We start from the raw sequence: 55943 nt of genomic DNA, 5'->3' as shown, positions 1-55943 counted from the left end.
GCGGCGCACGGGCTGGACCGGCAGGCCGGCGGGGCGGCCCGCGGGGTGTCGCCCGCCGGCGGCATCCCCGGCGACGAGGACTCGGAGTTCCCGGCCGGCAGCCTCCCCGCCGCGCCGGCCCCGGTGGGTGCCGCCGACCCGGCGGGAGAGGGTCCGGAGCAGCTGGCGTTGATCTGAGCGTGGCGGGTCAGCCGGCCAGCCGCGCCGAGCGGGCGACGGTGCGCAGGGCACGCACCGCTCCCCGGGCGGCGACCGGGGGAGCGCCGGCGGCCAGCGCGAGCCGGCGGAAGGAGTCGTAGGAGAGGGTCAGGTAGACCGCGGCCAGCTCCTCGGCCTGCGCCCGGCGGGAGGGCGGCGCGGTCAGCCGCAGGTGGTGGGCGGTGCGGACGGCGTGCTTGGCGAACGTCACCTGCAGCGCCTGGGAAGACAGCCGACCGCCGACCGCCGAGGCCGTCCCCGGGCCGCGGCGCAGCGCGGGCAGCACCCACGGGCTGGCGGCGAGGACGGGGAACCGCGCGCGGCTGGTCTCCCAGGCGTGCCAGGCCGCGACCGCGCCGGGCACCGACCACTCCCCGTCGTCGGTGTGCACCAGCAGCCGGCGTGCCGTGGCGTGCACCTGGTCGCGGCGCAGCGACCGGAACTGTCCCACCGGCGCCGGCCAGTGCAGCGCCAGCGCGCACCAGGCCACGGTGCGCAGGTGTTCGGGGGCCTCGCTGCGGATCTCGGTGAGCGGCCGCAGGTCCAGGTGCGGCGGCTCCGGCTCGGGGGTCGGCACCGACGGCAGCGCCACGCCGCCGTAGCGGGCGACCTTGCTGTACAGGGCGACGGTGGCCGGCTTCCAGCCGCGGGCGGCGGCGATCGGCGTCAGCCCGTCCTCGGCCAGCTGGTCGGGCCCGAGGCCGAGCTCGAGGGCGGCGTCGACCAGCCGGTGCCACTGCGGCTCATAGCCCTCGGGCGCGCGCAGGCGGCGCCAGGACCGCGCCGGGGGAGGAGCCGGCATCGACGGCAGCGCGGGCTGCCACCCACCCGTCATGACCGAATTCTACCGTTATCCCCAACAAATCGGCACCCCCTCGTTCGTGGTCACTTGCCGAAGGTGACCGGCCGGCGCCTCCGGCGCCGGATCGATGACCGCGGGGGCCTGCGTGGCGGCACGACCAGGGGGTACGGGACCAGCGGGACCGTATCCGAACAGGCCGATGGCTGTTGGGGATAACGGTAGAATGTGCCGCTTCACCGCGCGGAGCCGGGCCGAACTGGTGACCATGACCGGGTGCGGACCGTGGGCGTGGAGGAAGAACTGCTCGTCGTCGACCCCACCGGCCGCCCCGTCCCGCGCGGACCGGCCGCCCTGGAGGTGGCGGCGCGGCGGGGCGAGGGCGAGACGGTCGCCGAGCACGACCGCGCCGACCGGGCCGGAGGGGAGCCCGACCGGCGGCCCGCCGATGATGCCGCAGCGCCGGCGGGAGACAGCGGCGACGCGCGGGGCGGCCTGGTCCCCGAGCTCAAGGCCCAGCAGCTGGAGTTCGCCACCCGCGTCTGCGCCGACCTGGCCGACGTCACCACCGACCTGCGGTACTGGCGCCGACGGGCCGACGCCGCCGCCCGCGCCGTCGGCGCCCGGGTCGCCGCGCTGGCCAGCTCACCGGTCCGCGTCGAGCCGGTGACCACGCCGGGGGACCGCTACGAGGAGATGACCGACACCTTCGGCCTGACCGCCCTCGAACAGCTGACCTGCGGCTGCCACGTGCACGTCGCGGTCGACGGCGACGAGGAGGGCGTCGCCGTCCTCGACCGCATCCGGATCTGGCTGCCGGTGCTCACCGCGCTGACCGCCAACTCGCCCTTCTGGCTGGGCCGCGACAGCGGGCACGCCAGCTTCCGGTCGCAGGCGTGGAGCCGCTGGCCCTCCTCCGGCCCCACCGAGCTGTTCACCGACGCCGCGCAGTACCACCGGCTCATCGAGCAGCTGGTCGCGACCGAGACGATCGTCGACACCGGGATGGTCTACTTCGACGCCCGGCTGTCCGAGCGCTGGCCCACCGTCGAGGTCCGGATCGCCGACGTCGCCCTGCGCGTCGAGGACGCCGTCACCCTGGCCGGCCTGGTCCGCGGGCTGGTGGACACCGCGGCCGCGGAGTGGCGGTCCGGGGTCCCGGCGCCCGACGTGCGCAGCGAGGTGGTCCGGGTGGCCGCGTGGCGGGCCGGCCGCTCCGGGCTGACCGGCGACCTCGTGCACCCCGGCACCGGCCGCCCCGCACCCGCGGCCGAGGTGCTGGCGGCCCTGCTCGAGCACGTCCGGCCGGCGCTGGCCGACGCCGGCGACGAGCAGCGGGTCACCGCCGGCGTCGCCGAGGTCCTGCGCCGGGGCACCGGGGCGGACTTCCAGCGCCGCGTGCACGAGGCGACCGGCGACCTGGCCGCGGTGGTGCGCGCCGCCGTCGAGGAGACGCACGCCGGACCGGGCCGGTGAGGTCGCGCGCAGGGTCCGCAGCGGCGTCCCGGAGCGCCGGTTATCGTCCCGCCATGCACACCGCCAGCTGGCGCGACGTCGTCCGGAGGGACCTCTTCGGAGCCCGGCCCCCCGTCCGGGACCGGCCCTACCGGCTGGTCATCCGGGTGGCGCTGATCATCTTCCGGCTGCTCCGCTTCCAGTTCGACGTCCGCGGGTCCCAGCACGTGCCCGCGACCGGCGGCGCGATCATCTGCAGCAACCACGTCAGCTACCTGGACTTCACCTTCCTGGGGCTGGCCGCGCTGCCGCAGCAGCGGCTGGTGCGGTTCATGGCGAAGGCGTCGGTGTTCCACCACCGCTTCTCCGGGCCCTTCATGCGCGCCATGCAGCACATCCCGGTCGACCGCCGGGCCGGCGCCGCCGCGTTCGAGTCCGCCGTCCGCGCGCTCAAGGACGGCCACGTCGTCGGCGTCTTCCCCGAGGCCACGATCAGCAGCAGCTTCATGGTCAAGGACCTCAAGGCCGGCGCCGCCCGCATGGCCGTCGACGCCGGCGTCCCGGTCATCCCGGCCGCGGTGTGGGGCGGGCAGCGGGTGGCCACCAAGGGGCACTCGGTCGACCTCAAGCGGAACGTCCCGATCACGGTGATCCTGGGCGAGCCGATCGTCCCCGGGCCGGGGGAGAAGACCCAGCAGCTGCTCAGACGGGTCCGCGCGGCGATGGAGGAGCTGGTCGAGGAGGCCCAGCGCACCTATCCCGCGCAGCCGGCCGGCCCCGAGGACCGCTGGTGGCTGCCGGCGCACCTCGGCGGCACCGCGCCCACCCCGGAGGAGGCCGAGCAGCTCGACCACCACGACGTCCGCGGCACCGCCACCAAGGGCCACCGCCCGCACCCGGTGGTCCGGGTCAAGGCGATGTGGGCCCGCCGCCGCGCCTCCCGCTGACCGCTGGCTGTCAGTCGACCACCGCGGGCGCCATCAGCCGGAACACCTCGAGTTCGACGTCGTACCACCGCCGCATGCGGCCCAGCGGCTCCATCGCCAGCCGGCGGCACACCGCCAGGGACGGCGCGTTGCCCGGCCGGACGACGGCGTAGACCTCGGGCAGCCCGGCGGCGAACCCGCGGTCGATCACCGCCCGGGCGGCCTCGGTGGCGTAGCCGTGCCCCCAGCAGTCCGGGTGCAGGTGCCAGCCGACCTCCACCTCGCCGACGCCGCCCGGCAGCGGCTTGAGCAGCACCGTGCCGGCGACCACGCCGGTTCCCGAGACCTCGACCGCCCAGACGCCGGCCCGCGCGCCGGAGGCCGACACCGCCGCCCAGCGCGCCACCAGCTCGACCGGCGTCACCGAGGGCCGGCCGCCCAGCCAGCGGGTGACCTCGTCCCGGCCGTACAGGTCCAGCAGCCGGGCCAGGTCGTCGCGGCGGGTGCTCCAGGGCCGCAGCCGCAGCCGGGCGGTGCACAGTTCGGCGCCGGCGGCCTCCATCCGCTCTGCCTACCGCCGGGGCCCCTCCCCGGCCACCCGGAGGGCCCGGTAAGCCCCATCAGTCGGCGAGCGAGGCGATCCGCGAGGCGGCGGCGGCCCGGTCGGCGGCCACCGGGTCCACACCCCGCGCCGCCCACCACGCCCGGCCGCTCTCCGGCAGCGTGGCGATCGGGTCGTAGTAGGTGTAGCGGCGGTCGAGGGCGTCCTCGTCGGCGCGCTCGATGCCGGTGCGGTAGTTCTTCGTCCAGTAGCTGATGCCGCGCTCGCGGTCGTACTCGGCGACCTGGTGCACCCAGCGCTTGCCGACGTAGGGCACGTCGCACACGATGCGCGGCGTCGCGAAGCCGGGCAGGTAGCCCATGATGTCGTGCTGCAGGGTCTGCGCCTGCGCCAGCGACACCCGCCAGTGCTCGGCGCTGGGCACCATGTCGCACATGTAGAAGTAGTAGGGCGTGATGCCGGCGCCGTCGAGCAGCGCGAAGCACAGGTCCAGCAGCGCCGGCGCGGTGGTGTTCACCCCGCGCAGCAACACGCCCTGGTTGCGGACGTCGCGCACCCCGGCCGCCAGCATCGCCCGCGCCGCCTCGGCCACCAGCGGGGTCACCTGCTGCGCCGCGTTGACGTGGGTGTGCACCGCGAGGGAGACCCCGCGGGCGCGGGCCGTGGCCGCCAGCCGGGCCATCCCCGCGACGACGTCGTCCTGCAGCCAGTGCTGCGGCAGCCCCATGAGCGCCTTGGAGGCCAGCCGGATGTCGCGGACCGACTCGATCTCCAGCAGCCCGGCGACGAACGCCTCCAGGCTCCGGAACGGCAGGTTGGCCACGTCGCCGCCGGAGACGACGACGTCCCGGACGCCGGGCGTGGCCCGCAGGTGGTCCAGCATCGCGCTCTGCCGGTCGACCGGCTTGAGCGCGAACCGCAGCTTGGCCACGGCGGGGGTGGAGTTGCCGACCAGGTCCATCCGGGTGCAGTGACCGCAGTACTGCGGGCAGGTGGACAGCAGCTCGGCCAGCACCTTGGTGGGGTAGCGGTGGGTGAGCCCCTCGACCGCCCACATCTCGTGCTCGTGCAGCGAGTCCCGGGCGGCGTAGGGGTGGCTGGCGGCGTCGCCGGGCAGCCGGTCCGAGGCCACCGGGAGCATGTAGCGCCGCACCGGGTCGGCCAGCATCGCCGCGGTCGTGGGCACCGCGCCCGGCACCATCGTGTTGAGCATCTGCGGCGGCAGCAGCAGCGACATCGTGGCGCGGCCGGCCTGGTCGGCCTCGACGTCGGCGTAGAACGCCTCGTCGAGCAGGTCGCCGTAGACCCCGCGCAGCTGCCGGACGTTCTTCGCGCAGTGCGCCCGCTGCCACTGAGCGCTCCGCCACTGCTCCGCGGTCACGTCGGCGAAGCCGGGCAGCCGCCGCCAGTCGGGCTCGGCCAGCTCACGGGCGGTGTACTCGTAGGGCTGTTCCAGCACGGTCGGCGCCTCCTCGGTTCCCGCTGTCGAGCGGACCATACGGGAGGATCTTCGGCCAAACCGGCGTTGTGCGCTAGGTTGTGCAGCGATGAGGGCCCACATGGCAACAGACGTGTCGTGGACGCGGCGCGCGCTGGGGGTGCACCGCGTGCTCGAGCCGGCCGGTGCGCTGCCGCAGGCCGCCCACCGGCTGCACGCCGACCCGGCGATCGGGCCGGACGAGGTGCGCCTCGCGGTACAGCGACTGAACCTCGACGCCGCCTCCTTCCGTCAGTTGTCGGAGGCCTGCGGCGGGGACGGCGCCGCGGTCCGCTCCGCGGTGGAGGGGATCGTGGCCGCCCGGGGCAAGATGCAGAACCCGGTCACCGGCTCCGGCGGGATGCTCCTCGGCGTGGTCGACGCCGTGGGGGAGGCGTCGCCGCTCGGGCTGGCGGTCGGCCAGCGGGTGGCCACGCTGGTCTCGCTCACCCTCACCCCGCTGGCGCTGCCGCACGGCCTGCCCGACTGGGACGGCCGCAGCGAGCAGGTCCCCGCCGCGGGGACGGCGATCCTCTTCGCCCGCTCGATCGCCGCCGTCCTGCCCGACGACCTGCCCGACGCCGTCTCCCTCGCCGTCCTCGACGTGTGCGGGGCGCCGGCCGCCACCGCGCGGGTGGTGGCGCGGTCGGCGGCCCGGTCGGTCGTCGTCCTGGGGGCGGCGGGCAAGTCCGGCTGCCTGAGCCTGGCCGCCGCCCGCGCGGCCGGCGCTCCCGAGCTCACCGGGCTGGTCCGCGACGAGCGGGAGGCCGCGGCGCTGTCCGCGGCCGGGCTGGCCGACCGCGTGGTGGTCGCCGACGCCACCGACCCGCTGGCCGTGGCCGAGGCGGTGGGGGAGCCGGCCGCGGTGACCGTCGTCTGCGTGGACGCGCCCGGCGCCGAGCACGGAGCCGTCCTCGCCACGGCCGACGGGGGCACCGTGGTCTTCTTCTCCATGGCGACGTCGTTCGCGCAGGCGGCGCTCGGAGCGGAGGGGATGGCGGCGGACGTGACCATGCTGATCGGCAACGGCTACACGCCGGGGCACGCGGCCCTGGCCCTGGACCTGTACCGGTCCACCCCGGGCGTCCGGGCGCTGATCGACCCGCGGGTGAGGGCATGAGCCTGCTGTTGACCGGCGTGACGGTGGGGGACCGGCCGGGGCGGGCGGTGCGGGTGGAGGACGGCCGGATCGCCTGGCTGGGCGACGCCGCCGACGCCGCGCCGGCCGACCGGGTGGTGGCGGGGGAGGGATCCCTGCTCACGCCCGCCTTCGTCGACGCCCACGTGCACGCCACGGCCACCGGCCTGGCGCTGACCGGCCTCGACCTCCACTCGAGCCTGAGCCTCCAGGCCGCCGTCGCGGCCGTGGCGGCGCACGCCGGCGGCGCCGGGCAGGACATCGTCCTCGGCACCGGGTGGGACGAGACCGGCTGGCCGGAGGGGCGCGGGCTCACCCGGCACGACCTGGACGGCGTCGTCGGCGACCGGCCGGCCTACCTGGCCCGGGTCGACGTCCACTCCGCCACCGTCTCCACCGCGCTGCTGGATCGGGTGCCGGGGATCGCCGGCCTGCCCGGCTTCTCCGCGGACGGCCGGCTGCGGCTGGACGCCCACCACGCGGCCCGGCGGGCCGCCTACGGCGCCGTCGACGCCGGGCAGCGCCGCACCGCGCAGCGGGCCGCCCTCGCCGCGGCCGCCGCCCTCGGGATCGGCAGCCTGCACGAGATGGCCGGCCCGGAGGTCTCCGGTGCCGAGGACCTCGCCGGTGTGCTGGAGGTGGCCGCCGGGCAGCCCGGCCCGCTGGTGCTCGGGTACTGGGGGGAGCTGAGCGAGCGCGGCGGGCTGGACCTGGTCGGCGAGCTGGGGCTGGCCGGGGCCGGCGGAGACCTGTTCTGCGACGGCGCGTTCGGCTCGCACACCGCGGCGCTGAGCGCGCCCTACACCGACCGGCCGGACACCGCGGGCAGCCTGCGCTTCGAGACGGCGTCCCTCGTCGAGCACGTCCGCGCCTGCACGCTGGCCGGGGTCCAGGCCGGGTTCCACTGCATCGGGGACGCCGCCGTCGAGCAGGTGCTCACCGCCGTCGGCGCCGTCGTCGACGAGCTGGGCCGCGCGCCGGTGCGGGCCTGCCGGCACCGGCTGGAGCACGTGGAGATGGCGGGGCCGTCGGCGGTGACCCGGATGGCCGACTGGGCGATGGTGGCCAGCGTGCAGCCGGCGTTCGACGCGGCGTGGGGCGGCACCGACGGCATGTACGCCGAGCGGCTGGGTCCGGACCGCGCGCCGGCCTGCAACCCGTTCGCCGACCTCTCCGACGGCGGGGTCGCTCTCGCGCTGGGCAGCGACGCCCCGGTCACCCCGATGGACCCGTGGGGCGGGGTGCACGCCGCCGTCGACCACCGCACGCCCGGGTCGGGGCTGCGGCCGTTCGACGCCTTCGACGCGGCCACCCACGGCGGCTGGCACGCCGTCCGCCGCGAGCACCGGGACGGTCCGCTGGCCGTCGGCGCGCCGGCCACCCTGGCGCTGTGGGCGACGGACCGCACCCTGTCCGGCGTCCTCGCCGAACGGGTCCGGCCGGAGTGCCGGCTGCTCCTCGTCGACGGCGACCCGATCGGAGCCCTGTCATGACCGCCGTTCCGGACTCTCGGCGCGGAAAGTCCGGGGACGAGGCGGACTTTCGGCGCGGAAAGTCCGGGGACGAGGCGGACTTTCGGCGCGGAAAGTCCGGGGGAGGAGTGCGATGAACCGGCTGGAGCTGGACCCGGGGCTCGTGGCGCGGGCGCGGGCGCTCGCCGGCCGCGCCGCCGAGCCGGTGGTCGACCTCGCCCGGCGGCACACCACCGTCTCGGTGGAGCGGGCGGTGCTGCGGCTCGCCGGCCTCACCGGCACCGACCCGGTCACCGGCGACGGGGTGGTCACCGACCGCGTTCCGTGGGTGAACCGGGTGGTGGACGCCGTCCGCGAGCAGGTGGGCCTGGAGTCCGGCGTCGCGCTGCCGGTCTGGCACGCCCTCGCCGCCGGTTCCGCGCCGGACCTTCCGGCGCTCGCCGAGCAGGTCGGCGCGGGGACGGCGCGGTTCACCGTGCCCACCGGCGCCGACGCCGAGCGCGCCCGGGACGCCGCCCGCGCGGCCGTCGCGACCGGCATCGCCCGCATCGACGTCAACCGCCGGCGCCGCGAGGAGCTGGTGGCGACCCTCGGCGACCCGCCGCGGCGGCCCTGGATCTACCTGATCGTGGCCACCGGCGACATCCACGAGGACATCCCGCAGGCGCAGGCCGCCGCCCGCGCCGGCGCCGACGTCATCGCCGTCATCCGCTCCACCGGGCAGTCGCTGCTGGACTACGTGCCCGAGGGCGCCACCCGCACCGGGTACGCGGGCACGTACGCCACCCAGGAGAACTTCCGGCTGATGCGGGCCGCGCTGGACGACGTCGGCACGGAGCTGGGCCGCTACGTGCGCCTCACGAACTACGCCAGCGGCCTGTGCATGCCCGAGATCGCCGTCCTGGCCGGCCTCGAGCGGCTGGACATGATGCTCAACGACGCGATGTACGGGATCCTCTTCCGCGACATCAACCCGCAGCGCACCTTCGTCGACCAGCGGTTCAGCCGGATGGTGCACGCCCGCGCCGGGATCATCATCAACACCGGCGAGGACAACTACCTCACCACCGCCGACGCCGTCGACGAGGCGCACACCGTCACCGTCAGCCAGCTGCTCAACGAGACCCTCGCGCACGAGGCCGGGCTCGAGGACTGGCAGCTCGGGCTGGGCCACGCCTTCGAGATCGACCCGGACCGGCGCGAGTCCTTCCGGCTGGAGCTGGCGCACGCGATGCTGGCCCGCGCACTGTTCCCCGACACGCCGCTGAAGTGGATGCCGCCGACCAAGCACATGACCGGCGACGTCTTCCGCGGCTACCTGCTGGACGGCTTCTTCAACCTCGCCGGGGCGCTCACCGGCCAGGGCATCCTGCTGGTGGGGATGATGACCGAGGCCGTCGTCACCCCGTGGCTGTCCGACCGCGACCTGGCGCTGCGCAACGTCCGGTACGTGCTGGACGCCGCCGGCGGGCTGGTCGAGGACTTCGCGCCCCCGAAGGGCGGCTTCATCGACCGGCGCGCGCACACCGTGCTCACCGAGGCGGTACAGCTGCTGGAGCGGATCGCCGGCGAGGGCCTGCTCGAGGCGATCGCGGACGGGACCTTCGGCATCACGAAGCGGCCCCCGGACCGCGGCAAGGGCCTCGACGGCGTCGTCCGGCTGGCGCCCGACGCGTACAACCCGGCGCTGGAGCTGCTGGAGCGGGAGGTGGCCCGTGCCTGAGCAGGGCCGACGTGGCCACGACGGCCCTCCGGGGACCGTGATCCGGCCGTACGGCGACACGACCGGCGACGGGATGGTCCAGCTGTCGTTCACCCTGCCCGTCAGCCCCGGACCGCGGGCGGAGGGCGCGGCGCTGCAGCTCGCGCAGAAGATGGGCATCGAGCCGGCGATGGTCGTGCACAGCCACGGGATCGGCGGCGACTTCACCTTCCTCGTCGTCTACGGCAGCGTGCGGCACCTGGTCGACCTGGACGCCGTGCAGGTCGAGGAGCGCGCCTATCCGCTGCTGGCGCCGGCGGAGGTGAACGGGGCGATCCGCGCCGGCCTGCGCCGCAAGCTCGTCGTCCTCGGCGCCTGCATCGGCACCGACGCGCACACCGTCGGCATCGACGCGATCCTCAACCTCAAGGGCTTCGCGGGGGAAAAGGGTCTGGAGTACTACCGGGAGCTCAGCGTCGCCAACCTCGGCGCGCAGGTCAGCGTGCCGGAGCTGGTGGCACGGGCCCGGACCGAGCGGGCCGACGCCGTCCTCGTCTCCCAGGTGGTCACGCAGAAGGACGCCCACCTGCGGAACACCCGCGAGCTGGCCGCCGCCTTCCGCGAGGCGATGGGGGAGGCCCGGCCCCTGCTCGTCGTCGGCGGCCCGCGCTTCGACCCGGCGATGGCCGCCGACCTCGGCGTCGACAAGGTCTTCGGCCGGGGGACGACGCCCGGCGAGGTCGCCAGCTACCTCGTGTCCGCCCTCGTCCCCACTGGAGCCGCAGCATGAGCGACGACGACCCCCGCCTGGGGCTGACCGTCACCCACCGCCGGTACGTGCCGTACGCGCACGCCCACTACGGCGGGTCGCTGGTCGACGGCGCCTACACCCTGGGCCTGTTCGGCGACGTCGCCACCGAGGTCGCCATCGTCATGGACGGCGACGAGGGCCTGCTGGCCGGCTACTCCGAGGTCCGCTTCCTCGGGCCGGTGCGGGCCGGCGACGTCCTGGAGGCCACCGCGGAGGTGGTGCGGATCGGCCGCCGCAGCCGTGAGCTGCGCTGCACCGCCCGGGTGGTGGCGCGCGCCGAGCCCGAGCGGGGGCCGTCCGCGGCCGGCGTGCTGGGCGAGCCGGTGACCGTCGTCGAGGCCACTGCCACGCTCGTCGTCCCGGGGCCAGCAGGCACGCCGTAACGAAGAGGTCACAACTCGTCACGGACCTCTCCGAGGGCTTCGATCCCGTCGGCGCACTCCTTACAGTCGCTGCAGTACCACTCCGGGAGCACCGGCACGTGCTCTCCCGGACCAGTCGCGCGGGCCCCCCGGCCGTGCGGACGGCGAGCCGCCGCCCGCACCCCGGGTCGAGGGGGCCGGTGGCTGCCCGGGGGACCGCGGGCCGGGCACCCGGCGCAGACCGACCCGGCCCGCACAACCAGACAACGGCCGGCCGATCGCCGCCAGCGACCGGTCGTGCCGGCCCGAAGGTGCGGCGCCCGTGGTCCGGACGGCGCCGGCGCGACCGAGACGACCGGGCACGGACGACGGACCGCCCCCGCGCGGAGCCGCCGGCCCGCTCCGGGATGGGATGCTGGGCTCGACCGCGGCAACGGTGCCGGCGGTCGGGGCCCCGTCCGACCGGCGCGGGGCCGGCAGTGCGCGGGAGCGCCGGGTGCACGGGAGGCGACGGTGGGATCGGTCGCCCCGGGCACCCTGGAGCGCTCCGCCGAGGCACCGCGCCCCGCGTCCCGCACCCGCCGCCTCCGCCTGCCGTGGCGGACCCTGCTCGCCGCCGCCGGCGGGCTGCTGCTGCTGCTCGCCTTCCCCGGTTGGTCCGTCGTCGCCCTCGCCCCGCTGGGGCCCGCCGCGCTGGCGCTCGCCGTCCACGGCCGGCGCGCCCGCTCCGGGGCCTGGCTGGGCCTGGTGTTCGGCTTGGCCTTCTTCGTCCCGCTGCTGTCGTGGAGCGGCATCTACGTCGGCTCGCTGCCGTGGCTGGCGCTGGCCGGCTGGGAGGCGCTGCACCTGGCCGTGCTCGGCGCCGCCACCGCCGCCACCTCCCGGCTGCGGCTGTGGCCGCTGTGGGCCGCCGCCCTGTGGGTCGCCGACGAGGCGGTGCGCGGCCGGTTCGTGCTCGGCGGGTTCCCCTGGGGGCGGCTGGGGACCAGCCAGACCGAGGGGCCGTTCCTGTCGCTGGCCGCCTACGGTGGGGTGCCCCTGGTCAGCTTCGCCGTCGCGCTCACCGGCACCCTGCTCGCCGCCGCCCTGGTGGCGCTGACCCGGTCCGGGCGGCGCCGCGGCGCCCTCGCGATGGCCGGGGCGGTCGCCGTGCCCCTGCTGGGCTGGCTGGCCTGGCTGCCGCTGCCCGGCCCCTCGCTGACCGAGGGCGGGCCGACGCGGACCGTCGCGGTGATCCAGGGCGACGTCCCGCAGCCCGGGCTGGAGTTCAACGAGCGCCGCCGGGCCGTCCTCGACAACCACGTCACCGGCACGGTCGAGCTCGCCGAGGCGGTGGCGGCGGGGGAGCGGCCGCAGCCCGACGTCGTCATCTGGCCGGAGAACAGCTCCGACATCGACCCCTACCTCAACGAGGACGCCGCACGCGCCATCAGCCGGGCGGCCGCGGCGATCGACGCGCCGATCCTGGTCGGCGCCGTCGTCGACGGGCCCGGCCGGTTCATCAGCAACACCGGCATCGTCTGGGACCCCGAGGACGGGCCGGGTGACACCTACGTCAAGCGCCACCCGGTGCCCTTCGGCGAGTACGTGCCCGCCCGGGACTTCTTCCGGCTGTTCAGCGACAAGGTGGACCTGATCCGGCGGGACTTCGTGCAGGGCGGCGAGGTCGGCCTGCTGGACGTCGGCGGCGCGCGGGTCGGTGACCTCATCTGCTTCGAGGTGGTCTACGACGGCCTGGTGCGGGACGTCGTCACCGCAGGCGCCGGGATGATCGTCGTCCAGACCAACAACGCCACCTTCGGCTACACCGACGAGAGCGAGCAGCAGCTGGCCGCCAGCCGGCTGCGCGCGGTCGAGTTCGGCCGCACCGTGGTCGTCGCCGCCACCAGCGGCGTCTCGGCGATCGTCGCCCCCGACGGCTCCCTGGCCGCCCGGTCGGGGCTGTTCGAGCCGGCCGTCTTCGTCGAGGACATCGCCCAGCGGGACTCCGCCACGGTCGCCCAGCGGCTGGGGGCGGCACCGGAGTGGGCGCTCACCGCACTCGGCGCGGGGGCGCTGCTGGCCGTCGTCGTCCCGGCGCTGCGCCGGCGCTCCCGGCGGAGCACCGCATGAGCGGCGTGCTGGTCGTCGTCCCCACCTACGACGAGGTGCAGAACCTCGAGCCGATCCTCGACCGGCTGCACCGCAGCCGGCCCGACGCGCACGCGCTCGTCGTCGACGACGGGTCGCCGGACGGCACCGGCGAGCTGGCCGAGAAGCTGGCCGCCCGGGACCCGCGGGTGCACGCGCTGCGGCGGACCGCGAAGAGCGGCCTCGGCCCGGCCTACGTCGCCGGCTTCCACTGGGGCCGGGCGCGCGGGTACGACGTCCTCGTCGAGATGGACGCCGACGGCTCGCACCACCCCGAGCAGCTGCCCGACCTGCTCGCCGCGCTGGCGGACGCCGACCTGGTGCTGGGCTCGCGCTACGTGCCCGGCGGCCGGGTGGAGGACTGGCCCCTGCACCGGCTGCTGCTCTCCCGCGCCGGCAACCTCTGGACCCGGTGGGCGCTGCGGCTGCCGCTGGCCGACGCGACCGGCGGCTACCGCGCCGTCCGGGGCGGGCTGCTGGACCGGCTGCCCTTCGACGACGTCGCCAGCCAGGGCTACTGCTTCCAGGTCGACTGGGCCTGGCGGGCGGTCCGCGCCGGCGCCCGCGTGGTCGAGGTGCCCATCACCTTCACCGAACGGCGGTACGGCCGGAGCAAGATGAGCGGCTCGATCGTTGGAGAGGCGTTGGTACGGGTCACCTGGTGGGGCCTGCAGGACCGGCTGGCCGATCGGCTGCCGGGCCGGGTCCGCCGCCCCGTGCCGGGACGGGTCCGCGACGGCGGGCGGTCATCCGCGGTCCGGTAGGCGGGCCGGGGCCGCTCGATCCGGGTGGGCCGAGGAGAGCCGTGGGTCGCCGCGTGCGCTTGCTGGCCGGGCTGCTGGCCCTGGCCGAGGTCGTCGTCTTCGTGCTGGTCGCGCAGTGGATCGGGGTCGGCTGGACGCTGCTGGCCGCCCTGGCCACCAGCGCCCTGGGTTGGGCGCTGCTGGCGCGGCAGGGCACCCGCGCGCTGACCGAGCTGCGGGAGCGGGCCCGGGAGCGCCGGCCGTCGGTCCGGGCCGTCGGTGACGCCGGCCTGATCGCCGTCGGCGGGCTGCTCATGGTGCTGCCCGGCTTCCTGACCGACGTGGTGGGCCTGCTGTGCCTGCTGCCGCCGACCCGGTTCCTGGTGCGCGGGCTGCTCGCCCGGGTGCTCGCCGACCGGCTGCCGGTCGAGCTGCGCGGGCCGGTGCGCGTCCGCAGCCGCCGCGCCCCCGGTGTCCCGTACGCCGCGCCGGAGCCCGGGCGGCCGCTGGTCATCGAGGGCGAGGTCGTGCGCGACGAGGGCGAGGTCGTGCGCGACGCCGACGGGCGCCCGTCGGCCTGAGGGCGGCCACCTCCGCACGCGGGGGCCCGGCCGGTCCGGGGCCCCGGCCTCCTCCACGCCGATCCCTCCACGCCGATCCCCTCCACGCGGACGGACGCGGAACGGCCCCGGTGGGAACTCCCACCGGGGCCGTTCGCGATCGTGCGCGGGTGCTCAGCTGGCGCGGGTCCGCCGGCCGCGCAGCACCTCGAGGCGCTCGGCGAGGACCTCCTCGAGGTCCTCCACCGACCGACGCTCCAGGAGCATGTCCCAGTGCGTCCGCGGCGGCTTGACCTTCTTGGGGGTCGGCTCGGCGCCGCCGACCAGCTTGGCCGCGGAACCGTCGAACTTGCACTCCCACGTGTCGGGGAGCTCGGCGTCGTCAGCGAAGGGCACCGTGAACAGGTGACCCGAAGGGCACCGGTACTCCGCGTACTGCCGCTCGATCGGCGCGGTGTTCCGCTCGGTCTCGTAGCTCACGCTGCCCAGTCGGCTACCCCGCAGGGAACGCTCGCCCATGGCACACCGTCCTCTCGTGCTGGTGGTGTCGGTCAGAACTCGACGTCGCAGGCAGGAGTACCCACCGGACGGCGCGGTCGAAAGAACCAACGACGGATTTCGCGAAGAGATTCCGCGGAGTCGGTTCCAGATCATCTCATGGGGTGGTATACCGCCCCGCACCCACCCCTCCCGGGGGAGATCAGGGCAGCGCGAGCTGCCCCGGACCGGCCGCCGTCGGGCCCAGCTGGCCCAGCACGTGGTGCCGCCGGCAGAGCACCTGGTAGTGGATCTCGGCGTCCCGCTCGTCGGGCGCCGGGGTGGGCGCGGTGTCGGCGACGACGACCGTCTCGCCCTCGCGCACCATCGCGCCGTCCACCACCCGGGCGTTGAGCAGCCCCGGCAGGCCGCACCAGCAGAGCACCTCGACCTGCACCCGCTGGACGTCGTCGGCCACCTCCAGCAGCCGCTGGGTGCCGGGGAAGAGCCGGGTGCGGAAGTCCGTGGTCAGCCCGAAGGCGTAGACGTCGACGTGCGACTCGTCGACCAGCTCGGCGAGCTGGTCGACCTGCGCGGCGGTGAGGAACTGCGCCTCGTCGACGATCAGGTAGTCGACCCGTGTGCCGCCGGCCCAGCGGTCGCGGACCAGCAGCCGCAGGTCGGCGCCGGCGTCCACCTCGATCGCGTCGCGGCGGAGCCCGACCCGGGAGCTGATCCGCGGCGCGCCGGACCGGTCGCCCTGGGTGAGCAGCAGCCCGCGGCGGCCCGCCCGGCTGTGGTTGTGGTCGACCTGCAGGGCCAGCGTCGACTTGCCGCAGTCCATGGGACCGTGGAAGAAGCGCAGGTGCGCGGGCGCGGGGTGGCGGCGCCGGTCGCCGGCCACGGGCACCGAGGACAGCGCCCGGCCGCTGCGGGCGTCGACGTCCAGGGGTGAGCTCACAGCCGCTCCGGTGGGGTGTTGCCCGCCGCGACGACGGCGCGGCGGATCGGCAGCGCGGCCAGGGCGAGGAAGCCGGCCACGAAGAAGACCACGAGGCTGACGATCGCCAACCGGTAGGAGCCGGTGAGCTGGTAGGTCAGCCCGAAGGCCAGCGGACCGAGCCAGCTGGTGCCGCGGTCGCTGATCTCGTAGAAGCCGTAGTACTCGGCCTCCTTGCCGGCCGGGATGAGCTGGCTGAACAGCGACCGGGACAGCGCCTGGGTGCCACCCTGCACCAGGCCGATGACCGCGGCCAGGGCGTAGAACTGCCCGGCCGCGCCGGCCTGCAGGAAGAAGGCGGCGATCAGGACGCCGATCCAGGCGACCAGGCTGCCCAGCACGACCCGCTTGGCGCCGTAGCGGGCGGCCAGCCGGCCCAGGCCCAGCGCGCCGGCGATGGCCACCACCTGGACCATGAGGATGGCGCCGGTGAGCACCGACTGGTCCAGCCCCAGCTCCTCGGTGGCGTAGGTGGCCGACAGCGAGATCACCGTCTGGACGCCGTCGTTGTACAGCAGGTAGGCGCCGAGGAACCACAGGGTCAGGGGGAAGGCGCGCATCTCCCGCAGCGTCGTGGCCAGCTGGCGGAAGCCGCTGCGCGGCCGGCCCTCGACGGCGCGGACCGGGCGGTCACGCAGGCGGGACAGCGAGAACAGGGTGAAGGCGCCCCACCACAGGCCGGCGCTGGCCAGGCAGATGCGCACCGCCTCGCCGGTGCTCAGCCCCAGGGACTCCGCGCCGAGCACCAGGCCCAGGTGCACCGCCAGTAGCAGGGCGCCGCCGACGTAGCCGAAGGCCCAGCCGCGGCTGGAGACGGCGTCCCGCTCGTCGGGTCCGGCGAGGTCGGGCAGCCAGGAGTAGTAGACGACGGTCGCCGCGCCGAAGCTGATGTTGGCGACGACGAACAGCAGCGCGCCGAGCAGGTAGCGCCCGTCGGCGACGAAGAACAGGCCGGTGGTCGCCAGGGCGCCCAGCGCGGCGAAGCAGCCGAGCAGCTGCCGCTTGCGGCCGGTCCGGTCGGCGATCGCGCCGGTGAGCGGCAGCACCAGCACCTGCAGGACCACCGACAGGGACAGCACGTAGGAGAACCAGCTGCCGGGCGGGATCGACAGGCCGAGCACCGACAGCCGGCCGTCGGGCCCGGCGGCGTCCTCGGCGACCGACGTCAGGTACGGCCCGAGGAAGACCGTGGTGACGCTGGTGTTGAACACCGACATCGCCCAGTCGTAGGAGTACCAGCCGAAGCGCTCGCGGCGCAGCGCCCGGTCGGCGGAGGGGGCGGTCGGGTCGGCGGCCGTCGTCACGGGCGCAGGGTGTCAGCCGGGACGGTGACGGTCCAGCACGGGGCGGTGTCAATGGCTCGGCTCCGCACTCGCTCCGCTCCTCGGTCGCTGGCGCTCCCTGCGATGCTCACTCGAGCGTCGCTCTCGCAGGTCACGGGATGTCGTCCGGGACCACGCCGCCCGGGAACGCCGCGGTGGCGTGCGTCGGGCGGGTGGGATCGACGTAGGCCATCCGGTCGGCCGGCTCCCCGGCACGCAGCGGCACGAGACCCCGGGTGATCGCGGCGGCGATGCGGGTGCGGGCGCGGTTGGCGTCCCCGACCCGATCCGGCTGCAGGTCCTCGAAGAACACCGGCGGCCCGATGTGCACCTTGAGCGCCGGCTGCCGCCAGAAGGCGCGCAGCAGGGTGCGCAGCTTGCCCCAGTCGTTCACGTACTGGAGCACCTCGTGCGCGCCCCACTGGCTGACCGGGATCACCGGGACGTCGGCGGCCAGCGCCATGCGGGCCAGCCCCGAGCGGCCGCGCTCGGGCCACCCGTCGGGCGCCAGGCCCACCCGGCCCTCGGGATAGGCGACGACGTGGCCGCCGTGCGCCAGCGCCGCCTGGGTCACCCGCAGCGCGTGCTTGGCGACGTCCGTGCCGCGCTCGACCCGGATGCCGCCGGCGCGTTCCAGCAGGGGCCCGGCGATCGGCGAGCGCATGATCCCGCCGGTCGCCATGAACCGCGGCGTCACCCCGGCCTTGTGCATCGCGACCGCCACGACGAACGTGTCGAAGTCGCCGATGTGGTTGGCCGCGAGCAGCAGCGGGCCCTTGAGCCACTCCGGCGGGATCGAGCCGGTGACCTGCAGCCGCCCGAAGATGCTGGGCAGCCAGGAGAACCAGCGCAGCAGGAACCGCCAGAACCACCACGGCGGGGAGGCCGCGATGGCGAGCTCGCGGGCGAACCACTCGGGGTCGTCCGGGCCCACCAGGTGCGCGACGTCCGCGGGCAGGGGCGGCGGTGTCGGCCGCCAGGCCCGGATCCGCGCGCCGAGGCCGCTCACCGGGACACCCACTCCCCGCGCTTCTCCAGCAGCTCGCGCAGCATCGCCGGCCGGTCGGTCATCACGCCGTCGACCCCGAGGTCGAGCATCGTCGTCGCCTCCTCGGGGGTGTCCACGGTCCATACGTGCACCTGCAGGCCCCGGGCGTGCGCGGCGGCCACGAACCGCTCGTCGACCAGCGCCCGGCCGCCGAGCTGCAGCGGCACCTGCGCGCAGCCGGCCTGGATGCGCACCAGCCCGGCCGCGCGGGGGGAGTAGGACGACAGCCGGAGCGCCGCCACGCCCCGGGGCCCCAGCGACGTGCAGACCGACGGGCCGAACAGCCGGCGGGCCGCGGCGACGCGGGCGTCGGAGAACGAGCCGAGGCAGATGCGGTCCTCGACGTGCACCCGCCGGACGGTGCGGACCAGCGGGGCCAGCACGCCGGCGGCCTTGATGTCGAGGTTGAACCGGATGTCCGGCCAGGCGCCGAGCAGCTCCTCCAGCCGGAGGATCGGCTCCCGCCCGCCGATGCGCGCGGTGGCGATCTCCCGCCACGGCAGCTGGTCGACCCGCCCGGTGCGGTCGGTGACCCGGTCGAGGACGGCGTCGTGGAAGACGATCGGCACGCCGTCGGCGGTCACCCGGACGTCGGTCTCCAGGTACCGGTACCCCAGCGCGACGCACGCCTCGAACGCCGGCAGGGAGTTCTCGAGGTGCTCGATGGCGCCGCCCCGGTGCGCCATCGCGATGGGTGTCGGCCCGTCGAGGAAGGCGTACCGGACCGGAACCACGTCGACACGCTAACGCCGGGCGCGGCCGCGCCGGTCAGGGCCTCGCGCCACCCGCCCCACGCGCCTCCTGGACCCCGCCCGTCCGGCCGTCGACCGCGGCCGCCATGCGCGCGACGATCCGCTCCAGGACCGGCCGCGGGGTGGCCAGGTTGAGCCGCACGTGCCCGGCTCCCGGCGCGCCGCACTCGGGGCCGTCGACCAGCGCGACGCCCGCCCGGTCGAGGAAGAAGGCGCCGGCCGAGTCCGGTAGGCTGAGCCCGCGGCAGTCCAGCCAGGCCAGGTAGGTGCCCTCCGGCGGGGTCCACCGCACCCGCGGCAGGTGCTCGGCGAGCAGTTCGCCGAGCCGGCGCCGGTTGCCGTCGAGGTAGGCCAGGACGTCGGCCAGCCACGGCGCGCCCCCGGTGTAGGCGGCGGTGGCCGCGAGGACGCCGAGGGTCGAGGCGCCGTGGACGGCGAAGAAGCCCACCCGGGCCCAGTGTTCGACGTCGGCCTCGTTCGACAGGATCAGCTGGGCGGCCTTGAGACCGGGCAGGTTCCACGCCTTGGACGCCGACGTCGCCGTCACCGTGTGCCGCGCGGTGACGGGGGAGAGGGCGGCGTAGGGACGGTGCACCGCGCCCGGGTACACCAGCGGCGCGTGGATCTCGTCGGCGAACACCCGCGCACCGGCCCGCTCGACGACGTCGGCCAGCGCGAGCTGCTCCGCCTCGGTGAACACCCGGCCCAGCGGGTTGTGCGGGTTGGTGTGCACCAGCAGCCCGCCGCCGGCCAGCGCACGGGCGAGGCCGTCGAGGTCGTGGCCGGCCCGGCCGTCCCGCTCGACCATCGGCACCTCGACCAGCTCCCGGCCCAGCAGCCCGGGCACCGACAGGAACGGCATGTAGGCCGGCGTCGGCAGCACCACGGGGGTGCCCGGCGGGGTGAAGTGCTCGATGGCCGCCTGCAGCCCGGCGAGGACGTCGGACAGCGGGGTGATCCACTCCGGCGGCACGGTCCAGCCGTGGCGCTCGGCGCACCAGCCGGCACACGCCCGGGCCATCGCCGTCGCGGCCTCCGGGGTCAGGTAGCCCAGCGCGCCCCGGTCGACCGCCTCGTGCAGCGCCCGGCTGACCTCCGGCGCGGTGCCGAAGTCCATCTCGGCGACGAACGCGCCGATCGCGCTCCCGTACCGCGTCCACTTGAGGCCGCCCGAGGCGCGCAGCACCTCCTCGGTCAGCGCGTCGAACGCCGCCGTCCGCTCGCCGGGCACGGGCGCTCCTCCCTGCCCGGCGGCCGGCTCCGCCGTGTCGGGCGTGTCCCTCGGGTCTGTCGGTGGGGCCGTCTACCGTGCCCTGCGTGGCCAAGCAACTCACCACCCCCGTGACCAACGAGGAGGCGACCGACACCGGCGTGCCCGGCCCCCGCCGGGGGAGTGACGCCGAGCGCCGCTGCGGCTGGTGCCGCCGCGTGCTCCCGAACCAGGGGTCGGTCGGCCGTCCCCGCCAGTACTGCGGGCAGGCCTGCCGCCAGCGGGCCTACGAGCAGCGCTCCGCGACGGCCAAGGCGGGCCTGTCCGGCGACGTCGTGCTCGTCACCCGCGCCGAGCTCGACGGCCTGCAGGACCGGCTGTACCAGCTGCGGTGTGCGCTGGAGGACGTCGCGACGCTGCTGACCGAGCGCCCGACCAAGGCCGAGCTGGAACGCTCACTGGCCGACCTGGTGCGCTCGACCGGCCGCCTCGACCGGCTGTGGGTGTCCGAGCGCGCCGGCTGATCGATCACCGCCTCACTCCGGGTCCTGCTGGTCGTCGTTCTGGTCCTCGTCGGCACCGCCGCCCTGGTCGCTGGTGTCGGGCAGGTTCTCCCGGTCGGACTCCTCCTCGTCCAACTCCTCGTCGGTCCCGCTGTCGTCGGTCGTTCCCTCGCTGGGCGTCGTCGGGGATCCGCAAGCGGTCATCGTCGCGCCGCCGCCGAACAGCGCGAGAGCGGTCATGAGTGCGGCGATGGGGCGTCGGAGTTGCATGTCTCCGACCCTAGGCAGCACGCCGTCGGGCCGCCCGTCGAACCGCTGACCCACCCCTCTTTACGTCACTGTGACGTAATGAGGGGTGGGTCAGCGGTTGGGAGGAGGGTCGGTTCCGACGAGAGCCGGCCGGTCGGCCGATCCCGGCGCAGCGGCTTCAAGATCATCAAAGAGATGGCCGGCTCGGGGGAGCAGTGCACCAGAACCGCCTCCGGGCCCGACGGCGCGGCCGCTCGACCCGACCCGCCGGCCGGGCGTGGTCACGGTGAACGGACCGGGCAGAGGCTCGTGGACGGGTCGGCTGCACGACGACGCGCGTGTGCGCACCGACTGGCGGCCGGGACGACGACCGCCGGGTCGACGGGGTCCCGCAGGCCGCCGGCCCCTTCCGGCGCCTCGATCTGTAGCGCCGATAATGCACATTATGTCAACTTGCACGGCGAGCGCCGGGCGGGGCGGCCCCTCCCCGGCTACGCGAGCACCCGGACGTCGTAGTCGGCGAACCGGCGGTCGGCCGTCACGAGGACCAGCCGGTGGCGCACGGCCTGGGCGATGAGCATCCGGTCGAACGGATCGTCGTGCAGGCGTGGCAGTGCGCCCGCCACGAGTCCGTCCTCGACGGTGATCGGCAGGGTGTCGAACCCCTGCCGCTCGAGTTCCTCGGGCAGGCCGTCCGGGATGGTCAGCTTGCCGCGGGCCGCCTTGATCGCCATCTCCCACGCCGAGGCTGCCGACACCGCGACGGACATCCGCGGGTCCCGGATCGCTTCGGCCATGGCCGGAGTGAGCCGGGCGTCGCCGGCCAGCCACCACAGCAGGACGTGCGTGTCCAGCAGCAGCGTCACGACTCGGCGTCGCCGTGGAACGCGGCCACCAGGTCGTCCGGCGTCTCGTCGAAGTCGTCGGAGATGACGACCCGCCCCCGCCACGCACCGGGCACCCGCGAGTGCGTGGGAGCTCCGACGGGAACGAGCCGGGCGACCGGCCGGCCCGCCCGCGCGATGACGACGTCCTCCCCCTGCTCGACCGCCTCCAGCAGGCGGGACAGGTGTGTCTTCGCCTCGTGGACGTTGACGGTCTGCACCATGCCACCCAGCGTATGACTAAGTCGGACTAAGTCAACCCTGACGTTCGTCCGGGCCCGCGGGGCGCCTGCACGCCGCGCAGGCCGACTCGGCGGCGGCGGTCCGGCACACTCCCCCGGTGCCGTCGGTCGTCCGCCCCTCCCCGAGGCGGCCCGGCACCCCCTGACCCGAGGAGACTCCCGTGCCCCCGTCCGTCGTCCCGATGGTCGTCACCCATGACCTGGACCGGCTCGCCCGCTTCTACCGGGAGCTGACCGGGGCCCAGGAGTCGAGCCGGATCCCCGAGGAGGGTCCGACGTTCTACCTCGGGTTGCGGATCGGCGGGTCCGAGCTCGGCATCGTCGCCGACGCGTCCGTCGAGGCCGGCCCACCCGGCCGTGTGCTGCTCAGCCTCGAGGTGGACGACGTCGACGCGTGCCTCGCGCGGGTCCCCGAGCTGGGCGGCACGGCCTCCGGGCCGGCCAACGACATGCCGTGGGGCCAGCGGGTCGCGCACGTCAGGGACCCCGACGGCAACGCGGTCAACCTGACCTCCACGTCCTGAACTCCCCGCCGTCCGGCCCTCGGGCGACCGCGTGGCGTCACCGATGGACGTCGGTCGTCATCACACCGTGGGACGTCCTCCCCGGATCGCGGCTAGTTGGGTCCAACAACTTGACGCACCCCCACGAGTGCTCCACGCTTCGGTGCCCTCGTGATTTACGGCACTCCGCCGGGTCATAAGGGGGCCCGTGCGGAGCAAGTGAGGCAACGTGACAGACGGTAGCCGCGGGAGCGATCCGATCATCGCCGACCCGTCCACCCCGGCGCTGATGGTCAAGCTCGGCGAGTACCCGCTGCACCACGGCGGGGTCGGTGCCATCCGGTCGCTCGGACGCCTCGGCGTGCCGGTGCACGCGATCACCGAGAGCCGGTTCACGCCGGCCGCGGTGTCGCGCTACCTCCGTGCCCACCACACCTGGCCCACCACGGGCCTCGAGGACCCCGACGCGCTGGTCGACGGGCTGCTGCGGATCGGGCGCTCGATCGGCCGGCCCGCCGTCCTCATCCCGACCGACGACGAGGCCGCGGTGCTCCTGGCCGAGCGGGGCGACGACCTGGCCGGCGCCTTCCTGTACCCGCGGTCCGCCGACCCCGGCCTGCCGCGCCGGCTGGCCGACAAGAACGGGCTGCACGAGCTGTGCCAGAAGCACGGCGTGCCGCAGGCCGACTCCACCGCCCCGAGGACGCCGGCCGAGGTCGAGGAGTTCGCGCGCAGCGCACGCTTCCCGGTCGTGGCCAAGAACCGCGAGCCGTTCGGCCGCCTGCGGGCGCCGGCGGTCCGCTCCACGACGCTGCTGCGCGACCCGGACGAACTGCTCGCCCTGGCCCGTCACTGGCCCGAGGACCCCGGCGTCCTCCTCCAGGAGTACCTCCCCCGCGAGCACTCCGAGGACTGGATCGTGCACGGCTACCTCGGCAGCGGCGGGACCCCGCAGGTCCTGTTCACCGGCGTGAAGCTGCGCTCCTGGCCGCCGCACGCCGGGATCACGACGTGCGCGGTCGTCGTCGACAACCCCGAGCTGGCCGCGCTCGCGTCCGACTTCTGCGCCCAGCTCGACTACTCGGGGATCTTCGACCTCGACTGGCGCCTGGACCGGCGTGACGGGCGGTACAAGCTGCTGGACTTCAACCCGCGGGCCGGTGCGCAGTTCCGCCTGTTCGAGACCGCGGACGGCATCGACGTCGTCCGCGCCCAGTACCTGGACCAGACCGGCCAGCCGGTCCCCGCCGGGAGGCAGGTCGAGGGCCGGCGGTTCGTGGTCGAGAACTTCGACCTCCCGGCCCGCCTGGGCTACCGGCGGGAGACGCGCACCCCGCCTCCGCTGCCCGCGCGGAGCACCCGCACGGAACTGGCCTGGTTCGCCCGCGACGACGTCAGGCCGTACCTGGCCATGGCCACGCGGATGGTGCAGGTCGGCACTCGCCGGCTGATCGACGGCGGCCGCCGACGATGGGCCATCCGCTCGTCCGGCGAGTGACGCCCGGTCGCGGCACGCGGGGCATCGTCCGGCCCGCGGCGATCCCCGACGTCTACCGGCTGGACCGGCTGCCCCCGACCGGGCGGCTGGCCGACCTGGTCGCCGTCTTCTGGCGGGTGTCGTGGGAGCTGCCGCCGGGGACCGTCCACGACTCGCTGGTCCTCTCCTACCCCGCGGTCAACGTGTCCTTCGAGCCCGACGGCGTCTGGCTGACCGGCCCGGTGGCGGGCACCTACCGCCGCCCGCTCCACGGCGCGGCCACGGTGTCGGCGGTGCGGTTCCGGCCGGCGGCCTTCCGCTCGCTGGTCGACCGGCCGGTCAGCGAGCTGCGCGACCGCGTGCTGCCCGCCGCCGAGCTGCTGCCGGTGCCGGACACCCTGCCCGGCGAGCTGAGCGGCACCGCCGACCTCGGCGCGGCCCGGGACCTGATGGAGGGCTGGCTGCTCGCCCTGCCCCGCTCCCCCGGCCCGCTGCACGAGGAGCTCGACGCCGCCGTCGCGCTCATCGAGGCCGACCGGTCGATCACCCGCGTCGACCACCTCGCCGAGCGCACCGGCCGCAGCGTCCGCGCCCTGCAGCGGGCCTTCGCCGACGCCGTCGGCCTGCCGGTGAAGCAGGTCATCCGCGCGGCGCGGTTGCGCGAGGTGGCCGAGCGGGCACTGGGCGGGGACGTCGACTGGGCCGCGGTCGCCACCGAGCTCGGCTACAGCGACCAGGCCCACCTGGTGCGCGACTTCACCGCCGCGGTCGGCACTCCCCCGGCCCGGTACGGCCGCGAGGCGGTGTCGCGTTCCTCCAAGACGGGCCCGGCGGGCGCTCCCTAACGTCGTGGGCATGACCACGACGACCCTGCCCGCGCTCTACGACCGGCTGGCCGAGGCGGCTGCGGAGGCCGCCCGCATCGCCCGGGGTGCCGCCGGCGCGCCGCTGGACTCCCCCACCCCGGACACCGAGTGGGACCTGCGCACGCTGGTCGACCACTGGGTGCTCTACAGCGCGCACGGCCTCGAGCGCCGCGCCCGCCGCGAGCCGATCCCCGACGAGCTCGGCGCCCGCGACTTCGCCGCCGACCCCGACTGGCCCGAGCAGTACGCCGCCCAGCTGGACCGCGCGCTGGCCGCCTGGCGCGACCCCGCCGCCTGGGCGGGCGAGATCGACCTCGGCGGCATGTCCGTCCCGGCCACGACGGTCGCCGGGATGATCGTCAAGGAGCTCACCGTGCACGGGTGGGACGTCGCCCGGGCGACCGGCCAGGAGCTGCGCGTCGGCGAGGAGACCGCCCGCCTCGTCCTGGACCTCGTCGTCGAGCACGGCGCGCTGTTCCGCGAGTACGGCGGCTTCGCCGAGGAGCTGCCGGTCGACGACCGGACGCCCACCTTCGAGCGGGCGCTGCGGCTGTCCGGCCGCGACCCGCACTGGCACCCCTGACAGGGCCATCGTGGCCACTGTGGCCCCTCAGCGGGACGAGGCGGCCACCCGGACGCCGAGGCCCACCAGGACCGTTCCGCTGACCGCCTCCAGCCGGCGCCGGATCCGCGGCCGGCGGAACCAGTCCCCGGCGCGGGCCACCCCCGCGGCCAGCGCGAGGTACAGCCCCGTCTCGAGGGTGATCTGCAGCAGCCCGAGCACCGCGGTGGTGGCGAACACGGGGCCGTCGGCCGGCACGAACTGCGGATAGAAGGCGATCATGAAGACGGCGGCCTTCGGGTTGGCCAGCTGCACCAGCAGGCCCTCGCCGAACGCCGTCCACCAGCGGCGCCGTCCCAGCGGCGTGGCCGGCGGGGCGGGGGGGTCGACCTGCCCACGGTCCCGCCACGCCGCCCGCCAGGCGCGGACGCCGAGCACCAGGAGCACCGCCGCCCCGACGACGCGCAGGACCACGTAGCCGACCTCGGAGGCGGCGACGAGGGCGGCGAACCCGGCGCCGGCGAACAGCGCCCACGCGTAGAGGCCGAGCTCCAGGCCCAGCACGGTGGGGACGGCGCCGGACAGCCCGCGCAGCGCGGCCCGGCGGAAGATCAGCGCCATCGCCGGCCCGGGTGAGGCCGAGATGAGCAGGACGGCCAGCACGAACGCCGGCAGCGACCCGAGCACGTCCACGGGGGGATGGTGTCAGGCCGGCGGCCGGCCGGTCGACGGAGTTCTGGCCGCGCTCGACCGGCCTCGGCTCGGCCGGGCTCGAGGTCCGCGGTCCTCCCAGGGAGGTGCGGTTGACTCGGGGGCGTGGACGCCGTCGACGGGTTCTGGACCCGGGTCACCACGCCGGTGCCGGAGCTGCCGATGCCGGTGCTCCTGGGCGCCCTGGCGGTCGCCGCGGTCGTCGTCTTCTCCGCCTCGCTGTGGCGGCGGGCGAGCACGGTCGTGACGATCGCCCACGAGGGCGCCCACGGCCTGGTCGCGCTGGCCGCCGGGCGGCGGCTGTCGGGCATCCGGCTGCACTCGGACAGCTCCGGGCTGACCGTGTCGGCGGGCCGTCCCTCCGGCCTGGGCATGGTCCTGACCTGCGCCGCGGGCTACACCGGACCGGCGCTGTTCGGCCTCGGCGCCGCGGCGCTGCTCGCCGCCGGGCACGCCGTCCTGATGCTCTGGGCGCTGCTGGCGCTGCTCGCCCTCCTGCTCGTGCAGATCCGCAACTGGTTCGGCCTGTGGATGGTCCTGGTCACCGCCACGGTGGTGTTCGCGGTGACCGAGTGGCTGCCGCCGGACGGCCAGGCCGCCTTCGCCGCCGCGGGCACCTGGTTCCTCCTGCTCGCCGCACCCCGCGACGTCGTCGGGCTGCACCGCTCCCGGCGCCGGCAGGCGGCACCGCAGTCCGACGCCGACCAGCTGGCCCGGCTCACCCACCTCCCGGCGGTGCTGTGGGTGGCGTTCTTCCTGCTCGTGGACGTCGGCGCCCTGCTGCTCGGCGGCTGGTGGCTGCTCGGCTGACTCAGCCCCGGCCGCGCCGCCGGGGTGCCGCGCCGTCGGGCTGGTGGACCTTCTCCACCGGCGGCGCCGGCGGGATCTCGGCGGTGACCTCGTTCTCGTCGACGGTGAGCCGCCGGCCGTGGTGGTGGACGTCGAGCGGCTCGCCCTCCGCCAGCCGGTAGGTGGCCTCGGTCGACGTCACCGTCACGACCAGGCACCGCCCCTGGTAGTTCAGCCGGAACTTCAGCCGGGAGATCCGGTCGGGCAGCCGCGGGGAGAACTGCAGCCGCCCGCCGTGGTCGCGCAGCCCGCCGAACCCGGCGACGGCGACGGTCCACCCGCCGGCCATCGAGGCGATGTGCAGGCCGTGGCCGGAGTTGCCGTGCAGGTTCTGCAGGTCGGTGAGGCTGGCCTCGCCCCAGTAGTCGTAGGCCAGCTCCAGGTGGCCGGTCTCGGCGGCCACCACCGCCTGCTGGGTCGCCGACAGCGAGGAGTCCCGCACCGTCCGGGCCTCGTAGTAGGCGAAGTCGGCGACCTTCTCCTCGTGGGTGAAGGCGTCCCCGCGCAGGTGCAGGGCCATGACCAGGTCGGCCTGCTTGACCACCTGCTTGCGGTAGATGTCGTAGTACGGGTAGTGCAGCAGCAGCGGGTAGCACTCCGGCGGGGTGCCGGCGAAGTCCCACTCCTGGTGGTGGGTGAACGCGTCGGACTGCATGTGCACGCCCAGCCGGGCGTCGTAGGGCACCCGCATCAGCCGGGCCGCCTTCTGCCAGACCGCGACCTCCTCCTCGGACACGTCCAGCCGGCCGGCGACCTCGGGCTGGCGCTCCACCGCCGCCGCCGCCTCGCGCAGGTTCCGCTGCGCCATGAGGTTGGTGTAGACGTTGTTGTCCACGACCGCGGTGTACTCGTCGGGGCCGGTCACCCCGTCGATGCGGAACCCGTCCTCCTCGTCGAAGTGCCCCAGCGACGCCCACAGCCGGGCGGTCTCGATGAGCAGCTCGGCGCCGTGGTCGCGGTCGAACTCCTCGTCCAGCGTGGCGTTGTGGTAGCGGACGACGGCGTCGGCGATGTCGGCGTTGATGTGGAAGGCCGCCGTCCCGGCCGGCCAGTAGCCCGACGTCTCCTCGCCCCGGATGGTCCGCCACGGGAACGCCGCCCCCCGCAGCCCCAGCACCCCCGCCCGCTCGCGGGCCAGCTCGAGCGTGGAGTGCCGCCAGCGCAGCGCGTCGCGAGCGGCCTCGGGCGCGATGTAGGTGAGCACCGGCAGCACGTAGGTCTCGGTGTCCCAGAAGGTGTGCCCGTCGTAGCCCGGACCGGTCAGCCCCTTGGCCGGGATCGGCTGCCGCTCGGCGCGCAGGCCGGCCTGCAGGACGTGGAAGACGCCGACCCGCACGGCCTGCTGCAGCTCGTCGTCGCCCTCGATCTCGACGTCGGCGTGCTGCCAGTGCGCGTCGAGGACCTCGCGCTGCTCGCGCACCAGCCGCTCGAACCCGGCCAGCTTCGCCGTCGCCAGCGCACCCTCCACCTGGTCGCGCAGCGCGGCCGCCGAGCGCCGCGACGACCACCCGTAGGCCAGGTACTTCACCATCCGCACCGACGACCCCTGCGGCAGCCGGGCCGCGAGGGTGAAGCGGGCCAGGTCTTCGCCGGACTCGATGTCCTCCGTCGAGCTGTCGGGCACGGCGATGACGTGGTCCATGCCCGCGGCGATGCGCAGCCGGCTGCGCTTGGTGCGGTGCACGAGGACGGCGCGCTGCCCGCGGGCCACGGCCATCTCGTTGACCAGCGGGCGGGCCAGTGCCGCCGCCGCGCGCGGGTCGTCGGACTCGCTGCCGCTGTCGACCGGCTCGTTGGCCAGCAGGTCGGACTGGAGGGCGATGTACAGGTCGCCGCGGCCGTCGGTGCACTCGACGGTGTACTCGATGGCGGCGATGGAGCGCCGGCGCAGCGACACCAGCCGGGTGCTGGTGACCATCACCGTGCGGCCGTTCGGCGAGCGCCACTCGGTGGTGCGGCGCAGCAGGCCGCGGCGCAGGTCCAGGCTGCGGCGGTGCTCGACGATCTCGCCGTAGTCGAGGTCGAGCGGGGTGTCCCCGACCAGCAGCCGGATGAGCTTGCCGTCGGTCACGTTGACGACGGTCTGCCCCTGCTCGGGGAAGCCGTAGCCCGCCTCGGCGTAGGGCAGCGGCCGCTCCTCGAAGAAGCCGTTGAGGTAGGTCCCGGGGACGACGACCGGCTCGCCCTCCTCGAACGACCCGCGCATCCCGATGTGCCCGTTGGCCAGCGCGAACACCGACTCGTGGACGGCCAGCGACTTGTGGTCCAGGCCGATCTCGGTCAGCGACCACGGCTCGACCGGGAAGGTGGGCCGCCCCTCCGTCATGGCCGCTCCCCCATCAGCTCGGCGAGGTCGGTGACGACGACGTCGGCGCCCGACGCGGCCAGGGCGGCGGCCTGACCGACCCGGTCGACCCCGACGACGAACCCGAACTGCCCGGCCCGGCCGGCGGCCACGCCGGCGAGGGCGTCCTCGAAGACCGCCGCCGCGGCCGGCTCCACCCCGAGCGCGCGGGCACCGGCGAGGAAGGTGTCGGGGGCGGGCTTGCCGCGCAGCCCCTCCTCCCCCGCGACGACGCCGTCCACCCGGGTGTCGATGCAGTCGGCGAACCCGCCGGCCTCGATCACCTGCCGCCCGTTGGCCGACGCGGTCACGACGGCGGTGGCCAGGCCCGCCTCCTTCGCCGCCCGCACGTACCGCACCGACCCCGGGTAGACCTCGACGCCGTGCTCGGCCAGCTCGGCGAGCACCAGCTCGTTCTTGCGCAGCCCCACGCCGTGGACGGTCTCCGCGTCGGCCGCGTCGCCGCCCTGCCCCTCGGGGAGGGTGATGCCGCGGCTGGCCAGGAAGTCGCGCACGCCGTCCAGCCGGGGTTTGCCGTCGACGTGGCGGTTGTAGTCGTCCTGGGTGAACGCCGGCGCCTGCGGGTCCCGCCGGTGCAGGAACTCGTCGAAGGTGCGCTTCCAGGCCGCGAAGTGCACGGTCGCCGTCCGCGTGAGGACGCCGTCGAGGTCGAACAGGCACGCGCGGATCGAGTCCGGGAGTCCGAGCACGTCGCGACGGTACCGGCGCGGCGCGGCGCCCGCCGGTCCGCGAACGCGCTGATCACCGATGCGACGGCCGGGCCCGCCCGCCCTAGGGTGCGGCTGGGGGCCGCACGCCCCCCTGCCCCGCCGAGACCGAGGAGAGGACCGCCATGGCCGACCGTCCGACGCCGCCGAACCCGTTCGACTTCCTGCCGCAGGTGCCCGGGTTCGAGCTGACCAGCACCGACTGCGCCGACGGCCGGCCGCTGGCGATGCCGCACGTCAGCGGGGTCATGGGCGCCGGTGGCGAGGACCGCTCGCCGCAGCTGTCGTGGTCGGGCGCCCCCGAGGGCACCAGGAGCTTCGCCGTCACGGTGTACGACCCCGACGCCCCCACCCAGAGCGGCTTCTGGCACTGGGCGGTGGCCAACATCCCGGCGTCGGTGACCGAGCTGCCCAGCGGCGCCGGCGACCAGGCCGGCTCGGGGCTCCCCGAGGGCGCGGTGCAGCTGCGCAACGACGCCGGCTTCCCCGGGTACGTCGGCGCCGCTCCCCCGGCCGGCCACGGACCGCACCGCTACTTCGTCACCGTGCACGCGGTGGACACCGAGACCCTCGACGTCACGGCGGACACCACGCCCGCCGTCCTGGGGTTCAACCTGTTCGGCCACACACTCGGACGGGCGACACTGGTCGCCACGTACACGCAGGAGTGATCACTGCAGGTGAGGGACACGCCGCCGGTGCTTGAAGCCTGAAGTTCCTCACAGGTAACAGCAGCACCATGGATCCGTGCCGGCGGTTGCGTCGCAGCGACTCCGTCCCCGGCGTGCCCGCGCCGCGGCGGCGCTCCCGGCCGCCCTCCTCGCCACCCTGGTCATGACCGTCCTGCCGGCACGGACGGCGGCGGCGAGCGGGCCGCCGCTCGGCGAGGCGGTCGCGGCAGCGGCGAGCGCCTTCGGCCCCACCGGCACGGTCGCGGTCGTCGTCACCCCGCGGCACAGCCGGGTGGCCGGGCTGACCGCGCGGGCGGTGGAGGCCCGCGCCACCCGGCTGATGGCGGCCGGCGCGGACAACGGGCAGGCCGACCGCGTGTTCCCGACCGCCTCGCTGGTCAAGCTGTTCGTCGCCGAGGGCATCCTGCACCGGGCCCGCACCGGTCAGGTGACGCTCTCCCCCGGCGACCTGGCCACGCTGCAGGAGATGATCTCGCACTCCAGCGACCCGGCCGCCTCGCAGATGTGGGTCCGCTTCGACGGCGAGGGGCTCGTGCGGGACGTCGCCGCCCGCTACGGCCTCGGTGGCACCGCTCCCCCGCGGGTCCGCGGCCAGTGGGGCGAGACGACGACGACGGCGCGCGACCTCGCCCGGTTCCTCGCCGCACTGCCGGTCGTCGCCCATCCGGACGACGCCGCCACGCTGACCGGGTGGATGGCCGCTCCGGCGCCGGCCGGGGCCGACGGCTTCGACCAGCGGTTCGGCCTGCTCGGCACCGTGCCCGGGACGCCGGCGGTCAAGCAGGGCTGGATGTGCTGCGTGGGCGGCCGGCGGCACCTGCACTCGGTCGCGATCACGAACGGGATGGTCGTCGTGCTGCTCAGCGAGGTGCCCCGGTCGGTGGGCTGGACCGCGGCGCGGGCGGCGCTGGACGCGGCGGCCGGACCGGTGGCGGCGATCCCGCCGCCGGTGCGCCCCTAGGCGTCGGGGAGGTCGGCCACGCCGACCGTCGCCAGGCGGGCGAACCCCACCCGCTCGTAGACGCGGGCGACGTCGTCGTCCCCGGCCACCAGGAACACCAGGTCGGCGGTCTCCCGGGCGTGCGCGGCCAGCGCAGAGGCCAGCCCCGCCCCCAGGCCGCGGCCGCGCAGCCGGGGCAGCGTGGCCACCCCGGTGATCTCGCTGACCTCGGTCCCCTCGACGTCGACCGGCGTGTGCGAGCCGACCGCCACCGGCTCGCCGTCCTCCACCGCCACCATCATCACCGTGCGCCCGGTGGCGATCCGCTCGCGCAGCACCGCCGTCCGCGGCGACTCCGGCGCCGGGCCGACCGAGTCGTCGCCGACGTCGGCGCGCGGGCCGGGGTGGGCGAAGGCGATGGAGGCCAGCTCGAGGTAGCGCGGCAGCTCGGGGTCGTCGGCGCCGACGAGGTAGAGCCGCACCCCGTACGGCATGAGCAGCTCCACGGGGTCGTCGGCGACCAGCAGCGGCAGCTCGTCCACCGCCAGGCCGGCGGCCCGCACCGCGGCGAACGACGTCGGGGAGCACTCGCCGATCCACTCCAGGGCCACCGGCAGGCCGGCCGCGCGCTGCCGCTCCGCCACGGCGCGTACGTCGGCGGCGGTCACCGTCTCGCCGGGCCGTGGGCGGGCCGGGTACGGCCAGGCCGGACTGCCGACCGGCACGTCGATCGCGCCGACGGACTCGATGCGGGCGTCAGGCCGCGCTGCTGCGGCGAAGTACCGCTCGATGCACTCGAGCAGCCCGGGCGACGTGGGCACATCGGCACCCTAGACGGGGAGCGCCCGCGGGGCGGGCCGTCGGCCGCCGGCGACCCCCGGGCGGGTGACATGCCGGGCGGACGGCACGATGGGCACCGTGACGGCAGGGACACGCCCCCAGGTCTCGCCCTACGCGGTCTTCGACCGCGACTCGTGGCGAGCGCTCGCCGCGGGGACGGCGCTGCCCCTCGACGAGGCCGAGCTGGGGGCGCTGACCACCCTCGGCGACCCCATGGACCTCGACGAGGTCGCCACCGTCTACCTGCCGCTGGCCGGCCTGCTGCGCCTGCACGTGGAGGCCAGCCGCGGGCTGTGGGCCGCGCGCAGCGAGTTCCTCGGCGACGCGACCGAGAAGGTGCCCTACGTCATCGCCGTCGCCGGCAGCGTCGCCGTCGGGAAGAGCACCACCTCCCGGCTGCTGCAGACACTGCTCGCCGCCGGCCCGGGTGCGCCCCGCGTCGACCTGGTCACCACCGACGGGTTCCTGCTGCCCAACGCGGCGCTGGAGGCCCGCGGGCTGCTGGGCCGCAAGGGCTTCCCGGAGTCCTACGACCGGCGGGCCCTGGTGCGCTTCCTGGCCGACGTGAAGTCCGGGCGCGAGGAGGTCAGCGCCCCGCTGTACGACCACCAGGCCTACGACGTCGTCCCGGGGGCCCGGCAGCTGGTGGACCGGCCCGACATCCTCGTGCTCGAGGGGCTCAACGTGCTGCAGGCCGGCCGCCGGGCCGACGGCAGCGCGCCGGAGGTGTTCCTGTCGGACTTCTTCGACTACTCCGTCTACGTCGACGCCGCCGAGGCCGACATCCGGCGGTGGTACGTCGACCGGTTCCTGGCGCTGCGCCGGACGGCGTTCCAGGACACCGGCGCGTACTTCCACCGCTTCGCCGACCTCACCGACGACCAGGCCAGCGAGACCGCGCTGGGCATCTGGGCGGCGGTCAACGGCCCCAACCTGCGGAGCAACATCGCACCCACTCGCTCGCGCGCCCGCCTGGTGCTGCAGAAGGCCGCCGACCACCAGGTGCGGCGGGTCCTGGTCCGCAAGATCTGACGCGCCGGGGCGCGGGTCGGTCATGGCGAACCATGACGACCCGATGGGGTGAGGTGGTGAGTTTCGTCACCTGACACCGCGCACGGGGTGGCGCACACTCGGTACGCGTTCGTGATCGGACGCGCACCCTCAGTGAAATTCCCCGCACCGGGGCCGATCGGAGAGATCCCGATGTGTTCTCACGTAACCCCCTGCCCTGACCCCGCCAGCGACCTGCGCGACCTCGCGGCCGTGGTCACCAGCCACCCCGAGCAGGGCTGGAGCCTGCTGTGCAACGGCGTCGTCCTGTTCGACGACGACGGCGAGCTGCTGCCCGACGGCCGCGTCGTCGCCCACCACCGCGCCTGGCAGGTGCCGGAGCTCGCCGGCCGCTGAGGCGGTTCCTCACCTGTCACGGCGGTGGCTCCTCACGACCGAGGTGCCGAAGTGTTGGGGATAACGGTTGCGTCACACGCCGACGCGGGCGGTTCCGGCGCCGGCCGCAGGGCCGGCGCCGGACGGTGTCCGGCGGTGTCAGGCCTGGGCGCCGGCCGGCACGGCGTCGGCCGCGGTGCCGAGGTCGTCGGGTGACCCCTCGGCCCGGCCGGGCTGCCGGGCGGACCCGCCGGGGGCCGGCTCCGGCTCGGCGAACGCCTCCGGCGGCGGGCAGGAGCACACCAGGTTGCGGTCGCCGTAGGCCTGGTCGATGCGCCGCACGGGGCTGAGGTACCCCCGGCCGCGCAGCCCGGGCACCGGGTACACCGCGACCTCCCGCGGATACGGCCGACCCCACTCCCCCGCCACCATCGCCAGCGTGTGCGGGGCGTTGCGCAGCGGGTTGTCGGTCCGGTCGTACCCGCCGGTGGCCACCTTCTCGATCTCGCCGCGGATGGCGACCAGCGCGTCGACGAACCGGTCCAGCTCGGCCTTGTCCTCGCTCTCGGTCGGCTCGACCATCAGCGTCCCGGCGACCGGGAAGCTCATCGTCGGGGCGTGGAACCCGAAGTCGACCAGCCGCTTGGCGATGTCGTCGTTCGTGATCCCGGTGGCTCTGGTCAGCGGCCGGATGTCGAGGATGCACTCGTGGGCGACGAGCCCGTTCGCGCCCGCGTAGAGCACCGGGTAGTGCTCGCGCAGCCGCGCGGCGACGTAGTTGGCGGCGAGGACGGCGTGCTCGGTGGCCCGCGTCAGGCCGTCGGGACCCATCAGCCGGAGGTAGGCCCAGGAGATCGGCAGGATCCCGGCCGACCCCCACGGCGCCGCCGACACCGCCGGCCCGGACGTGCCGGTGTCCACCACCGGGTGCCCGGGGAGGAACGGCACGAGGTGCTCGCGGACGCCGATCGGACCGACGCCGGGCCCGCCGCCGCCGTGCGGGATGCAGAACGTCTTGTGCAGGTTGAGGTGGCTGACGTCGGAGCCGAACCGGCCCGGCCGGGCCACGCCGACCATCGCGTTGAGGTTGGCGCCGTCGACGTAGACCTGACCGCCGGCGTCGTGCACCGCCGCGCAGATCTCCTCGATGGCGGCCTCGAACACCCCGTGCGTCGACGGGTAGGTGATCATCAGCGCGGCCAGCCGGTCGGCGTGCTGCTCGGTCTTGGCGTGCAGGTCGGCGACGTCGACGTTCCCGGCCTCGTCGCAGGCCACGACCACCACGCGCATGCCGGCCATCACCGCGCTCGCCGCGTTGGTGCCGTGCGCCGAGGACGGGATCAGGCAGACGTCGCGGTGCGCCTCACCGCGGGAGCGGTGGTAACCCCGGATGGCCAGCAGGCCGGCGAACTCGCCCTGGGAGCCGGCGTTGGGCTGCACGCTGACCGCGGCGTAGCCGGTGATCTCGGCCAGCGCGGTGCACAGCTCGTCGATCAGCCGCCGGTAGCCGCGGGCCTGCTCGGCGGGGGCGAACGGGTGCAGATGGGCGAAGCCCGGCCAGGTGATCGCGGCCATCTCCACCGCGGAGTTCAGCTTCATCGTGCAGGAGCCCAGCGGGATCATCGTGCGGTCCAGCGCGAGGTCCTTGTCCGCCAGCGACCGCAGGTAGCGCATGAGGGCGGTCTCCGACCGGTGCGCGGAGAACACCGGGTGCGTGAGGAACGGCGTGCGCCGGCGCAGTTCCGGGGGCAGGGCTCCGTCGTCGCCGGCGCCGTCGAGCGCCGCGTCGTCGGCCGGGACGCCGAAGGCCGCCGCGACCGCCCGCAGCGTGCCGGGCGTCGTCGTCTCGTCGCAGGCGACACCGACGGTGTCGGCGTCCACCAGCCGCAGGTTGATCCGCCGCTGCGCCGCGGCGGCCACCACGTCGGCGGCCCGGCCGGGCACCGAGGCGAGCACGGTGTCGAAGAACCGGTCGTGGACGACGTCCACGCCGCCGGCCCGCAGCCATCCGGCCAGGGCCTGCGCGCTGCGGTGCACGCGGGCCGCGATCGCGGTCAGCCCCTCGGCGCCGTGGTAGACGGCGTACGCGCCGGCCATCACGGCGAGCAGCACCTGGGCGGTGCAGATGTTGCTGGTCGCCTTCTCCCGGCGGATGTGCTGCTCGCGGGTCTGCAGCGCCAGCCGGTAGGCGACGTCGCCGTCGGCGTCCACCGAGACGCCGACCAGCCGGCCCGGCAGCTGGCGGGCCAGGCCCTCGCGCACCGACAGGTACCCGGCGTGCGGGCCGCCGTAGCCCAGGGGGACGCCGAACCGCTGGCTGCTGCCGCAGGCGACGTCGGCCCCCCACTCCCCCGGCGCCTCCAGCAGGGTCAGCGCCAGCAGGTCGGCGGCGACGACGACCGCCGCACCCGCCTCGTGCGCGGCGGCGGCCAGCGCCCGGTGGTCGCGGACCGCTCCGCTGGCCCCCGGGTAGGACAGCAGGACGCCGAAGGCGCCGGCCTCGGGCAGGTCGGCGGGCCAGCCGCCGGACAGGTCGGTGACGTGCAGTCCGATGCCGAGCGGCTCGGCGCGGGTCTCCAGGACGGCGAGGGTCTGCGGCAGCGTGTCCGCGTCGACGACGAAGACGGCGTCGGCCTTCGCGCGCCCGGCCCGGCGGACGAGGGTCATCGCCTCGGCCGCCGCGGTCGCCTCGTCGAGCATCGACGCGCCGGCCACCGGCAGCCCGGTCAGGTCGGCGATCATCGTCTGGAAGTTGATCAGCGCCTCGAGCCGGCCCTGGCTGATCTCGGGCTGGTACGGGGTGTAGGCGGTGTACCAGGCGGGGTTCTCCAGGACCGTCCGCTGGATGACCGCCGGGGTGACGGTGCCGGAGTACCCGAGCCCGATCATCGAGGTGTAGACGTCGTTGGCCTCGGCGCGCTCCCGCAACAGCCGCAGCACCGTGGCCTCGTCCGCGGCGGCGGGGAGGTCGAGCGGCGCCCGGTCGTGGACCCCCTCGGGCACGCACGCATCGACCAGTGACTGCAGCGAGGTGTGGCCGACCGCGGCGAGCATCTGCTCGGTCTCGGCCGCGCGCGGGCCGATGTGCCGGTGCGCGAAGGACCCCGACGGGTCCAGCGCGGAGAGTGCGGGCAGGGGCTCAGGAGCACGGTCCGCCATTACGTCGACGCTACCAGCGAGGCGTCGTGACGACCGGGAGCCCGGAGAGTCCCCCGAGGGGTGGAGAGGGCTCAGACGGCGGCGCGGCGGCGACGGCGCATCGCGAGCTCGTCGTCGGCGGGGTGCAGCGTGCCGCCGTCGATCCGCTCGGCCGGCAGCTCGGCGAGCTCACCGGAGAGCTCGCGCAGCGCGCCGGAGACGGCGATGCCGAAGACGCCCTGCCCGCCGGCCAGCAGGTCGACGACCTCCTCGGCGGAGGTGCACTCGTACACCGTGGCGCCGTCGGAGAACAGGGTGACGTTGGCGAGGTCCTTGATGCCGCGGTTGCGCAGGTGGTCGACGGCCTTGCGGATGTTCTGCAGGGAGACCCCGGTGTCCAGCAGCCGCTTGACGACCTTCAGCACGAGGATGTCGCGGAAGGAGTACAGCCGCTGCGTGCCCGACCCGGTGGCGCTGCGCACCGACGGGGCGACCAGGCCGGTACGGGCCCAGTAGTCCAGCTGGCGGTAGGTGATGCCGGCAGCGCTGCACGCCGTCGGGCCGCGGTACCCGACCTGGTCGGTGTCGACCTCGTCGTAGGACGGTGCCCCCACGGCGGCGTCGCTGAAGAGCTGACCCTGGGAGCCGTTGCTCTGGTCGCTCACGTCAGCGTCCTCCTCTGCGTCCCGCAGCACCTCACCGCGGGAACCCCGGCGCACGCGCCCCACGACGAGAGTCCCAGGTGTCACACCGGTGTTGTTCGCCGACCGTAAGCCGGGCCATGGGGTCGGTCAACTGAGGGGGGCGGCGTGTCGCCGCACTCATCCTTCCGAGGGGTATCGGCAGGTACAGCGACGGAGTTGAGCCGACACGGGATCGTTTTTCCGGAGCACGGGTGGACGGCGGCCCGCTCAGGGGTTCCCGCCGGAGCCGGAGCCGGCGCCGAAGTCCTCCGGGGAGATCTGGTCGAGGAACTCGCGGAACTTCTCGACCTCGTCCTCCTGCTCGTCGGGGATCTCGATGCCGACCTCGTCGAGCAGGTCCTCGGCCCCGAAGATGGGCGCCCCGGTGCGGACGGCGAGGGCGACGGCGTCCGACGGCCGGGCGCTGACCACCCGGTCGTCCCCGAACACCAGCTCGGCGATGTAGATGCCATCGCGCATCTCGGTGATGTTGACCGCCTCCAGCGTCGCCCCCAGGGCGCGCACCACCTCGCGCAGCAGGTCGTGGGTCATCGGCCGGGCCGGCCGCACCCCCTGCTGCTCGAAGGCGATCGCGGCGGCCTCGACCGCGCCGATCCAGATGGGCAGGTACCGCTCGCCCTGCGTCTCCTTGAGCAGCAGGATCGGCTGGTTCCCGGGCAGCTCGACCCGGACCCCGACGACTCTGAGTTCCTGCACGGTGGGGCTCCCTCAGCTGCGGCCCGGGTGGGCGGTGGATCGGTTCTGGCGGCTGGTGGACGGGTCGGCGTGCCGGGTCCTGAACGACGGAACCCGACGGACCAACGGTACGCCGGACTCAGGGGCGCAGGAGATCCCGGAGGCGCGCCTCCAGCAACGCGCCGTGCAGCTGCGCGGAGAGGGTGACCAGCTCCCGCAGCTTCTCCGTGGCGCGGGTCCGCGCCTCCTCCGACCGGGCCCGGAGCACCGGCGCCACCAGCTGCTCCACCAGCCCGGCCTCCCGCTCGGCGCCGTTCTGGTAGACCCGCAGGTGCCGCGGCTCGATGCCGTGCCGGGCCAGGCCGGCGGCGGCCCGGGCGATCGGCAGGTCGGCCGCCGGGTGCCGGCCCTCGGCGTCGGGGGCCAGCAGGCCGAACTGCACGCAGACGGCGAGCTGGTCGCCCTCCAGCCCGGCCGCCGCGGCGAACTGCTCGGGCGGCAGCGTCCCGGCGTCCGGCTCCCCCACCGGGGCCGCCGGCGCCGGCTCCGCCGCCGCGGGCGGCGACCCGGGCAGCGGCTCGCCCCGGTCCAGCGCGTCGAGCTGGTCCTTGATGACCTTGAGCGGCAGGTAGTGGTCGCGCTGGGCGCCCAGCACGTACCGCAGCCGGGCCACGTCGGCCGAGGAGAACTTCCGGTACCCGGACGCGGTGCGCTGCGGGTGGACGAGGTCCTCGGACTCGAGGTAGCGGATCTTGCTGATCGTCACGTCGGGGAAGTCGTCGCGGAGGACGGTCAGCACCTCGCCGATGGTCAGGCGAGGGGTGTGCTGGTCGTCGGCGTCCCCGAACGCGCTCGCGCGCGAGGGCACCGCGGTCACGCCGCCGACGGCACCGGAGACGACACCCGGCCCGCGGTCCTCACGAGCGAGGAGCGGGCTCGCCCGTGCGCGGACCGGTCAGGTACACGAGACGGAACTTGCCGATCTGCACCTCGTCGCCCCCGGCCAGCGTCGCGACGTCCACCGGCTCCCGGTTGACGTAGGTGCCGTTGAGGCTGCCGACGTCGTGCACCGAGAAGCCGCCGCCCTCGCGGTGGAACTCCACGTGCCGGCGGCTGACGGTGACGTCGTCGAGGAAGATGTCGCTGTCGGGGTGCCGGCCGGCGGTGGTCACGTCCTGGTCGAGCAGGAAGCGGCTGCCGGCGTTGGGCCCGCGCTTGACCACGAGCAGCGCCGAGCCCGCCGGGAGGGACTCCACCGCGCCGGCGTGCGCCTCGGTCTCGGTCACCTCGGGGGTCTCGGCGGAGTCCTCGCCGCCCACCTTGGGGATGACGCTGGTGGACTCGCCGATGCGCTCCTGGGACAGCGCCGCGCCGCACTGCGCGCAGAAGCGACTGCCCTCGGGGTTGTTGTGGCCACAGCGAGTGCAGTGCACGTCTGTCTCCTCCGGTGCAGGGGTGGCACCGCCGCGGACCTGGGATGTGGCCGCGGGCGGCCGGCGGACGACGGACCGGGTGGTCCGTCGCGGGTCGGTCGCCGTGTGGGTCACGGCGGGCCGTGGTCATGGAACCAGCGGCCGACCCGAGGGTCAACCGCGTGTCCAGGGTGAGGCCGACGGCGCCCGCGCGGGCGCCGGGGGTGCCTCGCCCCAGGTCAGCATAGTGATCGCCGGGAGGCCCCAGCGGGGTCAGGTGGCGTCGACGAGGGCCTGGTAGGCGGCGGCGTCCAGCAGCCCCTGGACCTGGTCCCCGGCGTCGCCGGGAACGCTGATCTCGACCAGCCAGCCGGCCCCGTAGGGGTCGGCGTTGATGGTCTCGGGGGCGTCGGTCAGCGCCTCGTTCACCGCGGCGACCACGCCCGCGACCGGCGAGTACACGTCGGAGACCGACTTGGTCGACTCCACCTCGCCGATCGGGTTGCCGGGCACCACCTCGGCGCCGACCTCGGGCAGCTGCACGAAGACGATGTCGCCGAGGGCGTCCTGGGCGTGGTCGGTGATGCCCACCCGGACGACGGTCGCCGCGCCCTCACCGCCCTGGACCAGGGCCCACTCGTGCTGCTCGGTGTAGCGGCGGTCATCGGGCGTGGACATGCGGCGTCGTCTCCAGTCGGGGGTCGGGAGGGGGCGGGGCCGGCGGGTCAGCCGCCGGGCTCGGGCTGAGCGTATTGAGGCTCGTCCAGCGGCCGCAACGCGTCGACGACGACGCGCTCGGACTGCACGATCTGCACGGTGCCGCCCTGCCGGCCGACCCGGTCGACCACGCCGCCGGGGATGTTCATCGCGGTCTGCAGGTCCTGCGGCGACCCGATGACCTCGATCTCGTAGGGGCTGCTCACCGGTGTCCCGTCGATGCGCAGGGAGCCCGGCTCCCCGGTGACTGCCGAGGAGACGCCGATGCGGACCTCGTCGATCTGCATGGTCTCCGCGCCCGCCCCGCGCAGCTCCTGGACGGCGTCGAGGAGGTCGGCCACCCGCACCCGGCCCTCCGGGTCCAGGACCGTCATGACCAGCCCCGGGCCCTCCGCGGCGACGGTGCCGTTGAGGATGCCCAGCGCCTCCGCGCGGTCCCGGGCCGCCTGCAGCGCCGTCTCGGACTGGCTGTCGGAGCTGGTGAGGTCGCGCAGCTCGGCGCGCTGCTCGGCGATCTGGGTGCGCAGCCGGTCCTCGCGGGCGTCGAGCTCGTCGAGGATCTGGACGAGGTCCTCCTCCCGCGCCCCGGCCAGGCTCTCCTCGGTGCCGGTGGTGCGGACCTGGACGGCGAACGCGAAGCCGAGCAGCAGGGTGAGCACGCCGACGAGCAGCGCGGCGCGCGGGTCCCGCCGGCGCCGGGCGGCGGTGGCCGGCGGCGCCGGGGTCTCCGCCGGGGCCTCCTCGGGGGTCGGTTCGGGGGTCGGTTCGGCCGGCGCCGGCCCGGCGGCCGCCGCCGGCTCCTCCACCGCCTCCGGGGCGGCCGCGGTCACGGGCTCCCCGGGCTGCTCGCCGGTGCCCGGCACCGGGCGCTCGTCCCCGCTCATGCCCGGAACACGTGCCGCCGGATGGCGGCCGCGTTGCCGAAGATGCGGATGCCGAGCACGACGACGACCGCCGTCGACAGCTGCGCGCCCACGCCGAGCTGGTCGCCGAGGAAGACGATGAGCGCCGCGACGACCACGTTGGACACGAAGGAGATGACGAACACCTTCGCGTCGAAGATGCCGTCCAGCCGCGCCCGGGCCCCGCCGAAGACCGCGTCGAGCGCGGCGACGACGGCGATCGGCAGGTAGGGCTGCAGCCACAGCGGCACGCTCGGGTCGAAGAACAGCCCGAGGGCGACGCCGACGGCCAGGCCGATGATCGGGATCACGGGTCAGTCCCCCGGGACGGTGTCGGGGGCCGGCGCGGCCGGCTCCTCGGACACCGGTGCGGCGGATCGGAGCTCCATGGAACTCCCGGCGGGAAGGGACAGCTCGTCCTCCTGGGCGAACTCGAAACGCAGTCCGAAGGACTCGGAGATCAGGGCGAGGGCGTTGACCTCGGAGCTGGCCAGGAACCGCGACCGCAGGGTGTCCGGGTCGCCGATCGCGCTGACCAGGTAGGGGTTGGTGACCGGCCGGAAGTCGACCAGCACGGCCTCGCCGGCGAACCGGATGGCCGTCGTCGGCCCCAGGCGCTGGCCGTTGATCGACACCGCCTCGGCGCCGGCGGCCCACAGGGCGTTGACCACCAGCTGCAGGTCCCCGTCGGCGACCCGCCCGCGGGGGTCCTCCTCCCCTCCCCCGCCGACCGGGTCGGCGTCGGCGTCGGGCTCGGCGTTGGCGAGGGTGACCAGCAGGCCGGGGCCGCTGACCGGGACGGCGGCGGCGGCCCGCTCCGCGGCCTCCACCTCGGCGCGGGCCTGCAGGCCGACGGCCGAGGCCGCCAGCGCGTCGTCCCGCGCGGCGGTGACGTCGGCGCGCAGCTGCTCGAGCTCGGCGGCCAGGGTGTCGGTGGTCCCCGACTCCAGCTGGATGTCGGCGACCAGCGCGGCCCGGACCTCCTCGCGGCCCTGCTCCCCGCCGGCGGCCTGGTCGTAGGTGACGGCGGCGAGGACCCCGGCCACGGCCATGGTCACCGCGACCGCCACCTGCCCCCACCGGCGGCGGGCCGGCGACGCGACCGTGCCGGCCGCCGCGCGGGCCCCGGCGGCGCGCGCGTAGGCCGGGTCGAGGGTCTCGGCCAGCACCTGGTCGAGCAGTGAGGCGCCCATCGAGCGCGGCCCCCCGCCGCGCTGCAGGGTGCTCGTCACGGCCCGGCCCCGGCGCGGTCGGCGCGGTCGGCGCGGTCGGCGCGCAGGATGCCCACCACCTGGACGACGTAGAGGACCCCGGCGAGGACGTAGAGCACCCCGCCCCAGATGGTCAGCGCCCAGGCGACCGGCTGCGCGACGGCGACCAGCGGGCCCTCGCCGTCGGCGATGAGCAGCAGCGGGAAGGCGTACAGCAGGATGAAGGTGGCCGCCTTGCCCAGGTAGTGCACCTGCAGCGGCGGGTAGCCGTGCCGGCCGAGCACCAGCAGGGCCACGCCCAGCACCAGCTCGCGGCCGAGGAGGACGGCGACCACCCACAGCGGGACGACGTCGCGCAGCACGAAGGCGATGAGGGTGGCGACGATGTAGAGCCGGTCGGCCGCCGGGTCCAGCAGCGCGCCCAGCCGGCTGGACTGCCCCAGCACCCGGGCCAGCTTGCCGTCGGCCCAGTCGGTGATGCCGGAGACCATGAGCACCACGACGGCCCAGCCGTCGGCCTCGGGTCCGAGCAGCAGCCAGAGGAACAGCGGGACGCCGAGCAGCCGGAGCACCGACAGCGCGTTGGGGATCGTCCAGACGCGGTCGGGCAGCGCGTTGCGGTCGCTGAGCACCGGCTCGCCGGGGACCGTCCCCTCGGCGGGACGGACGCGGGCAGCCGCCGACGGCCCGTTGGACGACGTCACGAAACCTCCAGCCCGCTGCACACCGCCCACGAGGCTAGTGTCCCGGGCCGACACTCCCCCGGGCGGCGCACCGGGCACCGCTCCCGGCCCCGCCCCGCTGCCCGGGCGGGGCCGGGAGGGGTCAGGGGGCGCGCGGCGGCCCGCCTCTCCGCCCCGGCCCGCCGGTCATGCCGGGACGGCGGCCAGCGAGGCCGGCGCCGGTTCGTAGCCCAGGGGCCGGCGGGTGAAGCTGCCGGTGCCGTGGGAGACCGAGCGCAGCGCCCCGGCGTAGGTGAGCAGCTCCACCTCGGGCACCTCGGCGCGGACCGTCGTCCGGTCACGGTCGGGGTCGGCGTCGCTGCCGGTGACCCGCGCGCGGCGGCCGGACAGGTCGCTCATGACCGCGCCGACGTAGTCGCCGGGCACGCCCACCTCGACCTCGCACCACGGCTCGAGGACCCGCGTGCCGGCGGCGGCCACGGCCTCCCGCAGCGCGAGGGCCCCGGCCGCCTGGAAGGCGGCGTCGGAGGAGTCCACGGAGTGCGCCTTGCCGTCGACGAGGGTGAGGTGGACGTCGACGATCGGCCGGTCGCCGGTGACGCCGCGCTCGGCCTGCGTGCGGATGCCCTTCTCCACGCTGCCGTGGAACTGGCTGGGCACCGTGCCGCCGACGATCTTCTGCTGGAAGACGACGCCCGACCCCGGCGGCCCGGGCTCGGCCTCGACCACGACGATCGCGTACTGGCCGTGCCCGCCGGACTGCTTGACGTGCCGCCCGGTGACCCGGGCCGGCCCGGCGAGGGTCTCGACCATCGGCACCCGGACCGGCACGGTCGCCACGGTCACCCCGTGCCGGACCCGCAGCCGCTCCAGCAGCACCTCGGCATGCGCCTCGCCCACGCACCACAGCAGCAGCTGCCCGGTGTCCGGCCGGCGCTCCAGCCGCACCGTCGGGTCCTCGGCGACCAGCCGGGTCAGCGCGGTGGCCAGCCGGTCCTCGTCCGACCGGGACGCCGCCTCCAGCGCGACCGGCAGCTGGGGAGTGGGCAGGTCCCAGGGCGGGACCAGGCGCGGGTCCTCCGTCGAGGACAGGGTGTCGCCGGTCTCGGCGGAGGTGAGCCGGGCGACGGCGCAGATGTCGCCGGCCGGGCAGGCGGCCACCGTGCGCAGCGTCGAGCCCAGCGGCGAGGACACCGCCCCGATCCGCTCGTCGACGTCGTGGTCGGGGTGACCCCGGTCGGCCATGCCGTGCCCGGAGACGTGGATCGGGGTGTCGGGGCGCAGGGTGCCGGAGAAGACCCGCACCAGGGAGACCCGGCCGAGGTAGGGGTCGGTGGTCGTCTTGACCACCTCGGCCACGAGCGGGCCGTCGGGGTCGCAGGACAGCGCGGGCGCGGGCTTGCCGTCGGGCCGGGTGTCCGGCGGGCAGCCGTGCTCCAGGGGGCTCGGGAACGCGGAGACGAGCAGGTCGAGCAGTTCGGGGACGCCGACGCCGGTGAGCGGTGCGGCGCACAGGACGGGGTGGAAGTGGCCGCGGGCCACCGCGGTCTCCAGGTCCGAGACCAGGTCCGCGACGGCCAGCTCCTCGCCGCCGAGGTAGCGGTCCATGAGGGTCTCGTCCTCGCTCTCGGCGATGATCCCCTCGATGAGCTCGGCGCGGAGGCGGTCGCTCTCGGGCAGCTCCACGTGCGGCTCCAGCAGGGAGACCAGCCCGGTCACGCCGCCATCGGCACCCCGCTGCAGCAGGTGCAGCGGGAAGACCCCCTCCCCGAGCATGGTGCGGCAGGCCCGCACCGCGTCGTCGACGTCGGCGCGCGGGCGGTCCAGCTGGGTGATGACGACGGCGCGCGGCATGCCGACGGCGGCGCACTCCTCCCAGAGCTGCACGGTCGTGGCGTCGACGCCGTTGACGGCGGAGACGACGAAGAGGGCGGCGTCGGCGGCGCGCAGCCCGGCGCGCAGCTCACCCACGAAGTCCGGCGACCCCGGGGTGTCCAGGAGCGTCAGCCGGTGATCGGCGTACTCGACGGTGGCCACGCCCAGCGACACCGACCGCTGCTGGCGGACCTCCACCTCCTCGCTGTCCAGGCACGTGGTGCCGTCCTCGACGCGGCCGGCGCGGGGCAGCGCCCCGGCGGCGACCAGCAGCGCCTCGGCGAGGGTGGTCTTGCCTGCGCCCGCGTGGCCCACCAGGGCCACGTTGCGGACTTTGTCGGCCGGTCGCGGCGCGGGCGCCGGCCCGTTGTCCTTGGGCACGCCGCCGCCTCAGCCGTTCGCCGGCTCGGGGAGGACGGTGCACGAGCCACCCGGGAAGAAGGTCCCGGTGTGCCCGTCGGACTCCCAGCGGACGACGTAGGGCGGAGCACCTCCCTCCCCGCGGACCTCGAGCACCTGCCCGGTCCGTTCCGGCTCTCCCTGGTGGGTGGAGTGGACGACGATCCTGTCCCCGACTCGTGCTTGCACGGCGGCCTCCCGGCGCGTTCCAGGTCTGTGGTGTGAGTCACAGCCTGCCCGCGGGGCGGGGACCGATCAAGGGCCCCCGGCCCGCGCCGGTGTGGCAGCGCGGTTGCCGCTCCCGGTGTCGTCGGGCTCCGGTTCGGCGTCGGGCTCGGCGACGGTGGCGCCGGGCAGCCGCACGGTGACGACCGTCCGGCCGGGCGCGCTGGCGACGCCGACGGTGCCGTCGTGGCCGGACACGACCGCCTGCACGATGGCCAGCCCCAGGCCGGTGCTGCCGTTGCGCCGGGACCGCGAGGAGTCCGCCCGGGCGAAGCGCTCGAAGACCTCGCCGAGCAGGTCGGCGGGGATGCCGGGGCCGTCGTCGGCCACCTCGACCACGGCCCGGCCGTCGTCGACGCGCAGCCGGGTGGTCGCCGTCGTCCCCCCGGGCGTGTGCGTCCGGACGTTGGCCAGCAGGTTGGCCAGCACCTGGTGCAGCCGGGCGCCGTCGCCGGGGACGAGCACGGCGGCGCTGGGCAGGTCCACCCGCCAGCGGTGCGAGGGGCCGGCGGCGTGCGCGTCGCTGACCACGTCCATGACCAGCGCGGTGAGGTCGACGGTGCCGGGGACCAGTTCCCGGCCGGCGTCGAGGCGGGCCAGCAGGAGGAGGTCGTCGACCAGGCCGGACATCCGCAGCGCCTCGGCCTCGACCCGGCGCAGGGACGAGTCGGCGTCGTCGGGGAGCCCGCCGCGCCGGCGCACCAGCTCGGTGTACCCGCGGATGGAGGTGACCGGGGTGCGCAGCTCGTGGCTGGCGTCGGCGACGAACTGGCGCAGCCGGGTCTCCGACGCCTGCCGGGCCGCCATCGAGGTCTCGACGTGGTCGAGCAGCCGGTTGAGGGCGGCGCCGACGCGGCCCACCTCGGTGTGCCGGTCGGTCTCGGCCGCCGGGACGCGCTCGGCCAGCCGGACCTCCCCGCTGGACAGCGGCACCTCCGCCACCCGGTCGGCGGTGACCGCCACCCGCTGCAGGGGGCGCAGGGTCCGCCCGATGACCAGCGCGGCGGCGCCGCCCGCGGCCAGCAGCCCGAGCAGCCCGGCGGCGACCTCGACCGCGACGACGCGGAGCAGCGCGGTCCGGACCGACGCGAGCGGCAGGCCGGTGACGATGACCTCGCCGTCGCCGGCCGGCGTGGCGACCAGCCGGTAGGCCCCCAGCGCGCCGAGGTCGACGGTGCGCGGCGCGCCGTCGGCGACGACGCCGGCGAGGGAGTCCGCCTGGCGGGCGGTCAGCTCCTCGCGCTGGCCCCGGGCGCCGATGACCGCGGCCTCGGTGACGACGCCGTCCGCCACCCGCGCCCCGAGGGTCCCGTCCCCCTGACCGGGGGCGAGCAGGAAGTCCGGCCCGACGCCGTCACCGACGTCGCCCCCCGGCGCCTCGTCGGCCCGGGTGGAGCGGTCGACCGCCGCGGCCAGCCGGGCGTCGACCTGACCGATGAGCTCGCTGCGCAGCGCCGCCGTGGCACCCGCCCCCACGACGGCGAGGACGACGACCAGCGGCACGAGGAAGGCCCACAGCAGGCGGGTGCGCAGCGACAGTCGTCGCGGAGTGGACACGCCACCACGGTCGACGACGGTCCTCCCGGCCGGCTGGACGCCGGCAGGGAGCTCCCTGTCCGCGGGGGTGTCGCCGCTCACAGGGAGCGGGTGCAGACTGCCCGCCTCACCGCGTCCCACCACCGGGAGGAGCAGTCCATGACCACCATCGCCGACGAGAGCAGCCCGGCGCCGTCCGGACCCCCGAGCGAGCCGCGGCTGCGCGCCTCGGACGAGGAGCGGCTGACCACCGTGCAGGAGCTGCAGGACGCGGTCGGCCGCGGCCTGCTCACCCCCGACGAGTGCAGCGACCGGATGGCGGCCGCCTTCGCCGCGGTGCACCGGGCAGAGCTCGCCCCGCTGACCGCGGACCTCCCCGCGGTGGCCGAGGACATCACCGCGCCGGGGTGGGCGACCCTGGGGCTGCTGGCGGTGGAGCAGCTGCGGAGCTCGCTGTGCCGCCCGGCCACCGACCGGCTGCACCCCACCCGGGTCGCGGTCGCGCTGGCGGTCGCCCTGCTGCTGGTGGTCGCCGTCGCCTCGCTGGCGGTGGACGTCCTGTTCGACGGCGGGGGCCGGTTCGGGGACGACTGACCCGGCGCCGTCCCCGGGCCGCTCCGGCGAGCAGCCGGAGTGGCCCGGGGACAGACTCCCCGCGTGCAGCAGACCGACCGGGGACCAGCGGCCGCGGTGCCGGACGGGCTGTCCCAGCGGGAGGCCGAGGTCCGGCGCCGGCGCGGGGAGGGCAACGTCGCCGTCAGCGCGTCCTCGCGCAGCTACGCCCGCATCCTGCGCACCAACGTCTTCTCCTTCTACAACTCGATCCTGTTCGCCATCGGCGCGGCGCTGCTCGCGCTGGGCCGCTACAACGACGCGTTCATCAGCGTCGGCCTGGGCCTGCTCAACGCGGCCATCAGCGCCGTCCAGGAGATCCGGGCCAAGCGCAAGCTCGACCGGCTGCAGCTGCTGAACCGCGCCGTCGTCACGGTCGTGCGCGACGGCGCGGACGTGCCGCTGACCCCGGAGGAGGTGGTCCGCGGTGACGTGCTGCACGTGCGCCCCGGCGACCAGGTCGTCGTCGACGGGCCGGTGCTCGACGGCGGCCGCGTGGAGGTCGACGAGTCCCTGCTGACCGGCGAGTCCGAGCCGCTGGTCCGGGAGCCCGGCCAGGACCTGCTGTCGGGCAGCTTCTCCGTCGGCGGCGAGGGGTACCAGCTCGCGCGGGACGTCGGCGCGGAGAGCCACGCGGGCCGGCTCACCGCCGAGGCCCGCCGGGCGTCGACCGACACCACGCCGCTGCAGAGCCGGATCGAGTTCGTCGTCCGGCTGGTCATGCTGCTCGTGGCGCTGATGAGCGTGACGATCCTGCTGCAGGCCGCGCTCGAGGGGCTCCCGCTCGTGCGGGTGGTGCAGACGACCGCGGTGCTCTCCGGCCTGGTCCCCTACGGCCTGTTCTTCCTCGTGGCGGTCGCGTACACGGTCGGCGCGGCGAAGAGCGCGGGGCGGGGCGCGCTGGTCCAGCGGGTGAACGCCGTGGAGTCGGTGAGCAACATCGACGTGGTCTGCACGGACAAGACCGGCACGCTCACCACCGGCCGGCTCACGCTCGCGGAGGTCCTGCCGGTCGGGGCGCTGGAGGGTGCCGCGGCCGAGCGGCTGGTCGGCTCGATGGCGCGCAGCGCCGCGTCGCCGAACCTCACCGGTGCGGCCCTGGCCGCAGCACTCCCCGGGCAGCCGTGGCAGGTGCGGGAGGAGGTGCCCTTCTCGTCCTCGCTGCGGTGGAGCGGGCTGCGCACGGACGACGGCGTCGTGGTGCTGGGGGCGCCCGAGGCGCTCGCGCCGCAGCTGTCCGGCCCACCGCTGACCGGCACGGTGAGCGGCCGGACCGCGCAGGGGTTGCGCGTCCTCGTCGTCGCCCGGGCCGCCGACCCCGGGGCGACGCTGCGCGACCCGGCCGGCCGGGCGCGGCTGCCGGCCCTGGACCCGGTCGCGGTGGTGTCCCTGGCCGACGAGCTGCGGCCGGACGTCACCGGGACGCTCGCGCGGCTCACCGGCGACGGCGTCGCGGTGAAGGTCGTGTCCGGCGACGACCCCCGGACGGTCGCCGCCCTCGCCCGGCGCGCGGGGCTCGACGGCGGCGAGCCGGTGTCCGGCGCCGACCTCGACGCGCTGACCGACCCGGAGCTGGACCGGGTCACCGCCCGGGCCGGGGTGTTCGGCCGCGTCGCGCCGGAGCAGAAGGAGCGGCTGGTCGACTCGCTGCGCCGGCAGGGCCGCTACGTCGCGATGATCGGCGACGGCGTCAACGACGCCCGGGCGCTCAAGCGGGCGCAGGTCGGCGTGGCGATGACCAGCGGCAGCGCGGTGGCCCGCGACGTCGCCGACATCGTCCTGACCGAGGACTCGCTGGCCGCGCTGCTGCCGGCCCAGCACGAGGGCCGCCGGATCATCAACGGGATCAGCACGTCGATGCAGGTCTTCCTGGCCCGGGTCGGCACCCAGGGTCTGGTGATCCTCGCGGTGACCATGCTGGGGCTGGGGTTCCCCTACTCCCCCGCGCAGGTGGGGCTGACCCTCCTCACCGTCGGGATCCCGACGCTGTTCCTCACGGCCTGGGCCCGCCCGACGCGGCCCGACCCGCACCTGCTGGCCACCGTCGGCCGGTTCGTCGTCCCGGCGGCGGTGCTGACCGCGGCGGGGGGCGTGGCGGTGTACGCGCTGCTGTACACCGGCCTCATCGCGGCCGTCGCCGATCCCCGCTTCCCCGACTTCGCCCGCGCCGAGTTCGAGCAGTACACCGGCCTGTCCTCCGACGACGTCGGGTTCGCCGAGGCGGCGGCCACGCTGGGCGCGCAGACCGGGCTGTCCACCTTCGTGTCCTTCGCCGCCTTCGGGCTGATCCTCTTCCTCAAGCCGCCGAACAAGTTCTTCGCCTCCTGGACCCGTCCGGACGGCGACCGGCGCCCGGCCGTGCTCGTCGCCGTCCTCGTCGTGGCGTTCGGGGGCGGGCTGTTCGTCCCCTGGTTCACCGACTACTTCGGGCTCACCGACGCGGCGGAGCCGGTGTTCTTCGTGGTGCTGCCCGCCCTGGTCGTCTGGTTCGCCGTCCTGAGTGCGGCCTACCGGTTCCGGCTGCTCGACCGCGCCCTGGGACTGCCCGCGCCGCGCGCCGCCGGGCGCTGAGCCGGGCCGGCGCCGCGTCGCCCCCGGAGGCGACGGCGACCACGTTGGCGAGCACGACCACGGCGATGCCGATCCACTCGCGCAGCACCAGGTGCTGGCCCAGAAGCAGCAGGCCGGCCACGGCGGCCGCGACGGGGTGGACGCTCATGAACACCCCGAAGAACCGGGGGCGGACGAACCGCAGCGCGGCCAGGTCCAGCGCGTACGGCACCGCGGACGCCAGCACCCCGGCGGCGACGGCGGAGAGCAGCGGCGCCCCGGCCAGCCGGCCGTCGGCGGCCAGCACGACGACGACGGGCAGGTGGACGAGCGCGCACGCGGAGGTGGCCAGCGCCGGGGCCTGCAGCCCGGGCAGGCGCCGGCCGACGACGCGGTTGAGGACGATGTAGGCCGCCCAGCACGCGGCGGCGAGCAGGCCGGCGCCCACGCCGAGCAGGTCGCTGGACGGGCCGGGCAGGACCAGCACGTACACCCCGGCCGCCGCCGCGGCGGCGATCAGCAGGTCCCGCCGGGTGCGGGAGCCGGCGAGCGCCACCCCGAGCGGGCCGAGGAACTCCAGGGTCACCGCGAGCGCCAGGCCCACGCGGTCGACGGCGGTGTACAGCGACAGGTTCATCGCGCCGAACACCACCGCGAGCAGGAGCACCGGCCACCACTGGCGCCACGACATCCGCGTCACCGGCGGGCGGGCCACGGGCAGCAGCACCGCGGCCGCCACCCAGTGCCGCACCGCCACCACGCCGAGCGGGCCGACGGCGTCGAACGCGGAGGCGCCGATCGCCGCGCCGGTCTGGTTGCTCGTGGCGCTCACCGTCATCGTCGCCACGCCCCGCAGCGACCCGCCCGACCGCGCCCCGTGCTCGTCCACCCGACCGAGTGTCGGCACGGCCGGGCCGCGGGGGAAATGCCGATGTCGGGGCCATCGATACGCTGGGCGTATGGATCCTGAGCTGCGTCACCTGCGGACGCTGCTCGCCGTCGTCGACGCAGGCACCTTCACCGCCGCGGCCGCCGCCCTGCACACCTCCCAGGCGTCGGTGTCCCGCACCGTGGCGGCGCTCGAGCGGGCGCTCGGCGCGCGGGTGCTGCGGCGCACGACCCGGGAGCTGGCGCTGACGACCGTGGGGACGCGGGTCGTCGGCCACGCCCGCCGGGTGCTCGAGGAGGTCGCCGCCATGCAGCGGGCGGCCACCGCGGCGCGCGCCGACCTGCGCGTCGGCTACGCCTGGGCGGCGCTGGGCCGGCACACCACCGCCGTCCAGCGGCGCTGGTCGGACAGCCACCCGGGGTCCGCGCTGGTCTTCGTCCAGTCCAACACCCCCACCGCGGGCCTGACCGAGGGCGCGGTCGACGTCAGCGTGCTGCGCCGCCCGGTCCCCGACCCGCGGCTGCGCACCGCACTGCTGGGCGAGGAGCGGCGCTACGCCGCGCTCGCCGCGGACGACGTGCTGGCCGGACGCCGCAGCGTGCGGCTCGGCGACTTCGCCGGCCGCACGGTGGCCGTCGACGTCCGGACCGGGACGACGACCGACGAGCTGTGGCCGGGGCCGGGCGGCCCCGGTGCGGTGCGCACGGTCCACGGGGTCGACGAGTGGCTGACCGTCATCGCCGCCGCTCAGGCGGTCGGCGTCACCGCCGAGGCGACGGCGCGGCAGCACCCCCGGCCCGGCGTGGTCTACCGCCCCGTCCGGGACGCACCGCCGGTCGCGGTCCGGCTCGCGTGGTGGGCCGCCAGCCCCCCGGACGAGCTGGAGCCGCTGCTCCAGCTCGTCCGCGAGCGGTACGCCGCCCCGGGCGGCCGCACCTCCTCCTGAGCGGCGGCCGGTCAGTCGTCCGAGCCGCCGGGCCGGTGACCGCCGCGGGAGCCGAGGCCGGTGCTGTGCACCCGCTCGGGAATGCGCTCGGCCAGCTCGGCCAGCCGCTCGTCGGCCTGCTCCTGGGTGAGCCGGCCGTCCTCGACGGCCGCGGCGATGCGCTCCTGCGCCGCCTCGGTCAGCGCGGTGACGAGGGTGTCCACCGCCACGCCCCGGTCCTCGGCGACGGTCGCGAGGGTGGCGCCGTCGGCCTGCAGCGCGGTGCGCAGCTCGTCCTCGGTCAGGCCCAGCGCGGTGGCCGCCGTCCCGAGGTCCAGGCGGCCGCCGTGCCCGCCGCGCCCGCCGAGGCCGGCCTCGCTCAGCGTGGCGGCCACCTCGTCGGCCTGCGCCTCGGTGAGCGAGCCGTCGGAGACCAGGCCGGACAGCGCGTCCCGGATCCGCTCGGCCGCCGACGCCGCCGCCGACCCGACGGTGTCGCTGTCGGCCAGCGCCGGCACGGCCACGGTCAGGCCGCCCAGTGCCAGCACACCGGCGGTCGTGGTGGTGATGATGAACGTCCTGCGCACGGGGGTCTCCTCGTCGTCGGCCGGGCTCTCCGGCGGTCGGGTCCCAGCGTCAGGGGCGCGCCTGTACCGGGCCTGTGTCCGGTCCGTGGCGTCCCTGTGGGTCCGGGTCAGTTGCCGGGCGGGGTCCCGCGGGGTCAGGCGATCGCCACACCCGGCAGCACGGTCGCCTCGCCGCGGACCGTCGTGGTCGAGCCGTCGGACCGGACCACCAGGCCGGTCCGGCCGGGCCGGGTGCGCAGCCAGTCGGCGGCCTCCGGGCCCAGCGCGTAGGCCGCCGTGGCGTCGATGTCGGCGTAGGTCAGCGAGGGCGCGACGACGGTCACCGAGGCGACGCCGGACGGCGGCTCGCCGGTGCGCGCGTCGACGACGCGCTGCCCGCGGCGGGCGCTGCCCGAGGTCGCCACCCCGCCCGAGCGCACGGGCACGACGGCGACCAGCCGCCGGGGGTCGCGCGGGTCCTCGATGCCGATCCGCCAGGGGGCGCCGTCGGGGTCGAGGGTGCGGCAGACCAGGTCGCCGCCGGCGGACAGGCAGAAGTCGGTCCCCGCCAGCGTGCGCAGCGGCTCCGCCGCCCGTTCGGCGGCCCAGCCCTTGACCACGCCGCTCGGGTCGAACACCTCCTCCCCCACGCCCCCGGCGCGGTACACGTCGAAGGCGCCCCGGGAGTCCCGCGTCGCGGCCGCGCCGAGGGCCAGCACCTCGGCCACCTCCGGCGGGCACTCGGCCAGGGTCAGCTCGCCCCGGCCGAGCCGGGAGACCACCGATCCGGACCGGTAGGTGCTGAAGACGGCGTCGGCGGACCGCAGCACGGCGACAGCCTCGGTCCAGGCGGCGCGGCCCTCGGGGTCGGCGGCGTGCCGGCCGCGCAGCGCCAGGCTGATCGGCATGCCCATGACGTGCGCGACGTACCGGGTGACCGGCCGCGCGCTCGCCGGGCTCCCGGTCCCGCCTCGTCGAGGGCGCCCTGCAGCGACTCGAGGTAGCCCTCGCTGGTGACGGTCGCCCCTCCGACCATGTCGACGTCGGCGCTCGGGGCTCTCCTGCCCGGCCGGCGTCGGCGGGACGGCCGGCGGCTCCCACCGGGAACCGCTGGTCGAGGTGTGCGCGTCGCTCACGGTGCTCCTTCTCTCGCTGTGGAGCACGACGGTGGCGGGAAGGACTGGGGACCAGCCGCGCGAATGCTGTACGTCTGCTGTGCGGGCCCGTGGTGGGGATCAGGTGCCGGCGTCGACCGCGGCGGTGTGCCCGGCGATCGCCGCGGCCAGCGCGGGGACCACGGCGGCCGGCAGCGCGTGACCCATCCCGGGCACGGTCACCAGCCGCGCCGACCCGACGACCGCGGCCAGGTGCGCGGCGTGCGGCGGCGGGTTGACCGGGTCCGCGGGCGCCTCGATCACCAGCGTCGGCACCCGGACGGCGGCCAGTTCGGCCCCGCGGTCGAGGCCGGACTGGTCGGCGAGGGCGTGCGCGACCGGGCTGCGCAGCGTGCCGCTGTGCGCGACGACCCGCTCCTCGAGGGCGCGGAACTCGGCGGGGTCGAACGGCAGGCCGGTCCCGTTCAGGAGGCGCCAGTGCTCGACCCGCCAGGCGAGCTCGGACTCCGCTTCGCGGTCCTCACCCATCGACGCCCAGTACTCGAGCAACCGGGGCGAGGGGCCGGGCAGGTCGCCCTCCCCTGCGACGTCGGCCAGGCCGCTGCCCAGCGCGGAGGTGGCGAGGACGGCGGCGCTGCGCAGCCGGTCGGGCGAGTCGAGGAGGAGCAGCTGCACCAGGGTGCCGCCCAGGGACATGCCGACCACGTGTGCGCGGTCGATCCCCAGGGCGTCGAGCACTCCGACGGCGTCGCCGGCGAGGTCCCGGATCGCGTACGGCGCCCGCTCGTAGGCCCGGGTGGAGCGGCCGGTGTCGCGGTGGTCGTAGCGGACCACCCGGTGCTGCCGCGCGAGCCGGTCGACCAGGGCATCGGGCCAGACGACCCCGCTGGCGTTGGCCCCCATCACCAGCAGCAGCGCCGACGCCGACGGGTCGCCCCGCTCCTCGGCCCACAGCTCCACCCCGGGCGCGACGGGGACGCGGTGCTCCATTCGGCCACTCTGGGCGGCGCCGGCCGGCCCGTCGACCGGTTTCCGTTCACCCGGACGTGATCGCTCCCCCGTTCTGGGGGTGTCCGGCACCTCCGCCTGGGGCCACTCTCTGGGGCCACAGGTCGGTGTTCAACCAGGAGCCGGGGGGCTCGCGATGGAACTGAGCGACATCATCAAGGTGGTCACCAGCGACGAGCCGATGACCGTCGACGAGCTGCAGCGCGCCGCGCTCGCGCTCAGTGGCGTGTCGGGGCTGCGCGACCTGACCACGCGCGTCGCCCGTGTCCGCGTGGCGGTCCGCCTGGAGAAGCTCGGCGCGTAGCGCCGCGTCCGAGCCGGCGCCCGCCGTCAGGGGCGCAGGACCTCGGCGGGAGGCCCGCCCCGGCGCCGGGCCGGGCCGGCTCCCTCGAGGATCCGGTGCGGGTCGGTGGCCGCGGCCAGCGCCGCCAGCCGCTCCCGGACCGCGGGCGTCGGGGTCCGGGCCAGCACGTCCGGCGTCGCGCCCACCCCGTGCGCCGGCTCCCTGCCCCCGGTCACCGGTCCGAGCGCGTCGGCGAGCTCCTCGGCGCAGGCCCGGGTCGCCGCCCGCTCCGCCGCGCCCGGGCCGCCCACCACGCGCACCGCCACCCGCGCCTCCCGGTGGCAGACGGCGCTGGGCCGCTCCGGCAGCCACGAGACCGCGCCGCCCAGCAGGCGCAGCTCCACCGCCCGGTGCGCTCCCCTGCGGACGGCGCGCAGCAGCGGCCCGACGCCGTCGGCGGGCAGCCGGTCGAGGAGCAGGGAGGACTCGCCGCCCGGCCGGAGGCCGGCGGCGACCGGGCCGAGCCCGGCGGGGCCGCGGACGGCCACCTCGTCGGCCGCGGGCCGGGCGGGCGCCCGCAGCGGGGCGGGCGCCAAGT

General features: G+C 75.8%; 58 protein-coding genes and 1 pseudogene (1 of these 59 running past the window's edge). 25 read left to right on the top strand and 34 right to left on the bottom strand.

The annotated features are described in order from the left end of the window. Nucleotides 1-177, top strand: partial view of an Rv2578c family radical SAM protein gene (locus MY526_RS14900; RefSeq protein ID WP_436704276.1) — the 3' end only. It extends 1434 nt beyond the left edge of the window; the window shows 177 of its 1611 coding nt (coding positions 1435-1611); its start codon lies off the left edge, out of view; the stop codon is at nt 175-177. Between the two features lie 10 nt (nt 178-187). Here the strand turns inward: MY526_RS14900 and MY526_RS14895 are convergent, their stop codons facing one another. Then, a complete protein-coding gene (locus MY526_RS14895) occupies nt 188-1033 on the bottom strand; it encodes a hypothetical protein (protein ID WP_436693027.1) in 846 nt (281 codons plus the stop codon). Between the two features lie 240 nt (nt 1034-1273). Here MY526_RS14895 and MY526_RS14890 point away from each other — a divergent pair, with 240 nt between their 5' ends. Next, entirely contained in the window at nt 1274-2473 is a 1200-nt protein-coding gene (locus MY526_RS14890) for a glutamate--cysteine ligase (protein WP_436693029.1), read from the top strand. 53 nt (nt 2474-2526) lie between these two features. Beyond that, the gene (locus MY526_RS14885) at nt 2527-3399 is read left to right on the top strand and encodes a lysophospholipid acyltransferase family protein (RefSeq protein WP_436704274.1); all 873 of its coding nucleotides are present in this window, start codon (nt 2527-2529) and stop codon (nt 3397-3399) included. A 10-nt stretch (nt 3400-3409) separates the two neighbouring features. On the opposite strand, the gene MY526_RS14880 is transcribed toward MY526_RS14885, so the two are convergent. Together MY526_RS14880 and MY526_RS14875 are read right to left on the bottom strand one after the other, a co-directional pair. Beyond that, entirely contained in the window at nt 3410-3940 is a 531-nt protein-coding gene (locus MY526_RS14880; RefSeq protein ID WP_436704272.1) for a GNAT family N-acetyltransferase, read from the bottom strand. 58 nt (nt 3941-3998) lie between these two features. Next, nucleotides 3999-5399, bottom strand: a complete 1401-nt coding sequence (locus tag MY526_RS14875) for a KamA family radical SAM protein (protein WP_436704270.1) — start codon at nt 5397-5399, stop codon at nt 3999-4001. Nucleotides 5400-5499: 100 nt separating this feature from the next. Here MY526_RS14875 and MY526_RS14870 point away from each other — a divergent pair, with 100 nt between their 5' ends. From MY526_RS14870 to MY526_RS14835, 8 genes are all read left to right on the top strand, one after another. Continuing rightward, nucleotides 5500-6537, top strand: coding sequence for an L-erythro-3,5-diaminohexanoate dehydrogenase (locus MY526_RS14870; protein ID WP_436693037.1), 1038 nt, complete (start codon nt 5500-5502; stop codon nt 6535-6537). Then, nucleotides 6534-8048: an amidohydrolase gene (locus MY526_RS14865; RefSeq protein WP_436704268.1), complete on the top strand. Its 1515-nt coding sequence runs from the start codon at nt 6534-6536 to the stop codon at nt 8046-8048. Before MY526_RS14870 ends, MY526_RS14865 begins: the two co-directional genes overlap by 4 nt. Before the next feature lie 112 nt (nt 8049-8160). Continuing rightward, complete coding sequence (locus MY526_RS14860) at nt 8161-9750, top strand: lysine 5,6-aminomutase subunit alpha (protein WP_436704266.1); 1590 nt, start codon at nt 8161-8163, stop codon at nt 9748-9750. Further along, on the top strand, nt 9743-10519 hold the full coding sequence (locus tag MY526_RS14855) for an OAM dimerization domain-containing protein (RefSeq protein WP_436704264.1): 777 nt from the start codon (nt 9743-9745) through the stop codon (nt 10517-10519). Before MY526_RS14860 ends, MY526_RS14855 begins: the two co-directional genes overlap by 8 nt. Next, the gene (locus MY526_RS14850) at nt 10516-10923 is read left to right on the top strand and encodes a hotdog domain-containing protein (RefSeq protein ID WP_436693044.1); all 408 of its coding nucleotides are present in this window, start codon (nt 10516-10518) and stop codon (nt 10921-10923) included. Before MY526_RS14855 ends, MY526_RS14850 begins: the two co-directional genes overlap by 4 nt. 492 nt (nt 10924-11415) lie before the next feature. Then, nucleotides 11416-13014, top strand: a complete 1599-nt coding sequence (gene lnt / locus MY526_RS14845) for an apolipoprotein N-acyltransferase (protein WP_436704262.1) — start codon at nt 11416-11418, stop codon at nt 13012-13014. Next, nucleotides 13011-13796, top strand: coding sequence for a polyprenol monophosphomannose synthase (locus MY526_RS14840; protein ID WP_436704260.1), 786 nt, complete (start codon nt 13011-13013; stop codon nt 13794-13796). Before lnt ends, MY526_RS14840 begins: the two co-directional genes overlap by 4 nt. Before the next feature lie 41 nt (nt 13797-13837). After that, a complete protein-coding gene (locus MY526_RS14835) occupies nt 13838-14356 on the top strand; it encodes an FxsA family protein (RefSeq protein WP_436693050.1) in 519 nt (172 codons plus the stop codon). Nucleotides 14357-14509: 153 nt separating this feature from the next. Here MY526_RS14835 and MY526_RS14830 read toward each other — a convergent pair whose 3' ends face one another. From MY526_RS14830 to MY526_RS14805, 6 genes are all read right to left on the bottom strand, one after another. After that, a complete protein-coding gene (locus MY526_RS14830; RefSeq protein ID WP_436693051.1) occupies nt 14510-14854 on the bottom strand; it encodes an RNA polymerase-binding protein RbpA in 345 nt (114 codons plus the stop codon). A 181-nt stretch (nt 14855-15035) separates the two neighbouring features. Further along, complete coding sequence (locus MY526_RS14825; RefSeq protein WP_436693053.1) at nt 15036-15773, bottom strand: thymidine kinase; 738 nt, start codon at nt 15771-15773, stop codon at nt 15036-15038. After that, the gene (locus tag MY526_RS14820; RefSeq protein WP_436693055.1) at nt 15770-17116 is read right to left on the bottom strand and encodes an MFS transporter; all 1347 of its coding nucleotides are present in this window, start codon (nt 17114-17116) and stop codon (nt 15770-15772) included. Before MY526_RS14820 ends, MY526_RS14825 begins: the two co-directional genes overlap by 4 nt. Before the next feature lie 130 nt (nt 17117-17246). Continuing rightward, complete coding sequence (locus MY526_RS14815) at nt 17247-18143, bottom strand: lysophospholipid acyltransferase family protein (protein WP_436704258.1); 897 nt, start codon at nt 18141-18143, stop codon at nt 17247-17249. Beyond that, nucleotides 18140-18916, bottom strand: a complete 777-nt coding sequence (locus MY526_RS14810) for a glycerophosphodiester phosphodiesterase (RefSeq protein WP_436704256.1) — start codon at nt 18914-18916, stop codon at nt 18140-18142. Before MY526_RS14810 ends, MY526_RS14815 begins: the two co-directional genes overlap by 4 nt. Nucleotides 18917-18950: 34 nt before the next feature. Beyond that, nucleotides 18951-20165, bottom strand: coding sequence for a MalY/PatB family protein (locus MY526_RS14805; RefSeq protein ID WP_436704254.1), 1215 nt, complete (start codon nt 20163-20165; stop codon nt 18951-18953). 86 nt (nt 20166-20251) lie between these two features. Here MY526_RS14805 and MY526_RS14800 point away from each other — a divergent pair, with 86 nt between their 5' ends. Further along, complete coding sequence (locus MY526_RS14800) at nt 20252-20668, top strand: hypothetical protein (RefSeq protein ID WP_436693063.1); 417 nt, start codon at nt 20252-20254, stop codon at nt 20666-20668. A 12-nt stretch (nt 20669-20680) separates the two neighbouring features. Here MY526_RS14800 and MY526_RS14795 read toward each other — a convergent pair whose 3' ends face one another. The 3 genes from MY526_RS14795 to MY526_RS14785 all read right to left on the bottom strand — a co-directional run bounded on the left by MY526_RS14795 (nt 20681) and on the right by MY526_RS14785 (nt 22004). Continuing rightward, nucleotides 20681-20917, bottom strand: coding sequence for a hypothetical protein (locus MY526_RS14795; RefSeq protein WP_436693065.1), 237 nt, complete (start codon nt 20915-20917; stop codon nt 20681-20683). Between the two features lie 470 nt (nt 20918-21387). Next, on the bottom strand, nt 21388-21762 hold the full coding sequence (locus MY526_RS14790) for a type II toxin-antitoxin system VapC family toxin (RefSeq protein WP_436693067.1): 375 nt from the start codon (nt 21760-21762) through the stop codon (nt 21388-21390). Next, the gene (locus MY526_RS14785) at nt 21759-22004 is read right to left on the bottom strand and encodes a type II toxin-antitoxin system Phd/YefM family antitoxin (RefSeq protein ID WP_436693069.1); all 246 of its coding nucleotides are present in this window, start codon (nt 22002-22004) and stop codon (nt 21759-21761) included. The genes MY526_RS14790 and MY526_RS14785 overlap by 4 nt, the downstream gene beginning before the upstream one ends. Before the next feature lie 179 nt (nt 22005-22183). Between MY526_RS14785 and MY526_RS14780 the strand changes: the two genes are divergently transcribed. The 4 genes from MY526_RS14780 (at nt 22184) to MY526_RS14765 (ending at nt 25451) form a co-directional block, all read left to right on the top strand. After that, the gene (locus MY526_RS14780; protein ID WP_436704252.1) at nt 22184-22546 is read left to right on the top strand and encodes a VOC family protein; all 363 of its coding nucleotides are present in this window, start codon (nt 22184-22186) and stop codon (nt 22544-22546) included. Nucleotides 22547-22754: 208 nt separating this feature from the next. Further along, the gene (locus MY526_RS14775; protein WP_436704250.1) at nt 22755-24023 is read left to right on the top strand and encodes a hypothetical protein; all 1269 of its coding nucleotides are present in this window, start codon (nt 22755-22757) and stop codon (nt 24021-24023) included. Further along, nucleotides 24020-24847, top strand: coding sequence for a helix-turn-helix domain-containing protein (locus MY526_RS14770; protein ID WP_436704248.1), 828 nt, complete (start codon nt 24020-24022; stop codon nt 24845-24847). The genes MY526_RS14775 and MY526_RS14770 overlap by 4 nt, the downstream gene beginning before the upstream one ends. A 10-nt stretch (nt 24848-24857) precedes the next feature. Next, nucleotides 24858-25451 (top strand): TIGR03086 family metal-binding protein, encoded by a 594-nt coding sequence (locus MY526_RS14765; protein WP_436704246.1) that lies wholly within the window; start codon nt 24858-24860, stop codon nt 25449-25451. A gap of 27 nt (nt 25452-25478) precedes the next feature. On the opposite strand, the gene MY526_RS14760 is transcribed toward MY526_RS14765, so the two are convergent. After that, complete coding sequence (locus tag MY526_RS14760) at nt 25479-26123, bottom strand: LysE family translocator (RefSeq protein WP_436704244.1); 645 nt, start codon at nt 26121-26123, stop codon at nt 25479-25481. A 123-nt stretch (nt 26124-26246) separates the two neighbouring features. Here MY526_RS14760 and MY526_RS14755 point away from each other — a divergent pair, with 123 nt between their 5' ends. After that, entirely contained in the window at nt 26247-26951 is a 705-nt protein-coding gene (locus MY526_RS14755; protein WP_436693080.1) for a M50 family metallopeptidase, read from the top strand. A gap of 1 nt (nt 26952) precedes the next feature. Here MY526_RS14755 and MY526_RS14750 read toward each other — a convergent pair whose 3' ends face one another. After that, the gene (locus tag MY526_RS14750) at nt 26953-29316 is read right to left on the bottom strand and encodes a glycoside hydrolase family 65 protein (RefSeq protein ID WP_436693082.1); all 2364 of its coding nucleotides are present in this window, start codon (nt 29314-29316) and stop codon (nt 26953-26955) included. Next, nucleotides 29313-30044 carry an HAD family hydrolase gene (locus MY526_RS14745; RefSeq protein WP_436693084.1) on the bottom strand — a complete coding sequence of 244 codons (732 nt, stop codon included), beginning with the start codon at nt 30042-30044 and terminating at the stop codon, nt 29313-29315. Before MY526_RS14745 ends, MY526_RS14750 begins: the two co-directional genes overlap by 4 nt. A gap of 143 nt (nt 30045-30187) precedes the next feature. On the opposite strand from MY526_RS14745, the gene MY526_RS14740 reads away from it, so the two are divergent. Beyond that, nucleotides 30188-30733: a YbhB/YbcL family Raf kinase inhibitor-like protein gene (locus tag MY526_RS14740; RefSeq protein ID WP_436693086.1), complete on the top strand. Its 546-nt coding sequence runs from the start codon at nt 30188-30190 to the stop codon at nt 30731-30733. Nucleotides 30734-30809: 76 nt separating this feature from the next. Beyond that, a complete protein-coding gene (locus MY526_RS14735) occupies nt 30810-31715 on the top strand; it encodes an LppW family protein (protein ID WP_436704242.1) in 906 nt (301 codons plus the stop codon). Here MY526_RS14735 and MY526_RS14730 read toward each other — a convergent pair. Then, a complete protein-coding gene (locus MY526_RS14730) occupies nt 31712-32515 on the bottom strand; it encodes a GNAT family N-acetyltransferase (RefSeq protein ID WP_436693089.1) in 804 nt (267 codons plus the stop codon). The genes MY526_RS14735 and MY526_RS14730 overlap by 4 nt on opposite strands. Nucleotides 32516-32603: 88 nt before the next feature. On the opposite strand from MY526_RS14730, the gene coaA reads away from it, so the two are divergent. Both coaA and MY526_RS14720 read left to right on the top strand, forming a co-directional pair. Next, complete coding sequence (coaA, locus tag MY526_RS14725) at nt 32604-33566, top strand: type I pantothenate kinase (RefSeq protein WP_436693091.1); 963 nt, start codon at nt 32604-32606, stop codon at nt 33564-33566. Between the two features lie 171 nt (nt 33567-33737). After that, the gene (locus tag MY526_RS14720; protein WP_436693093.1) at nt 33738-33941 is read left to right on the top strand and encodes a DUF5999 family protein; all 204 of its coding nucleotides are present in this window, start codon (nt 33738-33740) and stop codon (nt 33939-33941) included. Between the two features lie 138 nt (nt 33942-34079). Here the strand turns inward: MY526_RS14720 and gcvP are convergent, their stop codons facing one another. The 13 genes from gcvP to MY526_RS14655 all read right to left on the bottom strand — a co-directional run bounded on the left by gcvP (nt 34080) and on the right by MY526_RS14655 (nt 47418). After that, complete coding sequence (gene gcvP, locus MY526_RS14715) at nt 34080-37079, bottom strand: aminomethyl-transferring glycine dehydrogenase (protein ID WP_436693095.1); 3000 nt, start codon at nt 37077-37079, stop codon at nt 34080-34082. A 71-nt stretch (nt 37080-37150) separates the two neighbouring features. Further along, nucleotides 37151-37723, bottom strand: coding sequence for a MerR family transcriptional regulator (locus MY526_RS14710; protein WP_436693097.1), 573 nt, complete (start codon nt 37721-37723; stop codon nt 37151-37153). Between the two features lie 246 nt (nt 37724-37969). Then, nucleotides 37970-38458: a bifunctional nuclease family protein gene (locus MY526_RS14705; RefSeq protein ID WP_436693099.1), complete on the bottom strand. Its 489-nt coding sequence runs from the start codon at nt 38456-38458 to the stop codon at nt 37970-37972. Between the two features lie 118 nt (nt 38459-38576). Further along, on the bottom strand, nt 38577-39314 hold the full coding sequence (ftsR, locus tag MY526_RS14700; protein ID WP_436704240.1) for a transcriptional regulator FtsR: 738 nt from the start codon (nt 39312-39314) through the stop codon (nt 38577-38579). Nucleotides 39315-39354: 40 nt separating this feature from the next. Next, a complete protein-coding gene (gene odhI / locus MY526_RS14695; protein ID WP_436693103.1) occupies nt 39355-39870 on the bottom strand; it encodes an oxoglutarate dehydrogenase inhibitor Odhl in 516 nt (171 codons plus the stop codon). A 252-nt stretch (nt 39871-40122) separates the two neighbouring features. Then, nucleotides 40123-40527 carry a glycine cleavage system protein GcvH gene (gene gcvH / locus MY526_RS14690; protein ID WP_436704238.1) on the bottom strand — a complete coding sequence of 135 codons (405 nt, stop codon included), beginning with the start codon at nt 40525-40527 and terminating at the stop codon, nt 40123-40125. Between the two features lie 47 nt (nt 40528-40574). After that, nucleotides 40575-41450: a DUF881 domain-containing protein gene (locus tag MY526_RS14685; RefSeq protein WP_436693106.1), complete on the bottom strand. Its 876-nt coding sequence runs from the start codon at nt 41448-41450 to the stop codon at nt 40575-40577. Further along, the gene (locus MY526_RS14680; RefSeq protein ID WP_436693108.1) at nt 41447-41779 is read right to left on the bottom strand and encodes a small basic family protein; all 333 of its coding nucleotides are present in this window, start codon (nt 41777-41779) and stop codon (nt 41447-41449) included. Before MY526_RS14680 ends, MY526_RS14685 begins: the two co-directional genes overlap by 4 nt. A 3-nt stretch (nt 41780-41782) precedes the next feature. Beyond that, the gene (locus tag MY526_RS14675; protein WP_436693109.1) at nt 41783-42700 is read right to left on the bottom strand and encodes a DUF881 domain-containing protein; all 918 of its coding nucleotides are present in this window, start codon (nt 42698-42700) and stop codon (nt 41783-41785) included. Then, complete coding sequence (locus MY526_RS14670) at nt 42697-43383, bottom strand: CDP-alcohol phosphatidyltransferase family protein (RefSeq protein ID WP_436704236.1); 687 nt, start codon at nt 43381-43383, stop codon at nt 42697-42699. Before MY526_RS14670 ends, MY526_RS14675 begins: the two co-directional genes overlap by 4 nt. Before the next feature lie 165 nt (nt 43384-43548). Then, nucleotides 43549-45618, bottom strand: a complete 2070-nt coding sequence (locus MY526_RS14665) for an elongation factor G-like protein EF-G2 (protein WP_436704234.1) — start codon at nt 45616-45618, stop codon at nt 43549-43551. Nucleotides 45619-45627: 9 nt separating this feature from the next. Further along, complete coding sequence (locus MY526_RS14660) at nt 45628-45825, bottom strand: DUF1918 domain-containing protein (RefSeq protein ID WP_436693115.1); 198 nt, start codon at nt 45823-45825, stop codon at nt 45628-45630. A gap of 66 nt (nt 45826-45891) precedes the next feature. After that, nucleotides 45892-47418, bottom strand: coding sequence for a sensor histidine kinase (locus MY526_RS14655; RefSeq protein WP_436704232.1), 1527 nt, complete (start codon nt 47416-47418; stop codon nt 45892-45894). Between the two features lie 138 nt (nt 47419-47556). Between MY526_RS14655 and MY526_RS14650 the strand changes: the two genes are divergently transcribed. Together MY526_RS14650 and MY526_RS14645 are read left to right on the top strand one after the other, a co-directional pair. Beyond that, nucleotides 47557-47991: a DUF1707 SHOCT-like domain-containing protein gene (locus MY526_RS14650; protein WP_436693119.1), complete on the top strand. Its 435-nt coding sequence runs from the start codon at nt 47557-47559 to the stop codon at nt 47989-47991. A 63-nt stretch (nt 47992-48054) separates the two neighbouring features. Continuing rightward, nucleotides 48055-50580 (top strand): HAD-IC family P-type ATPase, encoded by a 2526-nt coding sequence (locus MY526_RS14645; protein ID WP_436704230.1) that lies wholly within the window; start codon nt 48055-48057, stop codon nt 50578-50580. 49 nt (nt 50581-50629) lie between these two features. On the opposite strand, the pseudogene MY526_RS14640 reads toward MY526_RS14645, so the two are convergent. Continuing rightward, nucleotides 50630-51196 (bottom strand): annotated as a pseudogene (locus MY526_RS14640) (EamA family transporter); the annotation flags it as partial. Nucleotides 51197-51518: 322 nt separating this feature from the next. Between MY526_RS14640 and MY526_RS14635 the strand changes: the two are divergent. After that, complete coding sequence (locus tag MY526_RS14635; protein WP_436704228.1) at nt 51519-52394, top strand: LysR family transcriptional regulator; 876 nt, start codon at nt 51519-51521, stop codon at nt 52392-52394. An 11-nt stretch (nt 52395-52405) separates the two neighbouring features. Here MY526_RS14635 and MY526_RS14630 read toward each other — a convergent pair whose 3' ends face one another. The 3 genes from MY526_RS14630 to MY526_RS14620 form a co-directional block, all read right to left on the bottom strand. Then, a complete protein-coding gene (locus MY526_RS14630) occupies nt 52406-52960 on the bottom strand; it encodes a hypothetical protein (RefSeq protein WP_436704226.1) in 555 nt (184 codons plus the stop codon). 134 nt (nt 52961-53094) lie between these two features. Continuing rightward, nucleotides 53095-53847, bottom strand: coding sequence for an FAD:protein FMN transferase (locus MY526_RS14625; RefSeq protein WP_436704224.1), 753 nt, complete (start codon nt 53845-53847; stop codon nt 53095-53097). A 327-nt stretch (nt 53848-54174) separates the two neighbouring features. Beyond that, nucleotides 54175-55044 (bottom strand): alpha/beta fold hydrolase, encoded by an 870-nt coding sequence (locus MY526_RS14620; protein WP_436704222.1) that lies wholly within the window; start codon nt 55042-55044, stop codon nt 54175-54177. Between the two features lie 154 nt (nt 55045-55198). On the opposite strand from MY526_RS14620, the gene MY526_RS14615 reads away from it, so the two are divergent. Continuing rightward, the gene (locus MY526_RS14615; protein WP_436693131.1) at nt 55199-55366 is read left to right on the top strand and encodes a hypothetical protein; all 168 of its coding nucleotides are present in this window, start codon (nt 55199-55201) and stop codon (nt 55364-55366) included. A 26-nt stretch (nt 55367-55392) separates the two neighbouring features. Here the strand turns inward: MY526_RS14615 and MY526_RS14610 are convergent. Continuing rightward, nucleotides 55393-55943: hypothetical protein (locus tag MY526_RS14610; protein WP_436704220.1), on the bottom strand; the 551-nt coding region annotated here is incomplete at its 5' end.

Origin of the sequence: Geodermatophilus sp. CPCC 205761 (assembly GCF_051383655.1) — a bacterium.
Taxonomy (GTDB): Bacteria; Actinomycetota; Actinomycetes; order Mycobacteriales; family Geodermatophilaceae; genus Geodermatophilus.
Note: the sequence above shows the minus strand (reverse complement) of the source record. Positions and strands in the feature narration are given on the sequence as shown.

Bases quoted from the DNA above. Each gene is read 5' to 3' on its own strand.
- MY526_RS14895 (WP_436693027.1), bottom strand. From the start codon at position 1,033: ATGACGGGTGGGTGGCAGCCCGCGCTGCCGTCGATGCCGGCTCCTCCC.
- MY526_RS14885 (WP_436704274.1), top strand. From the start codon at position 2,527: ATGCACACCGCCAGCTGGCGCGACGTCGTCCGGAGGGACCTCTTCGGA.
- MY526_RS14880 (WP_436704272.1), bottom strand. From the start codon at position 3,940: ATGGAGGCCGCCGGCGCCGAACTGTGCACCGCCCGGCTGCGGCTGCGG.
- MY526_RS14870 (WP_436693037.1), top strand. From the start codon at position 5,500: ATGGCAACAGACGTGTCGTGGACGCGGCGCGCGCTGGGGGTGCACCGC.
- MY526_RS14865 (WP_436704268.1), top strand. From the start codon at position 6,534: ATGAGCCTGCTGTTGACCGGCGTGACGGTGGGGGACCGGCCGGGGCGG.
- MY526_RS14860 (WP_436704266.1), top strand. From the start codon at position 8,161: ATGAACCGGCTGGAGCTGGACCCGGGGCTCGTGGCGCGGGCGCGGGCG.
- MY526_RS14850 (WP_436693044.1), top strand. From the start codon at position 10,516: ATGAGCGACGACGACCCCCGCCTGGGGCTGACCGTCACCCACCGCCGG.
- MY526_RS14840 (WP_436704260.1), top strand. From the start codon at position 13,011: ATGAGCGGCGTGCTGGTCGTCGTCCCCACCTACGACGAGGTGCAGAAC.
- MY526_RS14830 (WP_436693051.1), bottom strand. From the start codon at position 14,854: ATGGGCGAGCGTTCCCTGCGGGGTAGCCGACTGGGCAGCGTGAGCTAC.
- MY526_RS14795 (WP_436693065.1), bottom strand. From the start codon at position 20,917: ATGCAACTCCGACGCCCCATCGCCGCACTCATGACCGCTCTCGCGCTG.
- MY526_RS14785 (WP_436693069.1), bottom strand. From the start codon at position 22,004: ATGGTGCAGACCGTCAACGTCCACGAGGCGAAGACACACCTGTCCCGC.
- MY526_RS14765 (WP_436704246.1), top strand. From the start codon at position 24,858: ATGACCACGACGACCCTGCCCGCGCTCTACGACCGGCTGGCCGAGGCG.
- MY526_RS14750 (WP_436693082.1), bottom strand. From the start codon at position 29,316: ATGACGGAGGGGCGGCCCACCTTCCCGGTCGAGCCGTGGTCGCTGACC.
- MY526_RS14740 (WP_436693086.1), top strand. From the start codon at position 30,188: ATGGCCGACCGTCCGACGCCGCCGAACCCGTTCGACTTCCTGCCGCAG.
- coaA (WP_436693091.1), top strand. From the start codon at position 32,604: ATGGGCACCGTGACGGCAGGGACACGCCCCCAGGTCTCGCCCTACGCG.
- MY526_RS14720 (WP_436693093.1), top strand. From the start codon at position 33,738: ATGTGTTCTCACGTAACCCCCTGCCCTGACCCCGCCAGCGACCTGCGC.
- gcvP (WP_436693095.1), bottom strand. From the start codon at position 37,079: ATGGCGGACCGTGCTCCTGAGCCCCTGCCCGCACTCTCCGCGCTGGAC.
- gcvH (WP_436704238.1), bottom strand. From the start codon at position 40,527: ATGTCCACGCCCGATGACCGCCGCTACACCGAGCAGCACGAGTGGGCC.
- MY526_RS14685 (WP_436693106.1), bottom strand. From the start codon at position 41,450: ATGAGCGGGGACGAGCGCCCGGTGCCGGGCACCGGCGAGCAGCCCGGG.
- MY526_RS14650 (WP_436693119.1), top strand. From the start codon at position 47,557: ATGACCACCATCGCCGACGAGAGCAGCCCGGCGCCGTCCGGACCCCCG.
- MY526_RS14635 (WP_436704228.1), top strand. From the start codon at position 51,519: ATGGATCCTGAGCTGCGTCACCTGCGGACGCTGCTCGCCGTCGTCGAC.
- MY526_RS14625 (WP_436704224.1), bottom strand. From the start codon at position 53,847: ATGCCGATCAGCCTGGCGCTGCGCGGCCGGCACGCCGCCGACCCCGAG.
- MY526_RS14620 (WP_436704222.1), bottom strand. From the start codon at position 55,044: ATGGAGCACCGCGTCCCCGTCGCGCCCGGGGTGGAGCTGTGGGCCGAG.
- MY526_RS14615 (WP_436693131.1), top strand. From the start codon at position 55,199: ATGGAACTGAGCGACATCATCAAGGTGGTCACCAGCGACGAGCCGATG.